The organism is Hyphomicrobiales bacterium (genome assembly GCA_016710435.1).
Taxonomy (GTDB): domain Bacteria; phylum Pseudomonadota; class Alphaproteobacteria; order Rhizobiales; family Aestuariivirgaceae; genus Aestuariivirga.
The window spans coordinates 283,760-339,653 of sequence record JADJVV010000001.1 but is presented as its reverse complement, the minus strand read 5'-3'; the positions used below and the strand labels follow the sequence as shown (position 1 = coordinate 339,653).

Genomic DNA, 55,894 nt, shown 5'->3' with positions numbered 1-55,894 from the left:
GTGAGTTGCCCGCCGGGCTGGATGCCTTGAATGACGAGCGGCTTGAGCATGGCGCGCGCGGCATAGATCGCAGCCGTATAACCGGCGGGGCCGGAGCCGAGGATCAAGACCGGGACGTGGCGGGGCGTCATGCTGAATTCCAATGCAATTGAGATGAAAACCGTCAGGTATGAATATTTAGCATAGCTCAAATGGGACGCCTCGCAAGGGGGCGCAAGGCCCGGCTGTGGAGTTCTTTCGCCCCAGGATTGCTGCCAGGCCATCCTTTCACGCAATGGTTATGCCCGGTTGGACCTTGGATTCCCGGCCAGCGAAAGGCGTCCACCTAAACGCGAGATGAACGGGGCATTCAGGGTGGGTTCCGGGGCGGGGGGTCATACAGGGGTCAAGTTCAACGCTGACAACCCGGAGAGAAACAATGACCCGCCCCCGCCACCTGATCATGACCGCCGCGCTCGCCGTTGCGTTCCTGTCGGCGGGAGCCTTCGCGCAGGACCACGCGCCCGTGCAGCTTGCTGCCACCGCGCCCGCGCCTTTGCATCTCACCGTCATCAGCAAGTCCGAGACACAGGGTTTCGCCTCTTGATGGGGGCGAAATACAGCGGGAGCGGGCTGGCCCTTCACGCCCCCTCTGGGTTGGTCCGCCCCCGCTGTACTTCTTCATCACCGGAGTGACTGGCCATGGGCCGCTTCATCATCAGCCTCGTGCTTCTTGCTGCCGCACCCTCGCTCGCCGGGGCCGCCACGCGCAGCTACTCGCTGCCCACCGACCGGGGGCAGGCGATCTCGGATTGCCTCGCGGACGGACGAAGCTGCGGCAAGGCCGCGGCCGACCAATTCTGCCGCATGGCGGGCTTCACGGAATCGATTCTCTTCTCGCGCCAGCCCGTGAATTCCGCGCTGGCCCTCGACGGCGCGCGCCGCTGTGACGGCGAAAGCTGCGAGGCCTTCACCCGCATCAAGTGCTATACGCCGGATGATTCCGAACAGGCGAGCGCCGGGTAGTCCCGCTTCAGGTCACGTCCGGCATCTTGTTGCGCGCCCATGCAGGCTTGAGCGCGGGGGTGGCGGCCACTTCCTCGTAGAGTCGTTTCAGCTTGGGGTGGCGGGCGAAGAGGCCCGGTACATCATCTGACCACGAGAGCAGCATCGCCGCGTAAATATCGAGGGCCGTCATTCTGCTGCCCAGCACGAAGGGCCCGGCGCCCATGCCATCCGCCAGCACCTCGAAGTCTCGCTCAAGGTCGGTGGCGGCCTTCACGCGAATGGCGGGGGCGTGGGCGGGATCGGTGGAATAGCGCTCGGGATAATAGAGACGGAGGTCGGTCGCGTAGGGAGCGGCAGCGAGATAGACCATCCAGCGGAGGTATTGCGCCCGGTCCGGTGCCGAGAGGACGGGGGCGAGACCCGCTTCCGCATGCGCATCTCCAAGATACAGCATCATCGCCGCGCTTTCGGTCATGATGCTGCCATCCGGTAGCCTCAGGGTCGGCACTTCGCCGCGCGGGTTGAGGCGAAGATACCAGTCGGGAGAACTGCCATCCGGAGTCTTGACCACATCCACCACCTCGTGCGGCAGGCCGAGGACGGCCAGCAGGGCTTCCACGGCGGCGGATCCCGCGCCTGGGCGGGCATAAAGGATGTAGAACATGTCTCCCCCGGATTGCAGAAAATTTCGTGTGCAACGGCAGGGAAGACTCTTGCCGGACTCAAACTGCAAATTCAATATGCCTCCATAACGGGCTCTTTTTCGAAGGACACGTCCATGAACCTGTTGCGTATTCTGGCCCTGGCGGCCGCCCTTGTCGGACTGACCAACCCGTCTTTCGCCGGGAAGTGCGCGGCAGAAGGGTTTGTGACCAGTGCCGGCACTGCCTTCATGTCGGCGGCGGCGGCAGGATCGCCCCAGGCCTTCACGCGGGCCGCGTCGCGCTATGCCGATCTCCGCTCCATCGCACTCTTTGCACTGGGGCCGCACCGCAAGTCCCTGCCCAAGGCGCGGGAAGCGGAATTTATTGCGCTGTCGAAGGCCTACATGGGCCGCTTCCTGTCGAAACACGCTTCCAAATTTGCAGGCTCCGGCGTGAAGGTGATCAGCTGTTCAGGCAACACCGTGAATGCCAGCATCGGCGGTGGCAGGAAGCTGATTTTCCGGCTGTCCGGCGGCCGTCACGGCTATCGTGTGCAGGATGTGAACGCAGCCTCCATCTGGCTTGCCGGGCAGATGCGCTCGACGTTCGTGGGCGTGCTGAACCGCAATCACGGCGACATCAACGCACTCATCGCCTATTTGCGGTCCTGATCACTTCACCGCAAGGATGAAGAGGCGCGGGAAGGGGAAGAGCAGCAGTCCATCATCCATCACGGGATAATGGGGGGCGATCGCCTTGGTGTAGTCCGCGAGATAGGCCGTGCGTTCCGCCGGCGTGAGTGGATCGAGATAGGGCCGCAATCCGGTCGACGACAGCATGTCGATGATGCCCTGATGCCCCTTCAGCAGGTGATGATAGGACGTGCGCCAGATATCGAGATGGGTGCAGAGCGGACGCAAGATCTGGTGATAGCCCTGGGCTGAGAGAATGGGCGTGCGGGCCTTGACCGATTTCGTGAGCTTTGCCGCGTAGGCCGGTTTCGCCGCCGTCTTGGCCATGTGAACATGGCTGGGCTCATTGAGGTTGTCCGGCATCTGGATGGCCAGCATGGCGCCGGGTTTCAGGGCGGAGAGAATGCGGGCGATATGACGGGGGTGTTCCGGCACCCACTGGAAAAGCGCGTTGGAAAATACCAGGTCTGCCTCGGGGTTGGGTTGCCAGAGGCTCGCGTCACCGGTGATGAAGCGCGCCTTCGGCACCGCCGCCTTGGCCTTGGCGATCATGGCGTGAGACGAATCGAGGCCGGTCAGGATGGCGTCCGGAAAGGCATCGGCCAACAGTCTGGTAGAGTTCCCGGGGCCGCAGCCGACGTCGTGGATGAGCCGGGGATGGCGGTTGGGAAGACGTGCAATCAGGTCCAGTGCCGGGCGGGCGCGCTCGTTGGCAAAGGAGAGATATTGCTCGGGGTTCCAGTCGGACATGGCACGGCTCATCGCCCCTTCATGATGTCAGGTGGATTTCAGTACACCTGACAGGTGGAACCTTCCAGCGGCGACAATTGCCAGATGGCATGGGCAAGCCCCACGAAAAGGAAGAAGCACAGGGCGGTCCGGAACATGGTCACCTCCATAGGGCTACGGGCATCCTAGAGATGGCCGCGGATCAGGAAAACGCGGCCAAACGCCCATGCATCCGGGGCTGGCGGTGGTTTATCCCACGCCAGCCGATGTGGCTTGGAATCGTGGGAACCTTCCTGTAGGAAACCCGAAATTCAGGGTTCCCCATGCCAAAGCGTACTGACCTCAAGTCCATCCTCATCATCGGGGCTGGGCCGATCATCATCGGCCAAGCCTGCGAATTCGATTACTCCGGCACACAAGCCTGCAAGGCGCTGAAGGAGGAAGGCTACCGCGTCATCCTCGTCAATTCCAATCCGGCCACGATCATGACCGACCCGGACCTGGCGGATGCGACCTACGTGGAACCGATCACGCCGGAAGTGGTGGCCAAGATCATCGAGAAGGAACGCCCTGACGCCATTCTCCCGACCATGGGCGGGCAGACGGCGCTGAACACGGCGCTGTCACTCAACAAGATGGGTGTGCTGGAGAAGTTCAACGTCGAACTGATCGGCGCGAAGGCCGATGCCATCGACAAGGCCGAGGACCGCGAACTGTTCCGCGACGCCATGAGCAAGATCGGGCTGGAATCGCCGCGCTCCATGCTGGCCAACGCGTCGGCCCTGAAGGAAGCGGACCGCGACCAGCATGCCGCCGAAGTGAAGCGCCTCGCCGGCGATGCGGAAGGCCTCGCCGCCTTTGAAAAGAGCTGGGCCGCGGTGAAGCGGACCGGCAGAAGAAATACCGCGACCGCGCCCTCGTCGAAGCCTTCGAGGCCATGCTGGCGATCGGGCTTCCCTGCATCATCCGTCCCTCCTTCACGCTGGGCGGCACGGGCGGTGGAATTGCCTATAACCGCGAGGAGTTCCTCGACATCGTGGAGAAGGGGCTTGATGCCTCGCCCACCTCGGAAGTGCTGATCGAAGAATCGGTGCTGGGGTGGAAGGAATATGAAATGGAAGTCGTCCGCGACAAGGCGGACAACTGCATCATCATCTGCTCGATCGAAAACATCGACCCGATGGGCGTGCACACGGGCGACTCGATCACGGTCGCTCCGGCGCTGACCTTGACCGACAAGGAATACCAGATCATGCGCAACGCCTCGATTGCGGTGCTGCGCGAGATCGGCATCGAGACGGGCGGTTCCAACGTGCAGTTCGCGGTCAATCCGGCTGATGGCCGATTGGTCGTCATCGAGATGAACCCGCGCGTGTCGCGCTCCTCGGCGCTGGCCTCCAAGGCGACGGGCTTCCCGATTGCCAAGGTCGCGGCGAAACTCGCCATCGGCTACACGCTCGATGAACTGGCCAACGACATCACCGGTGGCGCGACGCCTGCGAGCTTCGAGCCCAGCATCGATTACGTGGTGACGAAGATCCCGCGTTTCGCCTTCGAGAAGTTCCCCGCCGCCGACCCGCACCTGACGACGGCGATGAAATCTGTCGGTGAAGTGATGGCCATCGGCCGCACCTTCCAGGAAAGTTTCCAGAAGGCCTTGCGCGGCCTCGAGACGGGACTGTCCGGACTTGATGAAGTGGTGATCCCCGGCCTCGGCGAGGGTGACGACATGGCGGCGATCCGCGCTGCTCTCGGACAGCCGACGCCAGACCGCTTGCTGAAGATCGCGCAGGCCCTGCGCCTTGGCGCAACGGTCGAGCAGATCAACGCGTCATGCCATTACGAGCCTTGGTTCCTGCGCCAGATCGAAGAGCTTGTGCGGATGGAAGAAACCATCCGGAACAAGGGTTTGCCGCGCGATGCTGAGAACTTGCGCAAATTGAAGTCGATGGGTTTCTCGGACAGGCGGCTGGCGCAGCTGGTGAGGCTCACGGAAGCAAAAGTTGCGGCGCACCGGCGGAAGCTCGGCGTGCGCCCGGTGTTCAAGCGCATCGATACCTGCGCCGCCGAATTCGCGTCGCCCACGGCCTACATGTACTCGTCCTATGAAACGGGCCTTGCCGGCGATGACGGCAACGAGGCGCATGTCTCCGACAAGAAGAAGGTGATGATCCTCGGTGGCGGCCCCAACCGCATCGGCCAGGGCATCGAGTTCGACTACTGCTGCTGCCATGCCTGCTTCGCCCTGCATGATGCGGGCTATGAGTCGATCATGGTGAACTGCAATCCGGAAACGGTTTCCACCGATTACGATACCTCCGACCGTCTCTACTTCGAGCCGCTGACAGCCGAGGACACGCTGGAGATCATTCATGCCGAACAGAAGCGCGGCACGCTGCATGGTGTGATCGTGCAGTTCGGCGGGCAGACGCCGCTGAAACTTGCCGGCGCGCTGGAAGAGGCGGGAGTGCCCATTCTCGGCACAACGCCCGATGCCATCGACCTGGCGGAAGACCGCGACCGCTTCGCCAAGCTCATCAAGAAGCTGAAGCTGCGCCAGCCGGAGAACGGCATCGCGCGCTCGGGGGTCGAGGCCAAGAAGATTGCCAAGAAGATCGGCTTCCCCGTGGTTATCCGCCCGTCCTACGTGCTGGGCGGACGTGCGATGGAAATCGTCCGCGACGACGCACAGCTGCAACGCTACATCACGGAAGCCGTGGTGGTGTCGGGCGACTCGCCGGTGCTGATCGACTCCTACCTGTCGAATGCCACGGAAGTCGATGTGGATGTGATCGCCGACGGCAAGGACGTGTTCGTGGCGGGCGTCATGGAACACATCGAGGAGGCGGGCATCCATTCGGGCGACTCCGCCTGTTCCCTGCCGCCCTATTCACTCAAGGCTTCCGTCATCGCGGAACTGGAAGCGCAGGCGAAGACCCTCGCCATTGCGCTCAAGGTCGTCGGCCTGATGAACGTACAGTTCGCGGTGAAGGATGACGTCGTCTACATTCTCGAAGTGAACCCGCGCGCCTCGCGCACCGTGCCCTTCGTCGCCAAGGTGATCGGCGAGCCGGTGGCAAAGATCGCGGCGCGCGTGATGGCGGGCGAGAAGCTCGGCAGTTTCAAGTTGAAGCAGCGCAAGCTCGGCCACGTGGCTGTCAAGGAAGCGGTGTTCCCCTTCAACCGTTTCCCGGGCGTGGACGTGCTGCTCGGACCGGAAATGCGCTCGACGGGCGAAGTGATCGGCCTCGACCGCACATTCGACATGGCCTACGCAAAGAGCCAGCTCGGCGCCGGCATGCGCATTCCGCTGGCGGGCACGGTGTTCGTGTCAGTGAAGGAAGCGGACAAGGCGCGCATCCTGCCTGCGATCAAGACTCTCGCCGCGCTGGGCTTCACCATCCGCGCCACGGGTGGCACGCACAGCTATCTCGAGAGCAAGGGTGTGGCCACGACCAAGATCAACAAGGTGCAGGAGGGGCGGCCGCATGTGGTGGACGCCATCAAGAACGGCGACATTCACCTGGTGCTGAACACGACGGAGAGCAAGTCATCCGAGTCGGACTCGAAGTCGATCCGGCAGACGGCCGTCATGCAGAAAGTGCCTTACTACACCACGCTGCCGGGCATCCTCTCCGTCACCAAGGCCATTGCCGCGCAGAATGCTGACACCATCACGGTGAAGCCGTTGCAGGACTATTTCGCATAACCGTCCCATTCATCCGCGAGGAACTGACGATGACCATCGCCCTGAAGACGACTACGCTTTCACGCTCCGGCCTTGCCGTTCCGGCCCTGTGCTTCGGCACGTCCGGTCTTGGCAGCATGCCCGATACCTACGGCTATGCGGTGGATGATGCGCGCGCCCGCGCGACGCTCGATGCCATTCTCGACGGTCCGGTGAATTTCATCGATACCTCGCGCAACTATGGCATGGGCCGCAGCGAGCAGCGGATCGGCGAGGCGCTGAAGGCGCGGGGCGGCTTGCCCAAGGGCTTCATCGTTTCGACCAAACTTGACCGCGATGCGGACAACCGCTTCGACGGTGCGCAGGCGCGGCGCTCGCTCGAGGAAAGCCTGAAGGCGCTTGGGCTCGCTTCCATCGACATGCTGCATCTGCACGACCCCGAATATGCCTCCGACCTTTCGGACGTGACGAAGAAGGGCGGTGCCATCGAAGCGCTGATGAAGATGAAGGAAGAGGGGCTGTGCCGCGCGATCGGCCTTGCGGCTGGCCGCACCGACATCATGATGCCGCTGCTGCGCGATTATGATTTCGACATGCTCATCAGCCACAACCGCTACACGCTGCTGAACCAGCACGCCGTTCCGATGTTCGAACTGGCGAAGGCGCGCAACGTGGCGGTGATCAATGCAGCGCCCTATGCCAGTGGCATCCTCGCCAAGGGCGCATCCAGGCAACCGCTCTATTCCTACATGCCCGCGAGCGACGACATCAAGTCGCGCGCTGACGGGATTGAGCATCTCTGCGCGAAGTACGGCGTCCCGATGGGTGCGGCGGCACTTCAGTTCTCGCTGCGCTCGCCCCATGTTGCGTCCACCATCATCGGCGTGACCTCGCCCGAACGGGTGAAGCAGACGATGGACTGGGCCGCCCACGCCATTCCCGATGCGCTGTGGAAAGATCTGGCCGCGCTGCCCGTGGACATGGGCGATCCGGAAGCGACGCGCGTCTACAAACTGGGGTGAGGCCGGACGCCGCGTCTCCCGTCTGACGCGAACGTCGCGATATGCCGGCGCAACCGGCGTATCTCGTTACCACACGCAGCGACCTCTTGCAAAATCACCAGGGATGGGCCACATTGGGGAATACCCGGCGGGCCGAAATGCCCTTCAGCCGGGTGTTTTCTTGTTCAGGTTGCCCCTTGATGCCCGGATTTTCCGGGCCGGGTGAACCCTGCCGGATGGAAGTACGACGATGGAAAAAGTGCCAATGACCGCCGATGGCTACAGCGCCCTGATCGATGAGGTGAAAATCCTCAAGACGGTGGAGCGCCCGCGAATCATTCGTGCCATCGAGGAGGCGCGCGCCCATGGCGATCTCTCGGAAAATGCCGAGTATCATGCCGCCAAGGAAGCCCAGGGCTGGAACGAAGCCCGTGTGGCCGAGCTGGAAGACAAGATCAGCCGTGCCGACGTGATCGACGTCTCGAAACTTTCCGGTGACACGGTGAAGTTCGGCGCCAAGGTCACGCTCATCGATGAGGATACCGAGGCCAAGGTCATGTACCAGATCGTGGGCGACGCCGAGGCGGACGTGAAGAAGGGCCGGATCTCGATTTCGTCCCCCATTGCGCGCGCCATCATCGGCAAGCGCCAAGGCGACAGCGTCGAAGTGGCCACCCCCGGCGGCGGCAAATCCTACGAAATCGACAAGGTGGCGTGGGGCTGAGGGCTCACGCCTGCTTGCCCGCCACGTTGACTTATATCAAGGCAGTCCCCGCCGTCCCTGACGCATGAATGGCCATCCCGCATTTCCGGAGGCTGGTTCATGAAGAAGATTCTCTGTGCAACGGACGGTACGTCTCATGGTGAGAAGGCCGTGGCATTTGCAGCGCGAATGGCATCGCTGGAGAAGGTGCCGCTGGCGATCTGCACCGTGAACGTCATGTCGGGCGGCATTCGCAGTCCGGCCGCCTATGCGCATTCCGACCGGGAAATATCCAAGCTGCTGACCGACGCCGTGGCCATGGCGCAGAGCATCGGCGCCAAGGATGTGTCGGCCATCGAACTGGATGCGCGGGAAGTTGCGCAATCGATCGTCGCTTATGCCAACCGCGAGGGTTTTGACCACATTGTCACTGGCACGGGCGATCCGCGCGGCGTGAAGCGCCTGGTGCTGGGATCTGTCGCGGCAACCGTGGCCGCCTCGGCCGATTGCCCTGTGACGGTGGCACGGTAGTTCCAAAAATATCCGCCGAAGGCTGACCTCCTCAATCGCTTCGCGACAGCTCCCCCAACATGTTGGGAGGGGCGTGGGTCAAGTCAGTGCGTCAGTGCGCTTTTCAGGACCGGTGCATAGGTCTGTGCCAGGGCGTCCTGGCCGGTGGCGGAGAAATGGACGTTGGAGGGGAAGAAGGCTGCTGGCTTCTCCTTGATGGCGGCGGTGTAGGCCGGGGTTTCATCGGTGAAGACGTAGCCGATGCCAGTCGCCTCCTTCGCCAGCCAGTCGTGCTGGATGGTGTGAAGTGCTGTCATGGCAGGCGCGATGGCGGGATCGTTGAAATGGGTCGCCTCTCCGTAGGCCGTGTAGGCCGCGGGCACGAGCATCACCACAGGCACGAAATTGTTGGCGCGGGCCAATTCAACGAATTGCGTGAGGGCGGGCCTGCAGTTCTCCACCTGTGACGGATCGGCCTGCAGTTCGCGCGCGAGCGCCAGTTCATCAAGGTCGCCGTTGCGGATGTTGAAGGCCGCAGGCTTTCCCTCGACCGTTGCGGTGAAGCGGAAATCCTGTGCTGCGCTGCGCTTCAGGGATTTCACGATGGCGCTGCCGCCCGCGTAGATGAAATTCAGCGCGTAACTGTAGGCCATGGGATTGAAGGCGGAGGCGGGCCGTTCAACTTTCTTGCCTTCGCCCGTCGCCACATAGGCCTTGTGGAGCTTGCAATCGCGCACGTCGTTCGACTCGGCGTAGGCCATCACCACCATGCGGGGTTTCAGGGCCAGGCCAAAGGCGCGCAGCACCTCCACGTAGTCGTCGGGGCCTGTGCCGCCCACCGTCATGTTGTAGGTCTTGAGGTCCGTGGCCTTGCCCAGTTGCGCGGCAAATGTCTGGTCCGGCTTCACGCCCGTGCAGCTTGGCACGGAGCCGCCGAGCACGAGGATGTCGATGGGGGCTGCTTCGTAAGCACCGGCGGGATTGCAGAAGCCGTAGGCGTCGGAGGTTTGCACTTCGAGCGCACCTGCCTCGCGGTCCGCGGTATCGGCGGGCCAGAGATAGGTCGCGTTGGGCTCGAACAAGGCGAGGTCGCGGCCCTTGTCGGTGCGGTCTTCCGACTTGAAGATGCGATACTGCCGGGCGGTGGGCAGGCCGGTGGCGGCGGCGATGTCGGCGCGCAATCCTGAATCAAACTTGGCGAGGAACGGCAGGCTGATGAGGCCAGGTGCCAGGCGGAGCGCGATCTCGAAAAGACCGAGGCCGAACGCCAGCGTGACCAGCCACACCGTCAGCGTCTTGCCCCATTCGGATTGCCGTGCAGTGTTTGTCATCTCGGATGCTTTCAGATGCGGCGGGCGTAGCGTTGCGCGCCCCAGAGGATGAGCCCGGCAAGCAGGCCCCAGAAGGCTGCCCCGATGCCGAAGAGCGTGATGCCGGAAGCGGTGGTGAGGAAGGTCACCAGGGCGGCCTCGATCTCGCGCGGCTCCTTCATCATGGCGGAGATGCCGCCCATCAAGGGGCTGAACAGCGCCAGTCCGGCGATGGCCGTGACCAGTTCCTTGGGCAGCGCGCCGAGCATGGAGACGAAGGTGCCCGCGGCGAGGCCGAAGACCACATAAAGCACCGTGTACGGATAAATCATCTTCCAGCGCTGGGCGGGATCCGGGTGGGCATCGGGGCCTGCCACCAGCGAGGCGGTGATGGCCGCGAGATTGATGGCGTGGCTGCCGAAGGGGCGGAGAGGATCGAACCAATCCCCGTCACCAACAGGCAGGCGCTCACCGGCGGTGCGTAGCCATTGGCCCGCAACACGGCGAAGCCCGGAAGGTTCTGCGAAGCCATGGTGACAAGGTAAAGCGGAATGCCGAGGCTGATCAGCACCTGCGGATTCCATTCCGGCCAGTCGAAGGTGAGCGGCGTCACCGCCAGGGTGACTCCCTGGTCGAACGCACCCGTGAGGCCGGCGATGAGGAGGCCCAGCGCCACGATCACCGGAACCGCGTACATGGGCACCACGAAGCGCAACGCGAAAAAGGCGAGGATGAGCGGCATCACCAGTGCGGGCGATCCCAGCGCTGCCGTGGGCACGCCCAGCACATAGCGCAACAGCACCCCGGCCAGCATGGCGGCGGCAATGCTGGCGGGCATGCGCTCAATGGCGCGGGAGAGGGGGGTGATGAGTGCGGTCAGCACCGTCAGTGCGCCCGCCAGCACAAAGGCGCCGATGGCCTGCGGAAAGGTAATTCCGGCAGCGCTGGTTGCCAGCAGCACGGCACCCGGCGTGGACCAGGCCACCATGATCGGCATGCGGGCGCGAAAGGCGAGAATGAACGACGCGGCGGCCATGGCGAAACAGAGAATGGCGGCGACGGAGGCCTGCTGGGCCGGGTTGGCCCCCACGGCGCGCGCGCCTTCGATCACCACAAGGATGGTGGAGGCGAAGCCAACGATTACGGCGGCGGTGGCGGAGGAGATAAGCGATGGCCAGTGCCGTTCGGTAGTCACATCGCTCATGGCAGCGGCACCTCGGGTTCGTCTTTGGCAACATGGAGGATGAGCGAAGTCTTGACGCTCTCCACGTTGGGCGCCTTGGCCAGTGCTCCCATGACGAAAGCCTGGATCGATTGCAGGTCGCGGGCCACGCATTTCAATACGAAGTCGGCACCGCCCGAGACGGCATGGCATTCGCGCACAATGGGCCAGCCCCGGACGCGGCGCTCGAAGTCGGCGATTTCGCTTTGCGCCTGGCTCTTGAGACCGACGAGGGCGAACAGCTTCACCCCGTAGTCCAGCATCTCCGCATCCAACTGGGCACGATAGCCCTTGATGTAGCCGGCTTTCTCCAGTGCCTGCACGCGGCGCAGCGTGGGCGGTGGCGAGAGTCCGACCCGGGCGGCGAGATCGACATTGGTCATGCGGCCATCACGCTGCAGTTCACGCAGGATCTTCCAGTCAATGGTATCGAGCTTCGCCATGGGAGCGCTTCTATAGCAATAAAATTTCGCGTTGGAAGGGTGCTGCAAAAGAAAACCCCGGCTGTTGAAGCCGGGGTTGAGGGATCAGGCGGGGAGGGAGTCGATCACGTTTGCAGGGGATCGGGGAGTCGCCTGAGGGAGAAAAGGATGGAACCGGAGCCAGCTTGGGTCTGGCGAGGGGGCGGGTTGATCAGGCCTTAGGCCAAGCCCCGGTTCCAACATCCGCGCTGCCGTCCAGCGCCCGGATGCGTTTGAATGGGTTATTCGTCGGAACAATCCTCAACGGCGCATTCCTCGATTTCGAGCGCGCCATAGACCGGGAAAGCCTGGTTCTTCGCGATGATGGTGACATTGGCCGGGTTGCCAGTGCGCTCAGCCGGGGCGATTGAGGCGACGGCGGTGGCGGCGGAACCGATAACGGCGAGAACGAAGAGTGTGTAGCGGATCATGTGAACCTCCCTGGTTCGAGTATGGGAGGACCATAGCGGGGGCTTCAGGAACCCACGCTGAATGCCGCGTTCATCTGGCGTTTAGATTGGCACGGGGGAGGGGAATGATCTTTCCGCCGGTCTGGACGGGCCGGTCGAAGGCGTCCAGCCAATCCATGGCGGAGGCCTGCGGCAGGGCTGGCGCAAACAGATAGCCTTGCCCAACGGAAATGCCGAAGCTCTTGAGAAGCATGAGGGATTCGTGATCCTCGATGCCTTCGGCGACGATTTCCATGCCCAGTTCCTGGGCCAGGCTGGCGGTCGCCTTGATGACGGCGCGGCGGCGTTGGGCGTCGCAATTGTCATCGGCCAAGCCCTTCACGAATGTGCGGTCGAGCTTGAGCTGGTCCACGGGAAAACGGTGGATATGGCCGAGGGACGAGAATCCCGTGCCGAAATCATCCAGCGCGATGCGGGCGCCGGTGGCGCGCAGGCTGGTGATCATCCCGCCCACATCCTCATCCTGGCGGAAGAGCGCGGTTTCGGTGATTTCGAAGACGAGTGCGCGGGCAATGGCCGGGTTGGCGCGCAGCTTCAGCACCAGGTCCGCCACGAAGGCACCTGTCATCTGCTTGGGCGACAGGTTGATGGCGAGGTAGCGGCCACGGCCGGCGAGGTGGGCCTGTTCGGCTTCGGCGACGGCAAGGCCTTCCGCAGTGGTCCAGTTGGAGATGCCGCCGATCAGTCCGGTCTCTTCGGCGCAGCGGATGATATCGGTGGGCGACAAGACTCCATCATCGGTGCTTTCGAGACGCAGCAGCGCCTCCACGCCGATGGGCTTCAGCGTCTCCAGGTTCATGATGGGCTGGAAGTGGAAGGCAAACTGGTTGCGCTGCAGGGCCTCGCGGATGCGGCGGACGATGCGGTCACGGTTCACCACCTTGGCGGTGAGATCGTTGGAATAGCGGGTGATGCAATTCTTGCCGGCCTGTTTCGACTGGTACATGGCGAGGTCAGCAAGGCGCAGCACGTCATCACCGTCCAGGCTGTCGCTGACGTTGGCGATGCCGATCGATGCGCCGACTACGGCGCTGGCCTCGCCAAGGCGGAAGGGATTGGCAAAGGCATCGATGATGCGGCGGGCCACAAGATTGGCGTCGCTGGCCTGGCGCATGCCGTGGAGGACGATGGCAAACTCGTCGCCGCCGAGGCGCGCGAGGAAATCCTTGCGCGAGATGCTGCTGCGCAGACGCCCCGTGGCGGCGCGCAACAGCTGGTCGCCGGCTTCATGGCCGAGCGTGTCGTTCACGGACTTGAAGTTGTCGAGATCGATGAAGAGCAGGGCGGAGCCTGCGCGTTCCGCTTCCGAGATGGATTTCATCTGGAGCAGATGTTCGAAGAGGCCATTGCGGTTGGCGAGTCCGGTCAGATGGTCGGTCACGGCCTGGCGGCGGAGTTCCACCTGCGCTTCCTTCAGCCCGCTGATGTCGCTCAGAACGCAGAGCTTCGAAACATGGTGTGATTCAATGTCGGGAACGACAGCCAGCAACACGTCGCGGCGCGCACCGTTGCGGCACTTGAGCGAGAAAGGAATGTCGCGGAGCGCCTGTCGGCACTGACGACGGTCTTCTGCACCGCCTCGAAATCACCATCTGCGGGCACGCTGAGAAAATCGGCGAGAGGCGCGCCAATGATGTCTTCACGGCGATAGCCTGTTTCATCAAGCCAATGTCCGCTGGCGGTGATGATGGTGCCGTCGGCGTCAATCGAAAACATGAGGGCCGGCGTTTCATTGTAGATGTAGTCGAGGCGGCGGAGCGCTTCGGCATTGCGTTGCGCTTCATCCTCGATCTTTGACTGCATTTCGTTGAAGGCGAGAATGACGCTGCCCATTTCGTCATCGGGCGCTTCGCTGATGCGTGAGGGCTTGCCGAGCAGATGCGTGGTGCGGATGGCGTCCAGCAACGCATTCACCGGGCGGCCCACCGTGACGCGGAAGGAGAACCAGCTTGCCGCTGCCGCCACGCCGAGGCTGCCGAAGAGGGCAAGGAAGGTGAAAATCTGAAAATGCTGGCTGCGCTCTTCCAGCTCCGTGAGTGTGTAGCGGACGCGGAGCGATGCGCCGCGCGGCACCTGCAGCGGAATGTTCGCCATGGCATCGGCGCGGATGCCACGGCATCCCACGCGCACCGGCGCGGCCGCGAGGATCACATTGTTTGCATCATAGACCTGTGCGCAGGAGACGGCATTGTCCGCCAGCAACAGGCTGAGGACCGCGTCCTGCTGAACCTTGGCGTCGCCCGGGGGCAATTTGTTGAGCGCCGCTGCTGCGCGCGAGGCGATATTGCCGACGCGCGCAACCACGGAACTGCGTTCATCTCCGAACGTCACCACGCCCAGCAGGTAGAGGCCAAGCGAGGACGCAAGCAGGAACACCGGCAGCAACAGGCTGAGGAAGCGCCTGAGCAGTCGCGTTGTTCCGGCTGGTGCCTGGTTGACGTGGGTCACGATGGTCTCTGCAGATGCTTCCTCGGCTCGTCAGTTCGCCATGGATACGCGGTTGTCTGCCATCAGCTTTTCGAGCAACGGGTCGTGGCCCACGACAGACTGGAACACCACGAAGGTGCCGCCGTTCCGGGTGATGTAGAAGTCCGCCATGCTGGCCTTGCCTTCGCCATCGACGACTTCAGCGCACATCACATAGTCGTTCCCCAGCGCCATCACCTTGGGGTGGGCCTTCGTCGGGAAATATTGAACCGTCTTGCCGCTCTCGGCATCGACCGACAAAAGCGCACCATTCACCAGTGACGCGTCGATATAGGATTGCAGGGTGACTTGCAGGGCGAGCAGGTCGCCATCCTGCAAAGTCCCAGCCATGGCGGGCGGCGGCCAGGCGAGGGCGAGTGCTGCCGCGGGCAAGAGCGCAAGCATCGTTTTCTTCATGTGAGGAACTCCCAGATTGTCCGGTAACCGTGATAGGGCGTCAAAGGTTAACGGCAATTCAGTGGAGAATGCTCACGCGATTGCAGCCTTAAGGTTGTGTTAGCGTAAGCGTCACGGGTTGACGCAAATTCTCCTCCTTGCCCTTTGTCGAAACAAAAAACCCTGAACCGGAGGGGTTCAGGGTTTGGGGGCCGGGGTTCGGATCTGTTTGCAGGGGATCGGGGGCCGGCGGGAGAAAAGGGTGAACCGGGGTCAGCCTTGCGGCCTGGCGAGGGGGCGGGTGATTTCAGGCCATCAGGGCCGACCCCGGTTCATGGCTGCCGGCTCCCGTTACTGGGAAACCGGCGTAAACGGGTTATTCCTCCGAACAATCTTCGACCGCGCATTCTTCAAACACGAGCGGGCCGATCTGCGGGAAAGCCTGATTCTTCGCCACAACCGTGATGTTGTGGGGATTTGAGATTGCAACTCGCGGCGAGATGGCAGCGATTGCCGTGGCAGCTGAACCGGCGACGGCCATCACGAAAAGCATGTATCTGATCATATTGAACCTCCTTCCCGGTTGGATAAGCACTAAACTTGGAAACAGGTCTTATGGTTCCCGTGCGGAACCGGCGCTGAATGGCGCGTTCATCCGGCGTTCATCCCCCAGCACCCGGAAAGCGGGAAAAAGGCCGTGATTGTGACAGGAAACGGTGCTGTTCTCGGTGCTTCAGGAGTATGTTTCATGGCGAAGGACCTCAACTGGCTGTCGGCCAGCAAACTTGGCAAGGGATACGGGAAGCAGGACTTTTCGCCTGTTGATGTGGCGCGCGCCTGCCTGGCGCAGGTGCGGGCGCAGGAACCGCGGCTCAATGCCATGTCGTTGATCGACGAGACGATGACGCTGGCCATGGCCAACGCCTCCCACAAGCGCTGGAAGAAGGGAGAGCCTCTGTCGCCACTCGATGGTGTGCCCGTGCTGGTGAAGGACTTGCTGCTGGTGAAGGGCTGGCCCACGCTGCGCGGTTCAAAGACCGTGCCGCGCGACCAGCCGTGGGAAGATGATGCCCCATCCGTTGCCCGTCTGCGGGAAGCGGGTGCGGTTTTCATCGGCATGACCACCACGCCGGAATTCGGCTGGAAGGGCGTGACGGACGGGCCGCTCACCGGCATCACGCGCAATCCGTGGAACACTGACCTTACGCCTGGCGGTTCGTCTGGCGGTTCGGCGGCGGGACTGGCCGCGGGGTATGCGCCGCTCGCACTTGGCACCGATGGCGGAGGCTCCATCCGGATCCCGGCGGGCTTTACCGGCACCTTCGGCCACAAACCCTCCTTTGGCCGCGTGCCCGCCTGGCCGCTCTCGCCCTTCGGCACCGTTGCCCATGTCGGGCCCATGTCGCGGCGCGTGAAGGACTCTGCCCTGATGATGAACACGATCACGCGGCCTGACAGCCGCGACTGGTTCTCCTGCGCCTATGACGGAGCCGACTACACCAAGGGATTGGACAAGGGCGTGAAGGGCCTGCGCATCGCCTACAGCCCGCGCCTCGGCTATGTTGATGTGAATCCCGATATTGCGGCACTGGTGAAGCGGGCCGTGGATGTGCTCGCGGATCTCGGGGCCGAGATCAAGGAAGTCGATCCCGGATTTTCCGATCCGGCGGACTGTTTCCGGGTGATCTGGTTCTCGGGAGCGCGCAGCATCCTCGGTGCCCTGCCGCCCGAAAAGAAGGCGCTGCTTGATCCGGCACTGGCCGACGTGGTGGAGCAGGCGGCCTCGATCACCGTGCAGGACCTGTTCGATGCCAACCGGGCGCGCGGCCTGCTGGGCACGCACATGCGGCTGTTCATGGACAGGTATGATGCGCTGCTCACGCCGACGCTGCCCATCCCGGCCTTTGGTGCCGGCCTGTTGCAGCCCGCGGACCCAGATGCAAAGGGCAAGTGGGTGAACTGGACGCCTTTCACCTATCCCTTCAACTTGACGCAACAGCCGGCGGCGAGTGTGCCTTGCGGATTCACGGCGGCCGGCCTTCCTGCGGGCCTGCATGTGATCGGGCGCATGTTCGACGACAAGACGGTGCTGCGCATCTCGGAAGCCTTCGAACAGGCCACGGACTTCCACAAGGCACGGCCACAGGGATATTGACGGGGCTTCGTTTTTGCTGCGCCGCGCGGCGTTTTTGCGCGCTGGACAGGGGCGTTCCGGCTGCTAAGACGGCAAGCTCACACGGGCGGACGGACCAGGATTCCGCGCCCAGCCAGAGCAAAGGAGCGGCCCCATCATGAAGCGCATTCTTCCCACCACACTGATCCTCGCAGCGATGAGCGGCAGCGCCTTCGCGCATCCCGGCGCCGGCCATGCAGCCGGCTTCGTGCACGGCTTCATGCATCCCGTTGGCGGTCTCGATCATGTGCTGGCGATGGTGGCCGTTGGCCTGTTTGCGGCGGTGATCGGCGGCCGGGCGCTGTGGCTCGTGCCGGCGAGCTTCCTCAGCTTCATGCTGGTGGGTGGCGCTCTTGGCGTGGCTGATATTGCTGTTCCGTTTGTTGAAGCGGGTATCGGCCTCTCGGTCGTCGTGCTCGGTGCTGCGGTGGCGATGCGCTGGAAGGCGCCTGTCGCAGTTGCGATGGCACTGGCCGCCCTCTTCGCGATCTTCCACGGCCATGCCCATGGCGCTGAAATGCCGGTGGATGCCTCTGGCGCCAGCTACGCGCTGGGCTTCCTTGCGGCCACGGCCGCGCTTCATGCCGCCGGTGTTGCTTCCGGCCTCGGTCTTGCCCGCCTCATCGACTCCCGCGTGGCGCGGGCTGGCGGTGCTGCCATGGCTGCGGCGGGCCTCGGCCTTCTGGCGGGATGGCTCTGAGCCTTTCCTTTCCCGCATCCCTTTCAGGCGGCCCGTGCACGTTGCGCGGGCCGTTTTTTCATGGTGAGGAGAGACATGAAACTTCTCACCTGCACGCGCACCGATTCCGTTGATGTGATCGACGTTCCCGAACCCAAGGCTGGCCCTGGTGACATTCTCGTCCGCATGACGCTCTGCGGGATCTGCGGCACCGACCTGATGAAGGTTTATGATACCGACACGCCCAAGCCGGTGCAGCTGGGACATGAGATCGTGGGCACGGTCGCGGCACTGGGCGAGGGTGTTTCACGTTTCAAGCTGGGTGAGCGCGTGGCTGTGGCGCATCACGCGCCGGATTATGGTTCGCACTTCGCCCGCCGTGGCAGTCCCACGCAGGACCCGCAGTTCAAGCGCAGCAACGTGGCGCCCGGCGGTTTTGCCGAGTTGGTCCGCGTTCCAGCGGATCTGGTGCCGCACACGGTTGTTCCCGTGCCTGCTTCCATGCCGGAAGAACGCGCCGTGTTCATGGAGCCGCTGGCCTGCTGCCTGCGCGCGCTCGACCGTGTGCTGGTGCGCGAAGGCGATACGGTGCTGATCGTTGGCGTTGGTGCCATCGGGCTGTTGTTCCTGCCGCTGCTCCGCGACCGCAGCGCCACCGTGCTGGCCGCCGATACGCGCGCCGAACGTCTCGATGCGGCGGCGGCGTGGGGTGCATCGCAGGGCCTGCTGGTGGGCCGAGACGATGTGGCGGCATCTACCCGGTCTGTGAGTGGTGGGCGTGGCGCAGACGTGGTGATCCTCACCGCCACCAACGCGGCGACCATTGCCCTGGCGCTGGAGAGCGTGCGCGACGGTGGCGTGATCGTGCCCTTTGGCGTGAAGCCCGGAATGATGCCGCCGGTGGACCTGTGGCAACTCTATCGCCGCGAGGTGAGCCTCGTCACAAGCTATTCCGCGACTCCCGAAGGCCTCGCGCGCGCCATGGCCATCCTCGCACGCGAGGGCTACGCCCTTGAAAACACCATCAGCCACCGCTTTGGCATCGCTGATGCACACCAAGGGTTTGCCCTGTTGCACGATCTCAAGGCATCCAAGGTGGTTGTGAGGGGCTGATGCGGCTCCAGGCCCAGTTCCAAATCTGAAGAAATTGGACCTGCACCAAATCGTGGGTGCAGAAGTGGATCGAAATCGACACCGTGGTTTTTCGCCTTGGCGAACTCTCGGCATTGGAGAATGGCGCGTTCGAAAACATCGGCAGGAAAGTCTCCACGGCAAGCATTCGACTGCACCGGTAAAAGTTGCGGCGAGGGTCTTGGACGCTTGTCGATCTTTCTGCCCTGCGTCTCCAGCCGAAATGCGCGTGATGTCGAACTGCCAATAGGAGGCGCAATTCTTACGCGATGGCTACACCATGGAAAGCTCCATCAGCCACCGCTTTGGTTTCACTGACGCACGCATGGAAACCCATGAGGGATTGCGCAACGGTGTTGAAGCTCAACTAGTAGATCGTCGCGTGGAGCGACTTGGTATCGTGGTCAAGCACGCCGACCATCGTCGCCACGATGTTCTTGTCGTTGCGTGCGACGTTGCGGCAGGCCTTTGCAGTGGTGCGCAGTGGCGTATTTCCCAAAGGAACGGCGTCTGCCACGATAGCGGTGCAGAAGTAGTGACCATTTTTCACGTACTGGGCCTCGCCCATCCCATTTGAGCCCCAGCTCATGGTGACTTCGCCTGCCCAGCCCGGATAGGGGAGTGGGTACCACATAAACCCGGTGCCGCGAGCGGAGGGAGTGATGTCTCCGCGCCCTCCGTAGATGAAGGGTACCGGTGACCAGAGCGCCGCATTTCCCAAGCTGGACGCGTATGCCTCGTAGTCGGAATCGTTGAAGCGCACGATGCCTGCGATGCGTGGATTGATGCGCATCTTTGTTGGGGAGTCGAAGTGGTCGAGGGGCAAGCGATCGGGGATGTGGAATTGCTGGCGAAGAATGGCTTCGCGTCCGCCTCTGGTGACATTGCGAGCAACCACGATGGCAACTGCGAAAGCGACGAGGATTGCGATGGTGGCAATACGCTGACGACCACTCATCGCCGACCATTGCGCGATGAGGCCAGGACGCCTGCCGACGTTGTACTTGGGGAAGCGCAGGAATACGCCAAGCACGAGGGCGAGCGGAATTATCCAAATGACTTGGGCATAGGGATTGGCAACCAGCATACCCCGCAATTCTGGCAGTCCGTAGTTAAGGTTCTATTGCGGTTCAGCCGGTACCGATGCCGACCAACTTCCGGCCCTCCAGCGCTGCGACCAACCGCCGGCAACTTCATGTCCGCCCATGTGGGTCTCACTAGGGTGGCACGGGGAAAACGCGAAATCACGCATCGCTAGAAAAGCTTGCAAAATTGGCTGGGGGACTAGGATTCGAACCTAGACTAGCGGAGTCAGAGTCCGCGGTCCTACCGTTAGACGATCCCCCAAGCGGGGCCGGAGGGTGTCCGGCGCGTTGGTGCGGGTGCTGATAGCCGCGCGGCTTGCGTCTTGCAAGCGTGTTGAACAGCAAATTGCGATTGGCTGCCGCGGGGGTCTTGTCCGTCCCCGCGACGGCTTGAAGTGGCGCGCGAGGCTACGTGCGGAACTGCTTGAGCAGGCTTGCCAAATTCTGTTGCGAGTTGGGGCCCGAGGCACCCGGCTGACTGGGTGCGACCGGCTGCGTACGGCGCAGTGACGGCTGGGCCGGGGCGGCAGGAGGCGGCGGTGGTGCGGCCTGGCCGAAGCCAGTGGGCGCACCACGGAGAGCCTGCTGCTGGGCGGCCTGTTGCGCCGCGAGACGCTGCGCCAGCGCCTGAGCCGCGGCCGATTGAACGGGCTGGCCGGGATGGGCTGCCTGTCCGGGTGGCGGTACGGCTTGTGCCGGCGGCGCGGTGGCCGCGCCATTGCCCTGCAGGGCAACGTCGGCGGAATAGCCGACGGCGTCGGGATTGTAGGTCTGTGCGCGCCAGCGGTGCACGATCTCCTGCAGGAAGCCATCGTCCGGCAGGTCCTGCGCCCAGTTCTTTGTGAAGCTCGCGGTGTTCGAACGCGGCAACTCGTTCGCGGGCAGCATGTCGAACTTGATGCGGGTGGGCAGCGCCACGCCTTCACCGAAGGTGATGGCTTCGCCCGTGCCCATGGTGGGCATGAATTCAAGGAGCGAGGCGGCGGCATCCGAGATGCCGGCCTTGAGAATGTCCTGGTCCTTCTCGTTGGTGAGACGAAGCGAGAAGATGGTGTTGCACTGGGACAGGATGGTGGGATCAAGTTCCGCCGGGCGCTGCGTCACAATGCAGAGGGACACGCCGTACTTGCGGCCTTCCTTGGCGATCTTGGAGATGGCGCGCTTGGTCGGTTCGAAGCCCAGCGTCTTGTCGTTGGGCACGTAGCGGTGTGCTTCCTCGCAGACGAAGGTGATGGGAATGCGGCCGGCACTCCAGACGCCGAAGTCAAAGGCCAAGCGGGCGAGCACGGAGACGACGACGTTGATGATTTCAGACGGCAGGCCGCCGAGCTCAAGAATGGCGATGGGCTTGCCGTTCACCGGCACACGGAAGATGCGGCTCAGCACCTGGGCCATATTGTCCTGCACGGTGAGCGAACCGAACATGAAGCTGTAGCGCGGATCGCGGCTGATCGCTTCGAGCTTGGCCTTGAGGCGCTTGTAGGGGGCAAGTTCGCCGCGCAGGTCCAGCTTGCCGATGTATTCCTCCAGCACGCCGGTGAGATCGGAGGTGCGGTAGGGGATGGGGGTGTCGACGCCGATCGACTGGTTGTCGATCAGGTTGCTGCGCACCGTGGATTTGTCGCGGCGCTGGTTGTTCATGTAGCGCACCTTGGCCTGCGGGATGAGTTCGCGCAGGATTTCCACGTCGGCATCGCGGTTGGGCTGTGTGCCGATCAGGATCTCGACGGCTTCGTCGAAATTCAACAGCCAGAAGGGCAGCGACATGTTGTCGGGGGTGATGACCTCCGAGATGCCCTGGAAGGACTGGGCGTATTCGCGGTGGACGTCGAGGAGCAGGATATGGGCCTGCGGATTCTTTTCGAGAATGCGGCGCAGGATCAGCGCAACGGTGCAGGACTTGCCTGTGCCGGTGGTGCCGAGGATGGAGAAATGCTTGCCCAGCATGTCATCCACCTTGATCATGGCGGGAATGGTGGGGTCCTGCTGGATGTGGCCCACGCGCACGGAACTTTCCGTATCGCAGGCATAGGCCATGGCGAGTTCGCTGCGGTTGGCGCGGTAGACCGCGTCACCGAGCGAGGGATAGTTGGAAACGCCGCGGCGGAAGGACTTCGGCAGGCCATCGGGACCCTTCGGCAGTTCGCCGATGAATTCCACCTCGACGATGCGCATCTCGCGCTCGTTGGCATTCTGTGACGGCATGGGAGACGATAGGGCGGAGACCAGCGCCAGGGTGATGGCGTGGGTGGTGTCGGCCTTGAGCAGGGTGCCGATTTCCGGGCCCTTCAGGGAATTGGCGAAGACGCCTTCATGACTGTCGAGGAGCACCACGGCGTGGCCGCCGGTGACGGCGACGATGCGGCCCATGCGTTCCGTGGGCAAGAGGTCCGCCGACGGTGCGACGCCCGAGGCGGGTTTTGCTTCCGGGAACGATGGCAGGGCGGCTTTGGCGGGTGCGTTCATGAGTGTAATCGCTGCTCCTGATGGAGGTGGGTCGCAGCCGCAAGCGGGGCAGCGAGTGGTGTTGCGGCGGCCAGCGGAATGAAGATGCTGACGCGGGTGCCGACACCCTTGGTGGAATGAATCTGCAAGTCACCGCCGTGCAGGCGGGCCAAGGCCATGGCAATGGGAAGGCCAAGTCCGGTGCCCTCATGCTTCTTGTTGAAGCCGGAGTCGACCTGGCCGAAGGGGCTCATGGCCGTGTCGATCTCGGCGGCATCCATGCCGGGGCCGGTGTCTGTGACGCTGATGGTGGCAAAGCCGGCGCTGTGCACCGAGGCTTCCAGCCTGACCTTGCCCCATTCGGGCGTGAATTTCACGGCATTGCCGAGGAGGTTGATGAGGATCTGCTTCAGGCGCAGCGGGTCGGCCAGCAGCATCGGCATCTTGTCGGGAATGATGCTCTCGACGGAGATGTTCTTTTCCTTGGCCTTGGCATCTGTGATGAGGATGCAGGAGTCGAGGACGGCGGACAGCGAGATCGGTTCGGGGTCGACCGAGAGCTTGCCGGCCTGGATCTTGGAGACGTCGAGGATGCCGTTGATGAGGGCGAGAAGATGTTCCGCGGCCTGCTTGATGTAGGCCGAATACTGCATCACCTTTTCCTCGCCGGTCACGGTCTTGGTGGCGAGCATGTCGGAGAAGCCTATGATGGCATTCAAGGGGGTGCGCAACTCATGGCTCATGTTGGCGATGAATTCGGATTTCGCCTTGGAGGCGAGTTCGGCGTCAACCTTGGCGGCATTGAGGGCAACGGCCTGTTTCTGCTGGCGCACGCCTTGCCCGAGGCTCTCGCCGAAATCGGCGAGCAACGAGCCCTCGCGAAACAAACTCTTGCCGTAACCACGCATGTTCACCGTACCCCAAGTGACTGTTCTGGCAGCAAGACCTCAATTCGAAGTTAACGCTGCCACAGTTCTGACACGGGTTTTTTCAGAATTTCTTTACGCTTGGGGCAAAGCTGGTAAGGTGCTGGCAACGCAATGATTTGAGACCTGGGCGCGTTCCGGCCCCAAGCCGTCGAGCCGCCCTTCGGTCCGGAAGGTTTGAAACGTGGACGCGACAGCCAGGGCGGGGCATTCCCGCGGCGGTCAGGCCGGTCCTCACGGGCGAAGTCCTGCAGCAGGGCAGCGGCGGGAGCGCGGTGATGGACGTGGCAACGAGACCGCCTATGGGGCATTGGATCTCGGCACCAACAATTGCAGGTTGCTGGTGGCCTGTCCTTCAGAGCATGGCTTCAGGGTCATCGATGCCTTTTCGCGCATCGTCCGGTTGGGCGAGGGGCTGGGCCGTCATGGCAGGCTGAACGAGGCTGCCATGGACCGCACCATCGATGCGCTGCGGGTCTGCTCCAACAAGTTGAAATGGCACCGGGTCGGCCGTCAGCGCCTGGTGGCCACCGAGGCGTGCCGCCTTTCGGCCAACGGGGCTGATTTCATTTCACGCGTTGCCGAGGAAACCGGGCTGGAACTGGAAATCATCGACCGCGAGACGGAGGCCCATCTCGCCGCTGCGGGTGCCGAGCCGCTGCTCGCGGCGGAGGCCGAGACCGCCGTGGTGTTCGATATCGGCGGAGGTTCGACCGAGGTCATGTGGGTCCGGCGCGCGGAAGCGGGTGCCGAGGTGCTGGCGTGGATTTCCTTGTCCGCCGGCGTCGTCACGCTGTCGGAGCGTCATGGCGGCGGGCAGGACGTGGCGCCGGAGCGTTATGACGACATGCGCGCCGATGTGAACCGCCTGCTGCAGCCATTCCTGACTGACGTGCGGGCGCTGCAGGGTGGCGATGAGGGACCCGATCATTTGCTTGGCACGTCAGGCACTGTTACCACCATTGCGGGCGTTCACCTGGGCCTCCGGCATTACGACCGGTCACGCGTCGACGGTTGCTGGCTGATGAGCGAGGAGGCCGAGCGCGTGACCAGCCATTTGCGCGGGCTGTCCTATGACGAGCGCGCCGCCAACGGCTGCATCGGGCGGGAACGCGCCGACCTTGTGCTCGCGGGCTGCGCCATTCTTGATGAAATCCGCGCGGCGTTTCCGGGCCAGCGTATTCGCGTGGCGGACCGCGGTTTGCGCGAGGGCATTCTGGCGCAGATGATGCGCGCCGACGGCCACCTGGGGAGACGTTCATGAGCAGGCCTGGATCACGTGACAAGTTGGGGGCGGGCCGCCTGAAGGTGCGGGTGAAAACCGGCAAGGGCCGCACCGTCTCGCAAAAGAACTGGCTCGAACGCCAGCTCAATGACCCTTACGTGCACGAAGCGCGCAAGCTGGGCTATCGCAGCCGTGCTGCCTTCAAGCTTTCCGAAATCGACGACAAGTACCGCTTCCTCAAGCCCGGCGGGCTGGTGGTGGACCTGGGTGCCGCTCCGGGCGGTTGGAGCCAGGTGAGCGCGCAACGCGTGAAGTCGGTGGAGGGCAAGGGCAAGGTCATCGCCATCGACATGCACGGCATGGACGAATTGCCAGGCGTCACGATCTTCAAGAAGGACTTCTACGACGAGGATACGCCCGCCGTGCTGATAGAGGCGTTGGGTGGCGCAAAGGCCGACGTGGTGTTGTCCGACATGGCGAGCCACGCAACGGGGCATCGCCAGACCGACCACATCAACATCATTGCGCTCGTGGAATCCGGTTATGATTTTGCGCGTCACGTGCTGAAACCGGGCGGCACTTATCTCGCCAAGGTGTTGCGCGGCGGCACGGAAAACCAGTTGCTCGCGGCGATGAAGAAGGATTTCGCCACGGTGCGGCACGTGAAGCCGATGGCGAGCCGTGATGACTCGGCGGAGCTTTTCGTGCTGGCCACGGGCTTCCGGGGATAGTGGCAGGCGGGGGCCGGCGGTGAGACAGACGAGTTGCCTGAAGCTGATGGACGAGCCGCTGGTATTCGTGACCTATGCGGGGTCATATCTGCTTTCCGGCCTCAGCATGTGCCTGGACCAGGCGAAAGGCCGGCCCTTTCATCTGCTCATTGTCCCCAATTGGGAGGTGCGCACGTTGCTGCCGGTGCTGGATGCATTCGTGCGGACGGCGGCGCTCCTGAACAGCGGCATCACCCCCTGCATCCTGAGCCCGGGCGATGAAGAGAACGCCCTGCTCGAAGAGATGGGGCTTCGGCATGTCCATGCCCATCACAATGCCTTTATCGATGAAACAGTGTTTCATCCGTCCACGGACGAACGCCGCATCTATGATGCCATCTACATCGCCGCGATGCAGACGTGGAAGAGACACGACCTGGCGTGGAACATCCCCAACATCTGCGTGCTCACCTATGGCCACGGCCGCGGAGACGACACATCCGTCATGAGCGGTTATTCATCTCTCGCCTACAGCAACTGTCCGGGGGGCGGCGATGTCGAATTCCTCGCCGCCAGCGACGTCGCTGCCAAGATCAACGAGTCACGGGTCGGGCTCATCCTCTCGGCGCGGGAGGGCGGCAATTTTGCCAGCGGGGAATACCAGTTCTGCGGCCTCCCCGTGATCACCACGCCATCCACGGGCGGGCGGCACTATTTCCTCGATTCCAAGACCACCATCGTGGTGCAGCCGACGGCGGAGAGTGTTGAAAAAGCTGTCGTGGCGGCCAATGGGCAGACCTGGGATGCAACGGCCATTCACAGGCGGGCGGTGGCGCGTGCCATTCCGCACCGGGAACGGCTGCTCACGTATCTCAGCCAGATCTCCGGCCGGGACATCCGGGCCGAAGCAAACGGCAATGCCTGGCATCCCGCGTTCAGCGACAAGCTGCGCTGCATGATTCCCATCCCCGGTACCTGAACCGCAAAGAAAAAGGCCACGCCATGGCGGGCGTGACCTTTGGACTGTCGCCCGGTGAAAGACGTCAGGGAATGACGATGGATGAGCCGACCTTCAGGCCGTGGGTCTTCAGGCCGGGGTTGGCATTGGCGATGATTTTCCAGGCGTGGCCCTTCCCGTAGTAGACCTTGGCAATTTTCCACAGGCTGTCGCCCTTGACGACGGTGTAGCTGCGCACCGCCGGAATGGGCGGGGCGGGGAGGATGGCGTTGTTCGCAGGCGGCGCGCCCGGCATGAAGGGCGGCGGCGGCGGCGTTTGCGCGGTGGCCAGGTGGGTGGACAGCAACAGGGCGGCTCCGGCCAGCGGAAGCAGTCGGTTCAGGGTCATGACAAAGGTCCTTCGGTGATGGCACCCGCGCCGGATCCGGCAGATGCGTGATTTTCAAGGACATTCTAAAATGCCAAATGCTTGAAACAACTGACGAGTTGGCAGCTTCGGCTGACAGCGTGTCAGGGGGCTGCCCGCGCGGGTCTGGTCTGCGCCAGCCGCCGCCAGCTCCAATGTCACTTGCCCCCATCGTCTCCCGGGTGTTAAGGGCAGCCGCCAACTCACCGAATCCCGTTCTTTTCCCCGAGGTTGGCCCAATGCCCATCGCTCCCCGCACATTTCCTGAATACCTGGCCTTCGACGACGTGCTGATGAAGCCCGGTGCTTCCAGTGTCTTGCCGGCGGATGTCTCGACGGCGACGCAGCTCACCAAATCGATTTCCCTGTCGGTTCCCGTGATGTCGGCCGCGATGGATACGGTGACGGAAGCAGCGATGGCGATTGCCATGGCACAGGCCGGCGGGCTGGGCGTCATCCACAAGAATCTCGATCCCGCCACCCAGGCCGACCATGTGCGCCAGGTGAAGCGCTTCGAAAGCGGCATGGTGGTGAACCCGGTGACGATCGCGCCCAATGCCACCATCGGCGAGTTGCTGGCGATGAAGCAGCAGCGCAAGATTTCCGGCATTCCGGTGGTGGATGATCGGGGCGCCCTTGTCGGCATCATCACCAACCGCGATGTGCGCTTCGCCACCGACATGAATGCCAAGGTTGCCGACCTGATGACGCGGCAGATCGTGACCGTGAAGGAAGGCGTCACCCGCCAGGAAGCCAAGCGCCTGCTGCACAAGCACCGCATCGAGAAGCTCGTCGTCACCGATGACGACGGCAAGTGCGTGGGACTCATCACCGTCAACGACATGGAGAAGGCGGCGGACCATCCTCTCGCCGCGAAGGACGAGAAGGAGCGGCTGCTCGTCGCTGCCGCCACGGGGATTGGCGACGCCGGGCGCGAACGCGCCGAGCGGCTGATCGATGCAGGCGTGGACGTGCTGATCGTTGATACGGCGCACGGTCACTCCATCAACGTGCTGAAGCAGGTCAACCTTGTGAAGCAGATGTCGAACAAGGTGCAGATCATCGGCGGCAATGTGGCGACGGCGGAAGCCGTGAAGGCGCTGATCGACAATGGTGCGGATGCGGTGAAGGTCGGCATCGGGCCTGGCTCGATCTGCACCACGCGCGTGGTTGCGGGCGTTGGCGTGCCGCAGTTCTCGGCCATCGTGGAATGCGCCGAAGAGGGTGCGCGCCATGGCGTTCCCATCATCGCCGATGGCGGCATCAAGCTGTCGGGCGACATGGCGAAAGCGCTGGCTGCCGGTGCCAACGTGGCGATGATCGGGTCGCTGCTCGCGGGAACGGACGAAAGCCCGGGCGAGGTGTTCCTCTACAATGGCCGGTCCTACAAGTCCTATCGCGGCATGGGTTCGGTTGGGGCGATGGCGCGCGGCTCCGCAGACCGCTATTTTCAGCAGGATGTGGGCAATTCGTTGAAGCTCGTGCCGGAAGGCATCGAAGGCCAGGTGCCATACAAGGGTCCTGTCGGTGCCGTGCTGCACCAGCTTGTCGGCGGGCTTCGCGCCTCCATGGGCTACGTGGGTGCGGCCACCATCAAGGAATTGCAGGAGCGCGTGCAGTTCGTTCGCATCACCGGGGCGGGTTTGCGCGAAAGCCATGCCCACGACATCATGATCACCCGCGAAGCACCGAACTACCAGAGGATCGGCTGATGACGCCCGCGCAGGCGCTGGTCGTCGCCCTGCTGGGTCATGTGGCGCTCACCTTGATCGTGGGCCTGCTGACCTTGCGCGCCCGCGTGGCCGCCGCACGGGGCGGCAAGGTGCGGCTGCAGGTGGTGGCCATCAACAATGCGGGATGGCCCGAGGCTGCACGGAAGCTCGCCAACAATTTCGACAACCAGTTCCAGGTGCCGATGCTGGTCTATGCGGTTGCGGGGCTTTTCATTGCGACCGGGCTTGCCGACATGAATGCGGCCGGCCTCGCCTTTGCGTTCCTCGCGGCGCGCATCCTGCACACGCTGGAGCACACGCGGCGGAACAGGGTGTTGACGCGGCTTGTATTTTTTCTGGCATCCTATGCCTTCGCGCTGTGCCTGTGGGTGTGGTTTGCCATCCGCTTTCTTGGAAACGGCTGAATCATGCGCCTCCCTGGCCGCGTCTCCGCGGCAATCGAAATTCTCGACGAGATCACCCAGCGTCATCGCCCCGCATCCGAGGCGCTGAAGGACTGGGGCAAGGCGCACCGTTTTGCCGGTGCGGGCGACCGTCACGGCATCGGGACGCTGGTCTATGATACGCTTCGCCACAAGGCGAGTGCCGCACACCGCATGAACAGCGAAGCGCCGCGCGCGCTGGTGCTGGCCACGCTGCATGCCACATGGGGCATGGGCGCTGATGACATCGCGGCATTGTCGGATGGCGAGCACGGACCTTCACAGCCAAGCGCCGATGAACTTGCAGCGATCACGCGCACGATTTCGGATGCGCCGCCGCACGTTGCGGGGGACTTTCCGGCGTGGCTCGCGCCCAGCCTTGCCCGCGTGTTCGGAGACGGGGCCGCCGCCGAAGGCGCTGCCCTGGCGGAGCGCGCGCCGATTGACCTTCGCGTCAACACATTGAAGGCGGACAGGGCGAAGGTGCTTGCGTCCTTGTCGCGGTTTGGTGCGACGGATGGGCCATTCGCGCCGACGGCACTTCGCATTGCGGCGCCGGGACCCGACCAGAAGCATGTGTCGGTCGAGGCGGAGCCCGCGCATGGCATGGGCTGGTTCGAGGTGCAGGATGCCGCCTCGCAGATCGCTGCCGGCCTGACGTGCGTGCAGCCGGGCGAACGCGTGGCCGATATCTGCGCCGGTGCGGGCGGCAAGACGCTGGCACTAGCGGCGCTGATGAAGAACGAGGGCAGCATCGCCGCCCATGACCGGGACCGCCACCGCCTGCGGCCCATCTTCGAACGGATGGGCCGGAGCGGCGCCACCAACATCGACGTGCTGGCGGCGGAAGAGGGCGGCAAACTTGCGGCCGGCAGCTTTGATTGCGTTGTCGTCGATGCCCCTTGCACTGGCACGGGCACATGGCGGCGCAAGCCGGACGCGAAATGGCGGCTCACGGAGAAATCCCTGGCCATACGCATCAAGGAACAACGCGACGTCCTCACGCGTGGGGCCGAGCTTGTGAAGGCAGGGGGCAGGCTTGCCTATTTCACCTGTTCACTGCTGCCGGACGAGAACAGCGAACAGGTTGCCTGGTTCCTGCGCAGCCAGCCCGCGTTCAGGATCATGCCGACGGCAACACTCTGGCCCGTGCATCTTCCGGGAACAGTGCCGCGTTCGGCTGATGGCGCTACCGACACACTCCTGCTGACGCCGCGCCAACATGGCACCGACGGCTTCTTCGTTTGCGTGATGCAGAAGGCGTAGACTCAGGGCGGACACTGGGCCCGTTGCGCCATGGCATCTTTGCCCGCTGTCTCCTCCAGCGCCGGATTGGGTTCATACCCGGGGCCGATCACCAGTGGCGCCGGCGGGAGGATGGATTGATCCAGCGTCGACGTAATGGACGAATCCACCTTCTGCAGTTCCTTGCCCGATGCATCCACCACGCTGACATGGAAAGCGTAGGTGCGGCCCTTCTTCACGCATTGCAGGGGATCACTCTCCAGCGAAACGCGCGTCTGTCCGTCGCGGAAGGGTTGTTCGATGCGAAGCATTTCGCCGCCCGCAGGATTATCGAAGGTTGCAACGACCTTTGATCCCGCCGGTGGCGTCTTGCGGATGGCGAGGGTGACGACATAGGTTGCTGTTGCAATCCGCGGATTGAAGATGAACACTCGGCCCTGAAGGTCGAGGTAACTGGTCCGGGCTTCATCGGTACAGGCGGCGAGTCCCAGCAGACCCATGATCAACAGAATGGCAACGGCAATCGGGCGCATGGTGGCATATAACGCCAGGACTCACGGCAGGGGCAAGGGGCCGGTGGTTGCGTGAGCTACCTCTACCAGATCGCGGTGGGCGGCATCCATAACGGCATGGTCTATGCGCTGCTTGCCTATAGCTACGTGCTGCTGTTCCAGGTGGTGCCCAAGCCCAACCTGGCGCACGGATCGCTCTTCGCCTTTTCGGGGCAGGTGCTGGTGCTGGGCACCAACGCTGCCTATAACGTGATGATCTTTACCTTTGCGACGTCCATCCTGTTCGGGATCGGGGCATCGCTGCTGTTGTCACTCATCGTGCTCAGCGTGTTTGCGGGATTGATCGTGCCGCGCTTTGCGCAGCGCTCGCCGAACGCGATGATCGTCGCCACGCTGGCGATTGCCATCGTGCTGATGGAAGGCGTGCACATCGGCGCGAACGGACGCGACAACTGGCTGCCACCGCTGTCGAGCGCGGTCTTGCCGCTTGGCTTCGGTGCCCAGGTTTCCGCCGTGCAGGCGATTAATGTCGTGGTCATGCTGGCGATGCTCGCAGCAAGTGACATGGTTCTGCAATTCACCTCCGCGGGCCGTGCCATCCGAGCGGTGGCGCAGGAACCGCTGGCCGCGTCGTTGCTGGGAACCAATGTGGAGAAGGTGATCACGCTCACCGCCGCGGCGTCCGGATTCATTGCCATGGCGGGTGGCATCTTCACGCTTCTCCATTTCGGCAACATGAGCTTCGGCGCGGGACTGACCTACGGCATCAAGGTGCTGTTCATCGCGGCAGCGGGCGGCTTCACCACGCCCCGCAATGCAGCGCTGGCGGCCTTCCTGTTCGGCGAGACGGAGGCCTTGTGGGATGGCTACCTGCCGGTCATGTGGCGGGAGGCCTTCCTTTACGGCGTGCTGGCGCTGCTGCTGGTGCTGAACGGCCGCCCGGAGCGGCGCTGATCACAGGCTGCCGGGTCCGTCCTTCAGGCAGCCGGCATAGACGGTGTAGCTGGCGAAGCCCGAGTCACCGGAATAGTTGCGGGCTTCCGCCGTGCAATCGTCCTTGCGCTTGGCATCGGCCTTGGTTTCGAGACCAGCGATTGTCTTCTGCGCTTCGCTTTCCATGCCCGTGCATTCCGCAACATCCATGGAGTTGTTCTTGTTCTGCCACTCGCAGAGCTTGGCAATGTCGAAATTGAGCGGCGGAGGTGCATCCTGCGCGAAAGCGGGTGTGGCGAGGAGGAGCGTGGCGAGGAGAAACTTGCGCATGATGGTCAATCCTTATGACGCGTGGCGGGCGAGGTAGCGGCCCATGGCCTTGAGGGTGTCTTCGCTGACGTGATGCTCGATCCCTTCGGAATCGATCCGCGCCGTTTCCTCGTCGACACCGAGAGCGAGGAGGAAACGTTCAACGATCTGGTGTTTCTTGCGGCCCGTCTCCGCCATCAGCCAGCCATCGCCCGTAAGCGAAATGGGACGATAGGGTTCCTGGGTGACGAGGCCCATGTCCTGCAGGCGCTTCAGCATCTTGACCACGGTGGCATTGGCAACGCCAAGACGCAGCGCCACATCCGTGCCGCGCGCCGTGCCGCGTTCATCGATGATGTCGGCGATCAGCTCCACATAGTCTTCCGCCAGTTCCTTCGAATGGTCCGAGCGGGTGCGCCGGAATGCGGCGGACTGAAGCCTGGCCTTGGGCGTGCGGGACTTGCTGGGCATCGGTGAAAAACGTCGATTGTTGCGCCTGCGAACCTAGCCCATTGACTCTGGTTTAGCCAATGCTAAATTCAAGTTTAGCACAGGCTAAACTTATGGAAGCCGCGCGGGACTGATGACCGACGACACTGCAAATCTGGGCTGGCAGCAACGCCGCAACGAACCATCGCTTGCCGATGTGTTCCGCAGCATTCCCGTGCGCAACCAGGGCAACTGGTTCAAGCGCGTGCTGGCCTTCGTGGGGCCAGGCTATCTCGTCTCCGTAGGTTACATGGACCCTGGCAACTGGGCGACCTCGATCGCGGGCGGGGCGAGCTTTGGCTACACGCTGCTGGTCATCGCGCTCATGTCGAACATCATGGCGATCATCCTGCAGTCGCTGTGCGCGCGGCTTGCCGTGGCCTCGGGCCGCGACCTCGCGCAGGCTTGCCGCGATGCCTTTCCCCGGCCCGTTTCCTTCATGCTGTGGATCTTCGCGGAGATTGCCATCATCGCCACCGACATTGCCGAAGTGGTTGGCACGGCCATCGGGCTCAACCTGCTGTTCGGCATTCCGCTGGAACTGGGCGTGGTCATCACCGCGCTTGATGTGTTTCTCGTGCTGCTGTTGCAGCGCCTCGGTTTCCGCTTTGTGGAAGCCTTCATCATGGGATTGCTGGGCATCATCTTCGCCTGCTTCTTTGCGCAGATTGCCATGGCCGACCCGGAGTGGGGTGCGGTGATCCGTGGTTTCGCGCCCACGACGGAGATCATCCGCAATCCCGACATGCTCTATCTCGCCCTCGGCATCATCGGCGCCACGGTCATGCCGCATAACCTCTACCTGCATTCGGGCATCGTGCAGACGCGCGCCTTCGGCAAGAGCGATGCGGAGAAGCGCCAGGCGCTGACTTTCGCCACCATTGATTCCACCGTGGCGCTGATGCTGGCGCTGCTGGTGAACGCCTCGATCCTGATCCTCGCGGCCGCCACCTTCCATGCGGCCGGGCATGTGCATGTGACCGACCTCACCCAGGCGCATGGCATGCTGGAGCCGCTCGTCGGCTCGCTGCTGGCGCCGAAGCTCTTCGCGGTAGCGCTGCTGTGCTGCGGCCTCAGCTCCACCGTGACGGCCACCCTTGCCGGGCAGATCGTGATGGAGGGCTTCCTCAATATCCGCCTGCCGGCCTGGCTGCGCCGCCTCTTCACCCGCATGGTGGCAATCGTCCCCGCCGCCGTCGTCACGCTCTATTATGGGGCGGAGGGCACGGGCATGCTGCTCATCCTCAGCCAGGTGATCCTGGCGTTCCAGCTGCCCTTCGCCATCGTGCCGCTGGTGATGTTCACCCGCGACAGGACCAAGATGGGGCCGCTGGTCTCACCGGGCTGGCTGACGGCGGTCTCGGCTGTCATTGCGGCCATCGTGATCGGGCTCAACCTCAAACTCCTGTGGGATGTGTTCAGCGCCCTTTGAGGCATGCTTGCAGACTCCGGCGGATTGCCTTATCCGCCCCGCATGACTGCCCAGCACGACCAGATCCTCATCATCGACTTCGGCTCCCAGGTCACCCAGCTCATCGGACGGCGGGTGCGCGAGTTGGGGGTTTATTCCGAGATCATCCCGTTCCAGAGCGCCGAGGCGGCCTTCCACCGCATGAAGCCCAAGGCCGTGATCCTGTCCGGCGGACCGGATTCGGTGACGCGGGACGGCAGCCCGCGGGCGCCGCAGGTGGTGTTCGATTCAGGCCTTCCCATCCTCGCCATCTGCTACGGCCAGCAGACGACGGCGGTGCAGCTGGGTGGCGTTGTCGAGGGCGGGCATGCGGCGGAATTCGGCCGGGCCGACGTGGAAGTGCTGGCGCCGAGCGCGCTGTTCGATGGACTGTGGAAAGTGGGCGAGCGGCATCCCGTGTGGATGAGCCATGGCGACCGCGTGACCAGGCTGCCCGCGGGCTTCACCGTCAAGGCCACCTCGCCGAACGCGCCATTCGCCATTGCCTCCGATGAAGGACGGCGCATCTACACCACCATGTTCCACCCGGAGGTGGTGCACACGCCGGATGGCGCCAAACTCATCCGCAATTTCGTGAAGGAGATTGCGGGCTGCAAGGGCGACTGGACCATGGCCGCCTTCCGCCAGGAAGCGGTGGAGCGCATCCGCGCGCAGGTGGGCAAGGGCCGGGTGCTGTGCGGATTGTCGGGCGGTGTTGATTCATCCGTGGCGGCATTGCTCATTCATGAAGCGGTGGGGGATCAACTCACCTGCGTGCTCGTCGATCACGGCCTCATGCGCCAGAATGAAGCCGCCGATGTGGTGGCGATGTTTCGCGAGCACTACAATCTGCAACTCGTGCACGTTGATGCGAGCGATGAATTCATCTCCGCACTCGAAGGCGAGATGGACCCGGAGAAAAAGCGCAAGACCATCGGCAAACTGTTCATCGATGTGTTTGAGCGGGAAGCGAAGAAACTGGGCGGCGCCGAATTCCTGGCGCAGGGCACGCTCTATCCCGATGTGATCGAAAGCGTGTCATTCACGGGCGGACCCTCGGTCACGATCAAGTCGCATCACAATGTGGGCGGGTTGCCGGCGCGCATGAACATGAAGCTCGTCGAGCCGCTCCGCGAACTGTTCAAGGACGAAGTGAGGTTGCTCGGCCAAGAGCTTGGTCTGCCTCATAAATTCGTGGGCCGTCACCCCTTCCCGGGACCCGGCCTTGCGATCCGCCTGCCCGGAGGCGTGACGCGCGAGAAACTCGACATCCTGCGCAAGGCCGATGCCATCTACCTCGATGAAATCCGCAAGGCCGGCTTGTATGACGTGATCTGGCAGGCCTTTGCCGTTCTGCTGCCGGTGCAGACGGTGGGCGTGATGGGCGATGGCCGCACCTACGACCGTGTGCTGGCGCTCCGCGCCGTCACCTCGGTCGATGGCATGACGGCGGATTTCTATCCCTTCGACATGGCCTTCCTTGGCCGCACCGCCACGCGCATCATCAACGAAGTGAAGGGCGTGAGCCGCGTCGTCTACGACGTGACATCGAAGCCACCGGGTACGATCGAGTGGGAATAAGACCTGCTACTTCGTGAGGTCGGGCACTTCTTCGCCGAGCGCGGTGGCGAGATCGATGAGGTGGTCTTGCTCGTCCTTGAGGATTTCGCGGATGTGCTCCGCCATGGCGAACTCGCCCAGTTCCTCGCATTGCCGCACCCGGTCGCGGTAATTCCTGATGGTGTCTGATTCATTCTCCAGATCGGCGCGCAGCATTTCTTTCGCGTCTTCCGTGAGCTTGACGGGCTTTGCCGTCGCTGTCGGCATCGCGCCGAGATAATCAATCTGCCGTGCAATGATGAGGGCGTGTTTCAGCTCCTCGCCGGCATGGGCCTGCAAATGCTCTGCGATGTTCATGTATTCGGCACCCTTCAGCACCTGCGAATAGACGACATAGGCGATGATGGCCTGATACTCGCGGGCGAGGTCCTCGTTGAGTTTGGCCGCGAGGCCTTCGCGCGTCAGGGATGACTTGTTTTGTGCCATGGCTGTGTACCCGCTTTCCAGGAAATGGAAATTTCAAAACGCCAGGTGCCCGCAAAGGTTCCATCACGCTCCGCCGTTCGCGTGCACCTGCGAAGGGGTGGACTTCCGGCGCGGTGCGATCTCTGATACGAATTGGCCAAGGGGGCTTTGAGTCCGGAGGGCTTGAGGCATGGTCGGGATCGTGGGCCGGGCGCTGATACAGTCAGTGCGCATCCTTTTTGCGTTCGCCAGTTTGTGGCTGGTGCTGTCGCTCTCGGCGCCGCTTGCGCCTTCTGCCTTCGCGCAGGATGCCAGCAAGATCTGCACCACGCAGACACAATCCTGCGGATGCGCCACCTGCGGCTGTTGTGGCGGATTCTGTGATGGAGGCGGACGGCCATCGTGCCCGCCGGGCTCTCATCTCTACAATGATTATTGCCTGCCGGATTGTCCGGCGGGGTGGAGCCGCTATCCGGGTGAGCCGGGTCTGTGCATGCCGCCGTGCCAGCATGGCTGCCCGGAAGGTTACGACCAGGTGCCGCTGCCGGAATGCCCGGAGAACTATATCCGCGACATTCGCAATCCTGACCGTTGCGTGCCCGACTACGACCGGGTGCGGAACTACGACAATTGTCCGCAAGGCATGAACTGGTCCTCGGAAACCGGCCAGTGCGAGTTCGACTGCCCGGAGAATTTCTATCGCGACGACAACGGCCGCTGCCAGTTCGCCTACGACAAGGAATGCCGGCAGGGTTATACGCGCGATCTTCGCACCGGGAAATGCGTGCCGGAGGGTGATTGGCCTGTGACCTATCGCTGGGTCTGCCTGCCTGCCTGTGCGCAGGGCACCTATCGCGACATCCGCTATCCCACCCGCTGCGTGCCGCCGCCCCCCGTGTGCGACGAAGGCTACGAATTGCGTGGTGGCCGCTGCCTGCCCGTCTGCGAACCGGGCACGCGCCAGGACCGCTATGGCTATTGCGTGCCGCAGACGTGTCCTGACGGCCAGTATCCCGACATCCGTGGACGCTGCCGCGATCCGGAATGCCCGAACGGCCTGAAGCGCGGTGACGACGGCAATTGCTCGCCGCCGGATGATGTGTGCCCGCAGGGGCAGATCAGCATCCGCGGGGAATGCACCACACCGTGCGGCACCGATGAAGAGCGCAATGAAGATGGCCGCTGCGTGCCTGTCGACGAAGGCTGTCCGCAGGGTCAGGAAGAAGTGAACGGTCAGTGCACCCCCATCTGCAAGCAGGGCCTGAAGCGTGATGCGCGCGGCAACTGCGTGCCGGAACGCCAAGGCTGCGCGAGGGGCACCGTACCGTTCAAGGGCACCTGCGTCGAAATCTGCCAGAAGGACGAGCGGCGCAATGCCGATGGCCGCTGCGTGACGGTGGAGAAACGTTGCCCGGAAGGCTTCCTCCGCACCAAGTCCGGTGCCTGCGTCCGTATCCCGACGGAGGTCATCTGCGGCAAGGGCATGAGGCCGGATGGGCAGGGCGGCTGCGTGCGCGTTGTGCCGCTGCTGCCCCGCGTATGCCCGGAGCGGACCTTCTACAACAAGGCCACGAAGTCGTGCGAGCCGATCCGCCGTACAAGGCCGAAGCCGCAGGACACGGGTGACAATGGTGGTGACTCCGCTGACGACGGGCCGGATTCACCGCCGCCCATCCGCCGGCTGAACCTCCAGCCGCAGATCACGCCGGAGATGCTGCAGCAACTGATCCCGCGCAAGAAGCCGCGCGGCGCCAATATCCAGGAGGCTTGCCCCAAGGGCTTCTTCCGCGACAACAACGGACGTTGCGTGGAGGGCTGATGAAAATCAGTGGTGCGGGTTGTCGAGGGCCCGCACCGGCTCCAATCCATTGAGGCTGTTCAGCACCTCATAGAGGAAGGTCTGCAATTCGCGCACAAGGTCGGGCGCCAGTCCTTGCGGGTCGCCGTTCACGAATTCCCGCAGTGAAAAGCGCCGGTTGGAAATGGCGGAGGCGATGGGAGCTGCGAGGAAGGGGATGGTGAGTGCCCCTTCATGTTCCGGCCAATGGCTGCGCACCAGCATGTTGCGCACCGGCACGAACAGGTCCACGCCCGGTTCCCGCTGCAGGGCATAGGCCGCCTTCAGGGACGTGAAGCTGTTGTCCACGATGTAGAAGACGAAAACGCGGAACCCTGTCTTGTGGCATTCGGCGAAGAAATCGAGATCGCGCGCCGTCTGGAAGAAGCGTTCAGTGTGGCGGGCTGGCAGGTCGATCACATAGTCCCGGCCCGGCGAGGCGAGGATGGTGTCGAACAGTTTCATCTGTCCCTGGATGGCGGCAAAGTCCGCAAGCGCGGTGCGGCCGGGGAAGAAGGTGCGCAAGGGGCCATCGGGCGCATCGGTATCAATGCAGAAGGGATCGCGCCCATCAAGCATGAGGAAATCGACCAGCACCCGCGCCAGCAAGGTCTTGCCGTTGCGGTGCTGGTCGGAACAAACGATGTGGACCGTGGGGCTCGTGGCCACGGTGTCAGCCTTTCACTTGGCGCGGCTGCTTACTGGCGTCCGCCGGAGAGGACATCCTGAAGCATCTTCACATGGGCGAATTCGGCGTCGATTTCCGAGCACCATTTGCGCACATAGCCACGCAGCACGAAGGAGAACTTGCCCTGGCTGCCATCAGCAGCGCGGTTGTCGATGAAATCCTTGAACGTGACACCTGCCACATCAACCTGCTCATAGGCCATCTCGTTGAGCTTGGGGATGTTGATTTCCTGCGTCTTGGCGATCTGCGAGAAATACTTGCGATAGGTTGCTTCGTCCCACTCGAAGAAGTTCGTTTCGTTGATGGAGTTGCGCGCCACTACATACTGCATGCCGGTGAGGTACTTGGCGATTTCGCCGATCTCATCGAGCGAGGCGATGGACGGGCCGACGACGTGGAAGAGGCCCATCGTGAACATGCCGTTGCGGGCCGCTTCGAGCACGCCAATCCGTTCGAAGAGATCGAGCGAATAGGACAGGTTGCCGGCTTTCAGATCGACGATGGTGACAGGCACGTTGGCCGTTTCCATCGTATCGAGAATGCGCATCTGGTGGGCGACGTTGCCGAGGTCGACGATCTCGGTGATCGCGGGGTAGAAACGATGCAGCGAGCCGCGCGGATTTTCCGTGTCGAAGGCGCGGGTCAGGATGTTCTTGCGGGCGAAATAGTCGAGCAGCGAGCGCGCCACCGTCGTCTTGCCCACGCCGCCCTTGTCGGCACCTACGAGAATGAGTGTCGGCTTCATTTATATCCCCTTGAAATCATTGACCTCTTGAATCACCCGTCTCAGTGATTTGCGCAACCCTTAACATGGCAAACCTCTTGAGTACATGCGGCACTTGAGAGGCGGGTTGCGCCATTTTCGTGGCAAACCCGGCATGTGATATGAAGGAAATGGACGAGGGAGAATCATGATGGGGAAGCTGTGGCTGGGTACAGTCCTGTTTGCAGGTCCGCACCTCGCGTCCACTGTGTTTCCCGTATTGCGCGACCGGGTGAAGCGACGCCTGGGCGAGGGTCCGTTCAAGGGACTTTATGCGCTGGTCTCACTGGCGGGCGTTGTGCTGCTGGTGTTGGCCTATTTGCAGGCCCGGTCCGGCGGGGGCAGTGTTCTCCATGAGCCGTGGAATGGGTCGCGGCATCTCAACATGCTGCTGTCGCTGGCCGGGTTCATCCTCATGGCGTCGGCGCGGGGGCAGGGCTACATCCGCAGGGCGGTGAAGCATCCGCAGTCGCTGGGCATGGCGCTGTGGGCAACCGGGCACATTCTCGCCAATGGTGAAATGGCGGTGGTGGTGATCTTCGCGGCCATCCTTGTCGTGGCCCTTGCCGACATCGTGTTCAGCCTGGGGCGGGGCAGGGTGCCCACGCACGCACCGCAGCTCCGCTCTGATCTTGTTGCCATCGCAGGGGGAACAGTGGTCTACCTCGTGCTCCTTTTTGGTTTTCATCCTTACATTCTCAACGTACCGGTTCTCTGATGACGCTTCTTGTCCTTCTTCTCATTGCCTTCACCGTGGCGCATATCGTTCCCGCCATTCCGCGTGCCAAGGCTGCCGTGCAGCGGCGGCTCGGCAAATCCTATGGCGCCATCTACGGCCTCACCTCGCTCGTGCTGCTGGTGCTCTGCATCTGGGCCATGCGGCATGCGGAGCCGGGATTCTTCTATGACCCGCCCGTGTGGGGGCGGCATGCCAATTTCCTCTTCACGCTGGTGGCCTTCATCTTCATCGGCATCTTCATCGGCCGCGGGTCGTGGCGGAATGCCGTGCGCTATCCCATGGCCATCGCGGTCTGCTTCTGGGCGACGGGACATTTGCTGGCCAATGGCGAGGCGACCCGGGTGGTCTTCATCATCGGCCTCGCTGCGGCAGCCCTGCTGCATGCCTTCCTGGCCTCGCGACTCACACAGCGCGAGCCTTTGGTGGAGCGCGGCGGGCATAATCTGTTCTCCGTCCTGATGGGCATCGCGCTCTATGGGCTGATGGCTCAGTTGCATGGCGTCATCATCGGCGTTCCCGTCATCGACCTGTCGAGTTTCGGACCGTGAGAGGCAGGATCATCGGACTGGCTCGCCGCGCCGAAAGCCGGTTGCCGATGGAGGAAATGCAGGTCGCGGTTCTCACGCCTGATATCGGTGTGCTGGGAGATTGCAAGGGCCGCAAGTTTCCGGACCGGCATCTCACCATCCTGGCGGTGGAGGACTGGCAGGCGGCACTGCTTGATCTCGCAGGACCCGCAGGCCCGCCTGATGTTCCGTGGACAGGCCGCCGCGCCAACGTGCTGGTGCAGGGGTTGAAGCTGCCGCGCGGCCCCGGTGCCATCCTCGGGCTGGGTGATTGCCTCGTGCAAGTGATGCGGGAAACGACGCCGTGCAGCCGCATGGAGGATGCCTTCCCCGGATTGCGCCTGGCGCTGTCGTCCGACTGGCGGGGCGGCGTTATCTGCAAGGTGCTGACCGGCGGCGGGATCTCCATCGGTGACCATGTTCAGGTCCTGACGCAGCCCAGCGAGCGCAAGAAGGTTGTCTTGCCGGGGGAATAGGCTCCGCGTTAAGGTGGGCCATCATGTCCCAGCACACACCGCAGAAGCGGACCACGGCCCCCGATATTCGCGCCCGCAAGGGTGGCGCGCCCATCGTCTCTCTCACCTCGTATCATGCCCACACGGCGGCGATTGCCGACAAGCATGTGGATTTCCTCCTGGTGGGCGACTCACTCGGCATGGTGATGCACGGGTTTGAATCGACGCTGCCGGTGCCGCTCGAACTGATGATCATGCACGGGCGCGCGGTCATGCGCGGCGCCAAGAAGGCGCTCGTCGTCGTGGACATGCCCTTCGGCTCGTATGAGGAGAGCCCGGCGCAGGCGTTCCGCAATGCGGCGCGCGTGGTGAAGGACACCGAATGCGGTGCGATCAAGCTGGAAGGCGGAAAGCGCATGGCCGAGACCATCCGATTCCTCACGGAGCGCGGCGTTCCCGTGATGGCGCATGTGGGCCTGACGCCGCAGTCCATCAATGTGCTGGGCGCTTTCAAGGCGCAGGGCCGCAAGGTGGAGGAGTGGGCCGCGATCGAGGAAGATGCCCGCGTGGTGGCGGAGGCGGGTGCCTTTGCCGTGGTGCTGGAGGCGGTGGCAGAACCGCTGGCGGCCAGGATCACCAAGCAGGTCGACATTCCGACGATCGGCATCGGTGCCTCGGCTTCCTGTGACGGCCAGATCCTCGTGATGGAAGACATGCTGGGCCTCAGCCCGCGGGTGCCGCGCTTCGTCAAGGAATTCGGCAAGATCGGTGAAGCGATTGACCGCGCCATCGGCATGTATGCCGAAGACGTGCGCAGCCGCGCTTTCCCCGGCAACGAGAACACCTACGCCGTCAAGGAGTAAGGCTCCGCTTCCGGCCTTCACGAAAAAGACGAGAATCAGCCTATCATGGGGCCATGGACAACTGGCGGCCCAACCGGCGGCATGTGCTTGCGACTGCGGCAATCGTTACAGCCGGCATGCGGCGCGTGCAGGCAGAGGAAGCTGCGGTCCCGGCTGCGGCGGGTCCATTCCTTTCGGCCGAAAAGGCAACCGCGTTCCTCATGGGGCCAGATGTTCCGCCCACGGATGTTTGGCGTTTCCGCACCCCGGAGAAGCTGCCGATCCTGCGGGCAAAGCAGGGCTCAGAATTTCGTTTCCGCGCCATCAACACGCTGGAGCAGGACCTGTGGCTGCACCTGTTCGGCGTGCGCGGACCTTCCGACATGATGACGGTCGCCGTACCGTCCGGCACCGACGGCAGCATGGAGATCGTGTTCACGCCGCCGGATGCGGGCACCTTCTGGTTCGGACCACTGGTCGATGCCTCGCGCCAGCGCGACATGGGACTCACGGGCATGCTGATCGTGGAGGAGGCAACTCCGGCGGCGCCTTTCGTTGATATCCCCATCATCATCGACGACTGGATTCTCGATGGCGGTGGCAAGATGGATCAGTCCTTCGGCGCCCTGGATGCCGCGATCGGGCAGGGCCGCATGGGCAACTGGTTCACCGTGAACGGCGCCTACAAGCCGCGCATCGATGTTGACCGCTCCAGGCCGACGCGGCTCAGGGTGCTCAACGTCTGCAACACGCGTACCATTTCCCTGCAGCTCAAGAACGTTGATGTGATGATCGTCGCCGAGGATGGCCAGCCCGTGCCACCGCGCGCTCCGGGGCTGGAAGCGCTCGCCCTGGCACCGGGGCAGCGCATGGACATGGTTATTGCAAACATCCTGGAACAGGGCGTGATCTCGCTGGACCTTCAGGAAGACGTGGTGGAAGTCGCCTTTCTGGTGGCCTCGGGCAAGGCGGGGGAAGGATTGCCGGAGAATTTCAAACTGCCGGACAATCCGCTGCCCCCCGTGCCGGAGGGTGAGCCGCGCGCCGTGACGCTGGAACTCGCGGGCGGCGAAAAGGGCGGCTTGCAGTCGGCGCGCGTCGGGGATGCAACGCTCGACCTGCGGCAGCTTCTGGAGAAGGGCCTCGCCTGGGCCGTGAACGGTGTGGCGGGGCTCGGCGGTCCGTTCCTGTTCGAGGCCAAGCAAGGGGAGGCGTTGGTTCTCACCGTCGACAACAAGACGGGCTTTCTCCAGCCGCTGCACGTCCACGGGCATGTGTGGCGGGTGATCGAGCAGGACGGCAAGCCGGTGGAGGATGCGCCGTGGCGCGACACGGCTGTGGTGGCGGGAAATGCCGTGGCCAAGTTGTTGATGGTGGCGGGCAATCCCGGACCCTGGGCCATCCAGAGCCTGATCGCCGAGCGCAGCGATGCGGGGCTGATCGGGGCCTTCAAGGTGACCTGACCCCTCGGGGGATATGCCTTGATTTGGCCGTCTGGCTCGTTTACGCGTCCACCCAACAGCATGAGGCGCGGGTATCGTGACAGATGAATCTCTGATCCGGGAAGTGGACGAAGAAGTCCGCCGGGATGAATACAAGAAACTCTGGGACCGCTTCGGCAACCTTTTCACAGTTTTTGCCGTGCTTGTCGTGGTTGCAGTCGCCGCCTTCAAGGGCTGGCAGTATTACCAGCAGACGCAATCGGAAGCCGCGGCCATTGTCTACAGCGAAGCCGTCAAGAAGGCTGGCGAAGGCAAGTTCGAGGACGCGCTCTCGGCCCTGAAGGCCGTGAACCACCAGGGCTACGGCCAGCTGGCCCGCCTGCAGGAAGCGTCCGTTCTCGCCGAGAAGGGTGACGCCGAGAAGGCTGTCGCCGCCTATGATGCCATTGCCGCAGACCCGGCCATTGATCCGCTGCTCGCCGACGTGGCGCGCATTCGCGCCGGCTACCTGCTCGTCGATACGGCCAAGCCGGATGAACTGCTGGGCCGCCTTGGCAGGTTCGACAAGGACAGCGAAGTATGGCGCAACCAGGCGCGCGAGATCTTCGGCCTCGCGGCCTATCGCACCGGCGACTTCGTCATGGCGGACCGCTACATGAATGCGATCTTCGCCGATCCGGAAACACCGCCGGCGATGCGCCAGCGCGCCCAGGTGATGGTGCAACTCATTGCACCCAACCTGCCCAAGACGTGACCGCCACCATGAACAGCCGTACGCTCATTGCCGTCGTTGCCCTCTCCATCGTCCTTGGTGGATGCAGCACGTTCAAGAAGCTGACCGGCAAGAACGACGGCACCGTGCTGCCCGGCCAGCGTGAGGACATCCTCACGCCGGACCAGTACACTGCCAAGAGCCAGGACCTTGAACCCCCGGCAGGAGGCGCTGCTCCGCCACCCGCGCCGGCCGAAACACCTGCGCCCGCCCCCAAGAAGGGCGAGGCCTGCGACCCCACTGTTGATCCCGATTGCGTCGAGCCGCCGGCCGCCGGGACCAACAAGGGCATTTTCAACGACGGCTAATGAGCTTCACAGTCGCCATTCTCGGACGGCCGAACGTCGGCAAATCCACGCTGTTCAACCGGCTTGTGGGGCAGAAGATTGCCATCGTCGACGATACGCCCGGCGTCACCCGTGACCGCCGCGAGGGCGATGGCCGCCTGGGCAACCTCCATTTCCGCATCTTCGATACGGCCGGTCTTGACGATGCCGCGAAAGGCTCTCTGGCGGCGCGCATGAGCGCGCAGAGCGTCGATGCCGCGAAGCTCGCCGATGTGATCCTTCTGGTGATCGACGCGCGTGCTGGCGTGACGCCGACCGACCGTGATTTTGCCCAGCGCATCCGCAAGCTGGGGAAGCCCGTCATCCTGGTCGGCAACAAGGCGGAGTCCCGCGCGGCGCTGCCGGGTCTGGGCGAAGCGAACAGCCTTGGTTTCGGCGAGCCGCTCGCCGTTTCCGCCGAACATGCCGAAGGCCTCGATGGCCTGTACGATGCACTCGTTCCCTTCGCGCGCAAGCAGGCGCAGGACGAGGCGGACGACGGTGAAGTGGATGTGGCGGACGAAGGCGAAGAGGGCGAGGAGCGCAAGCGTCCGCTGAAGCTCGCCATCATCGGCCAACCCAACGCAGGCAAGTCCACGCTGGTCAATGCGCTTCTTGGCGAGGACCGGATGCTCACCGGTCCGGAAGCCGGGATCACGCGCGATGCCATCGTCAGCGATTGGTCCTGGAAGGGCCGCGCCATCAAGCTGTGGGATACAGCCGGCATTCGCCGGAAGTCGCGCGTGCATGAGAAGATCGAAAAACTTTCCGTGGCAGATGCCCTGCGCGCCATCCGCTTTGCCGAATGCGTGGTCGTGCTGATCGACGCCACGTTGCCGATCGAGCGGCAGGACCTGTCGCTGTGCGACCTCGTCGGGCGCGAGGGACGGGCCGTGGTGCTGGCCCTCTCCAAGTGGGATGCCGTGGAAGACAAGTCGGGCACGCTCCGCGAAGTCGAAAGCAAACTGGAAGACGTGCTGCCGGAAATCCGCGGTGTGCCCGTGGTGACGCTCTCGGCCAAGCAGGGCCGCGGTACCGACAAGCTGATGAAGGCCGTGTTCGATGCCGACCGGCGCTGGAACATGCGCGTGACCACGAGCAAGCTGAACCGCTGGCTGGAAGGGGCGCTGGAACGGAACGCGCCGCCCGCACCTTCGGGCCGCCGCATCAAGATCCGCTATGCCACGCAGGCCAATGCTCGGCCGCCCACGTTTGCGATCTTCGGCAACCAGCTCAACAAACTTCCGGAAAGCTACCTGCGCTATCTGATGAACGGCCTGCGCGCGGATTTCGGCCTCGACGGCGTGCCCATCCGCTTCGCCCTGCGCGGCGGCAAGAATCCGTACGAAGACAAATAGTTCAGAACTGCTTGAACAGGCCCTTGGCGTCGTATTTCCAGACGCCGCCGTTGTCGGTGAAGGCGGGCAGGCACATGTCGATCATCTGCAGAGAGACCTCTTCCGGCGTGGGAAGCGTCATGGGATCTTCACCCGGCATGGCTGTGGCGCGCATGCGGGTGCGGGTCGCTCCCGGCGAGAAGCAGTTGGTGCGCACGTTTGTCGTCGCCATCTCGCCCGCGTAGGTGCGCATGATGGCTTCCAATGCTGCCTTGCCGACGGAATAGGGGCCCCAGTAGGGCGTGCACTTGAAGGCGAGGCCTGAGGTAACGAAGATCACCCGCGCCCAGTCTGCACTGCGGAACAAGGGATCGAGCGAGCGGAGGAAGCGGTAGTTGGAAGTGACATTCACATCCATGGCTTCCGCCCAGACCTTGGGATCCACATGGGCCATGGGCGTGAGCTTGCCGAGGGAGCCGGCGTTGCCGATGAAGATGTCGAGCTTCTTCCAGCGTTCGAAGATGGCAGCGCCGAGGCGGTCGATGCCGTCATAATCGCGCACGTCGAGGGGCACGAGGGTGGCGGTGGAGCCGGCGGCGCGGATGGCGTCGTCCAGTTCCTCAAGGCCGCCCTGCGTGCGCGCCGTGGCGATGATGTGGGCGCCTTCGCGCGCCAGGTGAACAGCGGTCTCGAAACCGATGCCCCGTGAAGCGCCGGTGATGAGCGCGATCTTTCCGTCCAGCCGTTTGGTCATATGGGTCAGCCCGCTTCCGCCAGCAGGGAGAGCTGCTGCTTGGCGGCCTCGCCCACGTGATCCGTGAGATGGGTGGGATATTCGCCGGTGAAGCAGTGATCGGTGAACTGCGGCTGGGCGTTGTTGCGGCCTTCGTAACCGGCGGCCTTGTAGATGCCGTCGACGGAGATGAAGGCGAGCGAGGTGACGCCGATATATGCGCGCATCTCTTCCAGCGTGTGCGTGGCGGCAAGCAGCGACTTCTGCTCCGGTGTGTCGATGCCGTAGAAATCCGGATGGGTGATCGGCGGACTGGCGATCCGCATGTGCACTTCCTTGGCGCCAGCCTCGTACATCATGCGCACGATCTTGACCGACGTGGTGCCGCGCACCACTGAATCATCGATCAGCACGATGCGCTTGCCTGCCACTACCGAGCGGTTGGCGGAATGCTTCAGCTTTACACCGAGCGAGCGGATGGTCTGTGTCGGCTCGATGAAGGTGCGGCCCACGTAGTGATTGCGGATGATGCCCAATTCGAAGGGGATGTTCAGCTCCTGGGCATAACCAAGGGCTGCGGGAACGCCGGAGTCCGGAACGGGCACGACTACATCCACATCCGCCGGGGCCTCACGGGCCAGTTGTCTGCCCATCTTCTTGCGCACATCATAGACAGAGCGGCCGCCCAGCACGGAATCGGGACGGGAGAAATAGATGTATTCGAAGATGCAGGGCCGGGCCGGCTGGCGCGGGAAGGGCCAGTGGCTTTCGATGCCATCTTCCGAAATCACCACCACTTCGCCGTTCTCGATCTCGCGCACGAAGCGCGCGCCGATGATGTCGAGGGCGCAGGTTTCCGAGCAGAGGATGTAGGCGCCATTCAGTTCGCCCAGCATGAGAGGGCGGATGCCGAGGGGATCGCGCGCGCCGATGAGTTTCTTGTTGGTGAGGGCGACGAGGGCATAGGCGCCTTCCACGCTGCGCAGTGCATCAATGAAGCGCTCGATCATGCGGCCGCGTTGCGAGCGCGAGACGAGGTGCAGCACCACTTCGGTGTCGGAGGTCGATTGGCAGATGGCACCCTGCGCAATCAGTTCGCGCCGCAGCGTGAGGCCGTTTGTGAGGTTGCCGTTGTGGGCGACGGCAAGGCCGCCCGCAGCGAGTTCGGCGAAGAGCGGTTGCACATTGCGGAGAATGGTTTCGCCCGTGGTGGAATAGCGCACGTGGCCCACGGCGGAGTCGCCCCGCAGGCGGTCGATCACCTTCTGCGTCGAGAAGTGGTCGCCGACGAGGCCCATGCGGCGTTCGGCGTGGAAACGGTTGCCATCAAAGGTGACGATGCCGGCGGCTTCCTGGCCGCGGTGCTGCAGGGCATGCAGGCCAAGGGCCGTGAGTGCCGCCGCATCGGCGTGGCCATAAATTCCGAACACGCCGCACTCTTCGCGCAGCGTGTCGCCATCAAGCTCAAGTTCGTCAGTCGGCATCATGTGCGGGGTCTCACTGGTCGGAACCGCTGCCGCCCATGGCGGGCGGGTTGGTGGTGGTGGCACCGTCGATGAGGTTGTCGAGGCCCTGCTGCTGGCCGTTGTTCAACGTGCCGCCATCGGGCGTCACCGGCGCTTCAGGATTGGTGGGCAGCGCGGTCTTGGTGAGCGTGTCGGCGATGTCGGGCGGCATGAGGCTGATCAGCATGTTGCTCACGGTCTGGATCAGCGGCAGGGTCTGGGCGTTGCGGATCCAGTCCTCGTGCTTGTCGGGCGGATTGGCCCAGGAGTAAAACATGTAGGCGATGGCCACGAGGACAAGGCCGCGGCCGATGCCATAGATGAAGCCGAGGGTGCGGTCGAAGGCGCCGACGGATGATTCCACAACCGAATCCGAAATCTTGACGCTGATGATGGAGACGATGATGAGCACCAGGATGAAGGCTGTCGCCGCGATCACGGCCTGGGCGATCTTGTCGTTGTTCACGTAGGGCAGGACGAGGTCAAAACCCGGCTTTTTCTGGAAGGCAAACCAGGCCGCCACGGCGGCGAGGCCCCAGGAAATCAACGACAGAACCTCGCGGGTGAAGCCGCGCATCAGGGCCAGTAGCCCCGAAATCAGCATGATACCGAGAAGAATGAGATCGAGAACCTGAAAAGGCATGGGCCGGCGTCCTGGTGGGTCGGGAAATCGCGGCCCCTTATAGTGGCTAACTCGTTGCCGCGCTATGCGATTCTCCGCAGTCCCTTTGAACGGGAAGCAACCCATGCGACGAGGTCGGCGACGGTGGAGAGGCCCCGTGTGGAGAGGCCTTTTACGCTCAGCGCCTCGGCCTGTTCGGCGATGATGGCGTCGATCAGGCCCAGTTTCTGGGCTTCCTTGAGCCGCGCCTCGCTCTGGCTCACGGGCCGGATGCTGCCGGAGAGGGCGATCTCGCCAAAGAGCACGGTGCCATGGGGAATAATGGTGTCGGAGAGTGAGGAGAGCAGGGCGGCGGCCACGGCGAGGTCGGCTGCCGGTTCCTTCAGACGCAGCCCGCCGGCCACGTTCAGGTAGACATCATGCTGGCCCAGTGACACCCCGGCGCGGGCATCCAGCACGGCGAGAATCATGGCGAGGCGGTTCGAATCCCAGCCCACGGCGGTGCGGCGCGGCGTGCCGAGCGGCGAGGGCGAGACGAGGGCCTGCACTTCCACCAGCAGGGGGCGCGTACCCTCCATGCCCGCAAACACGGCCGTTCCCGGCGAGGCCCGTTCGGAGGATCCCATGAACAGTCGCGACGGATTGGTGACTTCGCGCAAGCCGCCGTCCGACATCTCAAAGACGCCGATTTCATCGGTGGGGCCGAATCGGTTTTTCACGGCGCGCAGGATGCGGAACTGGTGGCCGCGGTCGCCCTCGAAATAGAGGACGGCGTCGACGAGATGTTCCACGACCTTGGGGCCGGCGATCTGGCCATCCTTGGTGACGTGACCGACGAGCAGCACGCAGGCGCCCTTCTGCTTGGCAAAGCGCACCAGTGCCTCCGAGCCCGCCTTGAGCTGCGAGACGGTGCCGGGGGCCGATTCGATGACCGGCGACCAGAGGGTCTGGATCGAATCAATGACGACGATGGAGGGCAGGGTGCCTTCGTTCAGTGTGGCGATGATGTCGGACGTGTTGGTTTCTGCCGCCAGCAGCACGGGCGCATCGTCCAGCCCGAGGCGCTGGGCGCGGAGCCGGACCTGGGCAATGGCTTCCTCGCCCGAAACGTAGATGACGCGCTCACCCTTGCGGGCCAGCGAGGCGAGGGCCTGGAGGAGGAGGGTGGATTTGCCGATGCCGGGGTCGCCGCCGATCAGCACGGCTGAGCCGGGCACGAAGCCGCCGCCCGCCACCCGGTCCAGTTCCGAGACGCCGGTTTCGATGCGGGGCGGGCTTGCCGTGTCGCCCTTCAGGGCATGAAGTCGGGTGGCACGGCCCTTGGGCAGGGCCTGTCCCTTGGCGCCAGCGGCTGGCGCCTCGCGGGCTTCTTCGATGATGGAATTCCATGAACCGCAGCCGTCGCAGCGGCCGGTCCATTTCGCGTGGGTGGTGCCGCAGGACTGGCAGACGAAATCAGAGGAGACTTTGGCCATGGCCGCGCATACCACGGAACAGAGAGGGAACGCAATATGCACCAATTCCCCGACGGGGATGCCTTGAACCGCTCTTGCTTGACCAAACGGTCAATTGGCGCTTGTCTGACCCGCAGTCTGGCTCAGCCAGCGAAAACAATGCGTACATTGCGCCCCGGCGCAAACACAAGGGAGCACGCACTAATGAAAACATTCAAAACACTCGCCCTGGCCTCGGTCTTCGGCCTCGCTGCAGCGGCGACGGCCTCCGCGGCCACGCTGGACGACGTGAAGGCCAAGGGCTTCGTGCAATGCGGCGTCAGCCAGGGGCTGATCGGCTTCTCCAACCCCGATGACCAGAACAACTGGACCGGCCTCGACGTGGATTTCTGTAAAGCGGTGGCCGCCGCGGTGTTTGGCGATGCCACGAAGGTGAAGTTCTCGCCGCTCAATGCCAAGGAACGTTTCACGGCCCTGCAGTCAGGCTCGATCGACGTGCTCTCGCGCAACTCCACCTGGACCATGAGCCGCGACACGACGCTGGGCCTCTCCTTCGCGGGCGTCACCTATTATGACGGCCAGGGCTTCATGGTGCCCACCAAGCTCGGCGTGAAGTCGGCGACGGAACTGAACGGCGCATCGGTCTGCACCCAGACCGGCACGACGACGGAATTGAACCTGGCCGACTACTTCAAGGCCAACAAGATGGAATACAAGATCGTCGCCTTCGAAAAGAACGAAGAAGTGCTCAAGGCCTATCAGGAAGGCCGTTGCGATGTGTTCACCACCGACCAGTCCGGCCTCTATGCCGAAGTGCTGAAGTTCCCCACCCCGGCTGACCACATGGTTCTGCCGGAAATCATCTCGAAGGAGCCGCTGGGTCCTGTCGTGCGCCAGGGTGATGCGCAGTGGTTCAACATCGTGAAGTGGACCTACTACGCGCTGCTCAATGCCGAAGAACTCGGCGTGACGCAGGCCAACGTGGAAGAGATGAAGGGTTCCGCCAATCCGGAAATCCAGCGTCTGCTCGGCGTCAACGTCAAGAATCCCGACGGCACGGACGCCGACAATGATTTCGGCAAGGGCATTGGCCTTGGACCGGATTGGGTCGTCAACATCGTCAAGGGTGTCGGCAACTACGGTGAAGTCTTCGAGCGGAACCTGGCGCAGTTGAAGATCGCCCGTGGCAAGAACGCCCTGTGGAACCAGGGCGGCCTGCAATACGCCCCGCCGATCCGCTGATCGCCCGTGACATCGCCCGCCTCCCTCGTGGGGGCGGGCATCGTCTTCTCATGGCTTCAACACGCGGGCGGGACTGACCATGACCACGGCCGACGACAAGCGACTCACTTCCGCCCCGCCGAAGGGCAGTGGAATGGACTGGCTCTACAGCGCCAAGCTGCGCGGCTGGGTGAGCCAGATCGTGGTGCTGCTGCTTTTGCTCTGGGGCCTTTATGAAATCGTCCAGAACACCCAGGCCAACCTGGCGCGCCTGAACAAGCATTTCGGTTTCGATTTCCTCAGCCAGTCGTCCGGCTTCGATCTTTCGACGTCACTCATCTGGTATTCGTCGTCGTCCAATTATGCCCGTGCACTGCTCGTCGGCTTCTACAACACGGCGCTGGTGGCCGTGCTCGGCATCATCTTTGCCACGTTGCTCGGGTTCACCATTGGCGTGATGCGCCTCTCCAAGAACTGGATCGTGTCACGCTTTGCGCTGGGCTATGTGGAGCTTGTGCGCAATGTGCCGCTGCTGGTGCAGATCTTCGCCTGGTATGCGCTGGTGCTGAAGCCGCTGCCGGGACCGAAGCAGGCCTATACGTTCTTCAACAGCAGCCTGTTCCTCAGCAATCGCGGTCTGCTCCTGCCGCATCCCAATTTCGCCGATGGCGCCTGGGCGGGGCTTGCCGGACTCGCCATCGCCATTGCGGGCGTTGCCATTTTCCGACGCTGGGCCGCCCGGAAACAGGCACAGACAGGCATCGCCACGCCGACGGTCATTCCGTCCATCGCTGCCCTGATATTGCTGCCGGCGCTTGGGCTTCTTCTCGCGGGTTGGCCTCTGAGCTGGGACTTCCCGGAACTGGCGGGCTTCAATTTCCGCGGCGGCATGACGCTGGTGCCGGAATTCTTCGCGCTGTTCCTCGCACTCGTCATCTATACCGCGTCATTCATCGCCGAGATCGTGCGCTCCGGCATCCTTGCCGTCAGCCACGGGCAGACAGAAGCGTCGCAGGCGCTGGGGCTTGATGGAAACCAGACGCTGCGCCTCGTTGTCATTCCGCAGGCGATGCGCGTCATCATTCCGCCGATGGCGAGCCAGTATTTGAACCTCACCAAGAATTCCTCGCTCGCCGTGGCGATCGGCTTTCCCGATCTCATGTATGCGGGCGGCACCGTCAACAACCAGTCGGGTGCGGCGATCGAGGTGTTCTCGATCGTGCTCGTCGTCTATCTCGCAACAAGCCTGGTCACGGCCACGCTGATGAACTGGTTCAATGCACGCATGAAGCTGGTGGAGCGCTGACATGACCGGATATGTGCGCACCGAAGACGCGCCCACGCTGCCTGCTCCCGCAGACCTGACCGGACCATGGGCGGCCGTCCGCAAGCGGCTGTTCCCGACGCCCATCAGCAGCGTCGCGGGGCTTTTCATTGCCGCGCTGGTCTTCTGGGTGGTGTGGAACCTCATTGACTGGGCGATCATCCGTGCGGTGTGGTCGGCACCGGATCGGGAACTGTGCAATGCGCCGGGTGCCGGCGCCTGCTGGCCCTTTGCCTTCGCCAAATTCCATCAGTGGATGTACGGCTTCTTCCCCATGGAAGAGCGCTGGCGGGTGAACGTGGTCTATATCCTCGGTGTTCTCTCCATGGCGGCGCTGCTCATTCCCTCCGTGCCCGGCAAGCCGTGGTCGGCGCTGTTCTTCTTTGTCGTCTATCCCGTCATCACCTTCGTGCTCTTCGTCGGCGGCATGTTCGGCCTTCCGTTTGTGGAAACCACGCAGTGGGGCGGGTTGATGGTGACGCTGGTGCTGTCGGTCACGTCCATGGTGGTCTCGGTGCCGCTCGGCATCCTGCTGGCATTGGGGCGGCGCTCGACCATGCCCATCGTCAGCCTGCTCTCCACCATCTTCATCGAGGTGGTGCGCGGTGTGCCGCTGGTTCTGGTGCTGTTCATGGCGGCCAACATGTTCCCGCTCTTCATGCCGCCCGGCGTCAATCCCGACAAGCTGCTCATCGCCATCATCGGCATGGCATTGTTTGCCTCGGCCTACATGGCGGAAATCATCCGCGGTGGATTGCAGGCCATTCCCAAGGGGCAATACGAGGGTGCGCAGGCGGTGGGGCTTTCCTACTGGAAGATGATGGGACTCATCATCATGCCGCAGGTCATCAAGATCGTCATTCCGTCGATCGTCAATCACTTCATCAGCCTGTTCAAGGACACGAGCCTTGTCACCGTTGTCGGCATCCTCGACCTGCTCGGCATGGTGCAGACGGGATTCAACGACGCCAAGTGGGCGAGCGCGCAGACCGGCAACACTGGCTACTTCGTGCTCGCATCCATCTACTGGATGTTCTGCTTCGGCATGTCGCGCTATTCGCAATTCATCGAGCGCAAGCTCGCCACAGGCACCAAGAGGTAATCCATGGCAACTCCGGAACAACCCGCTGTCGCGCTCAAGGGTGTCAACAAGTGGTACGGCCAGTTTCACGTGCTGCGGGACATCAACCTCGAGGTGGCGAAGGGCGAGCGCATCGTCATCTGCGGGCCTTCGGGCTCGGGCAAGTCCACCATGATCCGCTGCATCAACCGGCTTGAGGAACACCAGCAGGGTGACATCTCGGTCGATGGCATTCCGCTCACCAACAACCTCAAGAATATCGACGAGGTGCGGCGCGAAGTCGGCATGGTGTTCCAGCACTTCAACCTGTTCCCTCACCTCACCGTCATGGAGAATTGCACGCTTGCGCCCATCTGGGTGCGCAAGATGCCCAAGGCGGAGGCGGAAGCGCTGGCGATGAAGTATCTCACCCGCGTGAAGATTCCGGAGCAGGCGCTGAAATATCCGGGGCAACTTTCCGGCGGTCAGCAGCAGCGCGTCGCCATCGCGCGCGCGTTGTGCATGAATCCCAAGATCATGCTATTCGATGAACCCACCTCCGCGCTCGATCCCGAGATGATCAAGGAGGTGCTGGACGTGATGGTGGACCTTGCGCAGGGTGGCATGACCATGTTGTGCGTGACGCACGAGATGGCCTTCGCCCGTCAGGTGGCGAACCGGGTGATCTTCATGGACCAGGGACAGATCGTGGAGGAGAACGAACCCAACGCGTTCTTCAAGAATCCGAAGAGCCCCCGCACCAAGATGTTCCTCGAACAGATTTTGCACTGAGCCCATTTGGTTCCATGACAAATTTGTGAGTTGAGCGGTTTCTCTTTCCTCACCTAGTCTTCTTCTCCGGGCGGCATTGCCTTGAGAGGAGAGAGCCATGAGGACTGTCAGACTTCTTCCCGTGATTTTTGCCGTGGCGGCCTTTGCCGCGCCCGCATCCGCCGAGATGGCCGACATGACTTTCTTCGTCACCAGCGCCAATCCCGGCAAGGGCGGGGATCTCGGCGGGCTGGATGGTGCGGATGCCTACTGCGCTTCGCTCGCGAAGGCCGCGGGAGCGAAGAAGACTACTTGGCATGCCTATCTCTCCACGACAGGCGCCCAGGGCGAGGCGGGCGTCAACGCGCGTGACCGCATCGGCAAGGGACCGTGGCAAAACGCCAAGGGCGTGGTGATTGCGAACTCCGTCGATGAACTGCATTCCGACAAGAACAACCTCACAAAGGACACCGCCCTCACCGAGAAGGGCGAGACGGTGAAGGGGCGTGGCGATGAGCCCAACACGCACGACATCCTCACCGGCTCCGATCCCTCCGGCATGTATTCGACAGCGGGCGGCGACACGACCTGCAAGAACTGGACGTCCGGCACCGATGGCTCAGCCATCGTTGGCCATCATGACCGCATGGGGCTGAAGCCGACGCGCCACATGATGTCGTGGAATTCGTCCCACGGTACGGCGGGCTGCAGCAACGAGGCGCTGGTGAAGACCGGTGGTGCCGGGCTGTTCTATTGCTTCGCCGAATGAGGCTTTGACGCAAGAGTCCCCGGGGTTTACCTTTGTGGGCAAATCCCGGAGGCCCTGATGCGCAAACATTTCCTGATCACGACATTGTCGCTCGCATTCCTTGCAGCGACCGGACTTGGGGCCTTGACGGCGCAGGCGCAAGAGCGGCTGCGCCCTGTCGGGTCTGTGACTTACGAGCCGCTTCCGGCAGAACCGGAGACCGGCGTCATCCAACTGGATCCGGAGAACCGGCGCCTGCGCGCCTTCCGCATCGCGGCGGCGCAGGGCAGTGCCGAAGTCCGCTCTGTCACCGTTGTCTATGGCAATGGCGAGCGGGAGCGCGTGCGTGTGCGTCAGTCGCTGGCGGAAGGTGAACGCACGCCGCTGCTGCGCCTGGAACGTCCGCGCCCCGTGCGGGCGATCGAAATCAGCTATGTGCCGCGCGGCAAGGTGCGCCTCGTGCTTCTTGCGGATGCCGGCGGACCGCCACCGCCGCCGCCCATGAACTGGGTGGATCTCGGGTGCAAGAGTGTCGGTTTCCTCGGCGACAAGGA

At 63.3% G+C, this 55,894-nt stretch carries 57 protein-coding genes, 1 tRNA gene and 2 pseudogenes (2 of these 60 cut by a window edge); 34 read left to right on the top strand and 26 right to left on the bottom strand.

Going from position 1 to position 55,894, the window contains the following annotated elements:
• Window positions 1-131, bottom strand: the 5' portion of a protein-coding gene (trxB, locus tag IPM06_01680) for a thioredoxin-disulfide reductase (GenBank protein ID MBK8769121.1). Its footprint begins 835 nt before the window's first position; 131 of the gene's 966 nt are visible here — the first part of the coding sequence; the start codon lies at window positions 129-131; the stop codon falls past the left edge of the window.
• Between the two features lie 287 nt (window positions 132-418).
• Between trxB and IPM06_01675 the strand changes: the two genes are divergently transcribed.
• Entirely contained in the window at window positions 419-586 is a 168-nt protein-coding gene (locus IPM06_01675; protein ID MBK8769120.1) for a hypothetical protein, read from the top strand.
• Window positions 587-681: 95 nt separating this feature from the next.
• Window positions 682-1,005 carry a hypothetical protein gene (locus IPM06_01670; GenBank protein ID MBK8769119.1) on the top strand — a complete coding sequence of 108 codons (324 nt, stop codon included), beginning with the start codon at window positions 682-684 and terminating at the stop codon, window positions 1,003-1,005.
• Between the two features lie 7 nt (window positions 1,006-1,012).
• On the opposite strand, the gene IPM06_01665 is transcribed toward IPM06_01670, so the two are convergent.
• Window positions 1,013-1,651, bottom strand: coding sequence for a glutathione S-transferase family protein (locus IPM06_01665; protein MBK8769118.1), 639 nt, complete (start codon window positions 1,649-1,651; stop codon window positions 1,013-1,015).
• 114 nt (window positions 1,652-1,765) lie between these two features.
• Between IPM06_01665 and IPM06_01660 the strand changes: the two genes are divergently transcribed.
• Window positions 1,766-2,302: an ABC transporter substrate-binding protein gene (locus tag IPM06_01660; GenBank protein ID MBK8769117.1), complete on the top strand. Its 537-nt coding sequence runs from the start codon at window positions 1,766-1,768 to the stop codon at window positions 2,300-2,302.
• Here the strand turns inward: IPM06_01660 and tam are convergent, their stop codons facing one another.
• Complete coding sequence (tam, locus tag IPM06_01655; GenBank protein ID MBK8769116.1) at window positions 2,303-3,073, bottom strand: trans-aconitate 2-methyltransferase; 771 nt, start codon at window positions 3,071-3,073, stop codon at window positions 2,303-2,305.
• Between the two features lie 302 nt (window positions 3,074-3,375).
• On the opposite strand from tam, the pseudogene carB reads away from it, so the two are divergent.
• The 4 genes and pseudogenes from carB (at window position 3,376) to IPM06_01635 (ending at window position 8,975) form a co-directional block, all read left to right on the top strand.
• A pseudogene (carB, locus tag IPM06_01650) lies at window positions 3,376-6,761 on the top strand (carbamoyl-phosphate synthase large subunit).
• Between the two features lie 29 nt (window positions 6,762-6,790).
• On the top strand, window positions 6,791-7,762 hold the full coding sequence (locus IPM06_01645) for an aldo/keto reductase (GenBank protein ID MBK8769115.1): 972 nt from the start codon (window positions 6,791-6,793) through the stop codon (window positions 7,760-7,762).
• A 229-nt stretch (window positions 7,763-7,991) separates the two neighbouring features.
• Window positions 7,992-8,465 carry a transcription elongation factor GreA gene (greA, locus tag IPM06_01640; protein ID MBK8769114.1) on the top strand — a complete coding sequence of 158 codons (474 nt, stop codon included), beginning with the start codon at window positions 7,992-7,994 and terminating at the stop codon, window positions 8,463-8,465.
• A 99-nt stretch (window positions 8,466-8,564) separates the two neighbouring features.
• Complete coding sequence (locus IPM06_01635) at window positions 8,565-8,975, top strand: universal stress protein (GenBank protein ID MBK8769113.1); 411 nt, start codon at window positions 8,565-8,567, stop codon at window positions 8,973-8,975.
• An 83-nt stretch (window positions 8,976-9,058) separates the two neighbouring features.
• Here the strand turns inward: IPM06_01635 and IPM06_01630 are convergent, their stop codons facing one another.
• The 8 genes and pseudogenes from IPM06_01630 to IPM06_01595 all read right to left on the bottom strand — a co-directional run bounded on the left by IPM06_01630 (window position 9,059) and on the right by IPM06_01595 (window position 15,844).
• Complete coding sequence (locus IPM06_01630; protein ID MBK8769112.1) at window positions 9,059-10,285, bottom strand: hypothetical protein; 1,227 nt, start codon at window positions 10,283-10,285, stop codon at window positions 9,059-9,061.
• An 11-nt stretch (window positions 10,286-10,296) separates the two neighbouring features.
• Window positions 10,297-11,468 (bottom strand): annotated as a pseudogene (gene benE, locus IPM06_01625) (benzoate/H(+) symporter BenE family transporter).
• The gene (locus tag IPM06_01620) at window positions 11,465-11,929 is read right to left on the bottom strand and encodes an Lrp/AsnC family transcriptional regulator (protein ID MBK8769111.1); all 465 of its coding nucleotides are present in this window, start codon (window positions 11,927-11,929) and stop codon (window positions 11,465-11,467) included. Before IPM06_01620 ends, benE begins: the two are co-directional and overlap by 4 nt.
• A gap of 260 nt (window positions 11,930-12,189) precedes the next feature.
• On the bottom strand, window positions 12,190-12,378 hold the full coding sequence (locus IPM06_01615) for a hypothetical protein (GenBank protein ID MBK8769110.1): 189 nt from the start codon (window positions 12,376-12,378) through the stop codon (window positions 12,190-12,192).
• Between the two features lie 70 nt (window positions 12,379-12,448).
• Window positions 12,449-13,909 (bottom strand): EAL domain-containing protein, encoded by a 1,461-nt coding sequence (locus IPM06_01610; GenBank protein MBK8769109.1) that lies wholly within the window; start codon window positions 13,907-13,909, stop codon window positions 12,449-12,451.
• Complete coding sequence (locus IPM06_01605) at window positions 13,849-14,865, bottom strand: PAS domain S-box protein (protein ID MBK8769108.1); 1,017 nt, start codon at window positions 14,863-14,865, stop codon at window positions 13,849-13,851. The genes IPM06_01610 and IPM06_01605 overlap by 61 nt, the downstream gene beginning before the upstream one ends.
• Before the next feature lie 30 nt (window positions 14,866-14,895).
• Window positions 14,896-15,300, bottom strand: coding sequence for a hypothetical protein (locus IPM06_01600; GenBank protein MBK8769107.1), 405 nt, complete (start codon window positions 15,298-15,300; stop codon window positions 14,896-14,898).
• A 355-nt stretch (window positions 15,301-15,655) separates the two neighbouring features.
• The gene (locus IPM06_01595) at window positions 15,656-15,844 is read right to left on the bottom strand and encodes a hypothetical protein (protein ID MBK8769106.1); all 189 of its coding nucleotides are present in this window, start codon (window positions 15,842-15,844) and stop codon (window positions 15,656-15,658) included.
• Window positions 15,845-16,027: 183 nt separating this feature from the next.
• Between IPM06_01595 and IPM06_01590 the strand changes: the two genes are divergently transcribed.
• The 3 genes from IPM06_01590 (at window position 16,028) to IPM06_01580 (ending at window position 19,244) form a co-directional block, all read left to right on the top strand.
• Entirely contained in the window at window positions 16,028-17,434 is a 1,407-nt protein-coding gene (locus IPM06_01590; GenBank protein ID MBK8769105.1) for an amidase, read from the top strand.
• A 136-nt stretch (window positions 17,435-17,570) separates the two neighbouring features.
• Complete coding sequence (locus IPM06_01585; GenBank protein MBK8769104.1) at window positions 17,571-18,152, top strand: HupE/UreJ family protein; 582 nt, start codon at window positions 17,571-17,573, stop codon at window positions 18,150-18,152.
• A gap of 75 nt (window positions 18,153-18,227) precedes the next feature.
• Window positions 18,228-19,244, top strand: coding sequence for an alcohol dehydrogenase catalytic domain-containing protein (locus tag IPM06_01580; GenBank protein MBK8769103.1), 1,017 nt, complete (start codon window positions 18,228-18,230; stop codon window positions 19,242-19,244).
• A gap of 385 nt (window positions 19,245-19,629) precedes the next feature.
• On the opposite strand, the gene IPM06_01575 is transcribed toward IPM06_01580, so the two are convergent.
• The 4 genes from IPM06_01575 to IPM06_01560 form a co-directional block, all read right to left on the bottom strand.
• Entirely contained in the window at window positions 19,630-20,349 is a 720-nt protein-coding gene (locus tag IPM06_01575; GenBank protein MBK8769102.1) for a hypothetical protein, read from the bottom strand.
• 186 nt (window positions 20,350-20,535) lie between these two features.
• Window positions 20,536-20,609 (bottom strand) — tRNA-Gln (locus IPM06_01570).
• 146 nt (window positions 20,610-20,755) lie between these two features.
• On the bottom strand, window positions 20,756-22,813 hold the full coding sequence (locus tag IPM06_01565; protein MBK8769101.1) for an ATP-binding protein: 2,058 nt from the start codon (window positions 22,811-22,813) through the stop codon (window positions 20,756-20,758).
• Window positions 22,810-23,700 carry a sensor histidine kinase gene (locus tag IPM06_01560; GenBank protein MBK8769100.1) on the bottom strand — a complete coding sequence of 297 codons (891 nt, stop codon included), beginning with the start codon at window positions 23,698-23,700 and terminating at the stop codon, window positions 22,810-22,812. Before IPM06_01560 ends, IPM06_01565 begins: the two co-directional genes overlap by 4 nt.
• 202 nt (window positions 23,701-23,902) lie before the next feature.
• Between IPM06_01560 and IPM06_01555 the strand changes: the two genes are divergently transcribed.
• The 3 genes from IPM06_01555 to IPM06_01545 are packed head-to-tail and all read left to right on the top strand — an operon-like array spanning window position 23,903 to window position 26,632.
• A complete protein-coding gene (locus IPM06_01555; GenBank protein ID MBK8769099.1) occupies window positions 23,903-24,982 on the top strand; it encodes a Ppx/GppA family phosphatase in 1,080 nt (359 codons plus the stop codon).
• Window positions 24,979-25,674, top strand: a complete 696-nt coding sequence (locus IPM06_01550) for an RlmE family RNA methyltransferase (GenBank protein MBK8769098.1) — start codon at window positions 24,979-24,981, stop codon at window positions 25,672-25,674. Before IPM06_01555 ends, IPM06_01550 begins: the two co-directional genes overlap by 4 nt.
• A 19-nt stretch (window positions 25,675-25,693) precedes the next feature.
• A complete protein-coding gene (locus tag IPM06_01545; GenBank protein ID MBK8769097.1) occupies window positions 25,694-26,632 on the top strand; it encodes a glycosyltransferase in 939 nt (312 codons plus the stop codon).
• Between the two features lie 64 nt (window positions 26,633-26,696).
• On the opposite strand, the gene IPM06_01540 is transcribed toward IPM06_01545, so the two are convergent.
• Window positions 26,697-26,999: a LysM peptidoglycan-binding domain-containing protein gene (locus IPM06_01540; protein MBK8769096.1), complete on the bottom strand. Its 303-nt coding sequence runs from the start codon at window positions 26,997-26,999 to the stop codon at window positions 26,697-26,699.
• Between the two features lie 257 nt (window positions 27,000-27,256).
• On the opposite strand from IPM06_01540, the gene guaB reads away from it, so the two are divergent.
• Genes guaB through IPM06_01525 form a run of 3 tightly spaced genes read left to right on the top strand, consistent with a single transcriptional unit; the run spans window position 27,257 to window position 30,438 of the window.
• Entirely contained in the window at window positions 27,257-28,729 is a 1,473-nt protein-coding gene (gene guaB, locus IPM06_01535) for an IMP dehydrogenase (protein ID MBK8769095.1), read from the top strand.
• Window positions 28,729-29,154, top strand: coding sequence for an MAPEG family protein (locus IPM06_01530; protein ID MBK8769094.1), 426 nt, complete (start codon window positions 28,729-28,731; stop codon window positions 29,152-29,154). Before guaB ends, IPM06_01530 begins: the two co-directional genes overlap by 1 nt.
• Before the next feature lie 3 nt (window positions 29,155-29,157).
• On the top strand, window positions 29,158-30,438 hold the full coding sequence (locus tag IPM06_01525) for an RsmB/NOP family class I SAM-dependent RNA methyltransferase (GenBank protein ID MBK8769093.1): 1,281 nt from the start codon (window positions 29,158-29,160) through the stop codon (window positions 30,436-30,438).
• Between the two features lie 2 nt (window positions 30,439-30,440).
• On the opposite strand, the gene IPM06_01520 is transcribed toward IPM06_01525, so the two are convergent.
• Window positions 30,441-30,950 (bottom strand): hypothetical protein, encoded by a 510-nt coding sequence (locus tag IPM06_01520; protein ID MBK8769092.1) that lies wholly within the window; start codon window positions 30,948-30,950, stop codon window positions 30,441-30,443.
• 51 nt (window positions 30,951-31,001) lie between these two features.
• Between IPM06_01520 and IPM06_01515 the strand changes: the two genes are divergently transcribed.
• Window positions 31,002-31,883: a branched-chain amino acid ABC transporter permease gene (locus IPM06_01515; protein ID MBK8769091.1), complete on the top strand. Its 882-nt coding sequence runs from the start codon at window positions 31,002-31,004 to the stop codon at window positions 31,881-31,883.
• On the opposite strand, the gene IPM06_01510 is transcribed toward IPM06_01515, so the two are convergent.
• Both IPM06_01510 and mntR read right to left on the bottom strand, forming a co-directional pair.
• Complete coding sequence (locus tag IPM06_01510) at window positions 31,884-32,192, bottom strand: hypothetical protein (GenBank protein MBK8769090.1); 309 nt, start codon at window positions 32,190-32,192, stop codon at window positions 31,884-31,886.
• Window positions 32,193-32,204: 12 nt separating this feature from the next.
• Window positions 32,205-32,642, bottom strand: coding sequence for a manganese-binding transcriptional regulator MntR (gene mntR / locus IPM06_01505; protein ID MBK8769089.1), 438 nt, complete (start codon window positions 32,640-32,642; stop codon window positions 32,205-32,207).
• Between the two features lie 112 nt (window positions 32,643-32,754).
• Here mntR and IPM06_01500 point away from each other — a divergent pair, with 112 nt between their 5' ends.
• Together IPM06_01500 and guaA are read left to right on the top strand one after the other, a co-directional pair.
• Entirely contained in the window at window positions 32,755-34,092 is a 1,338-nt protein-coding gene (locus IPM06_01500) for an Nramp family divalent metal transporter (protein ID MBK8769088.1), read from the top strand.
• Between the two features lie 42 nt (window positions 34,093-34,134).
• Window positions 34,135-35,691, top strand: coding sequence for a glutamine-hydrolyzing GMP synthase (guaA, locus tag IPM06_01495; GenBank protein ID MBK8769087.1), 1,557 nt, complete (start codon window positions 34,135-34,137; stop codon window positions 35,689-35,691).
• Window positions 35,692-35,697: 6 nt separating this feature from the next.
• Here guaA and IPM06_01490 read toward each other — a convergent pair whose 3' ends face one another.
• Window positions 35,698-36,156, bottom strand: coding sequence for a ferritin-like domain-containing protein (locus IPM06_01490; protein MBK8769086.1), 459 nt, complete (start codon window positions 36,154-36,156; stop codon window positions 35,698-35,700).
• A gap of 169 nt (window positions 36,157-36,325) precedes the next feature.
• On the opposite strand from IPM06_01490, the gene IPM06_01485 reads away from it, so the two are divergent.
• On the top strand, window positions 36,326-37,954 hold the full coding sequence (locus IPM06_01485) for a hypothetical protein (protein MBK8769085.1): 1,629 nt from the start codon (window positions 36,326-36,328) through the stop codon (window positions 37,952-37,954).
• Window positions 37,955-37,960: 6 nt separating this feature from the next.
• Here the strand turns inward: IPM06_01485 and IPM06_01480 are convergent, their stop codons facing one another.
• Window positions 37,961-38,641: a hypothetical protein gene (locus IPM06_01480; protein MBK8769084.1), complete on the bottom strand. Its 681-nt coding sequence runs from the start codon at window positions 38,639-38,641 to the stop codon at window positions 37,961-37,963.
• Between the two features lie 29 nt (window positions 38,642-38,670).
• Window positions 38,671-39,405 (bottom strand): hypothetical protein, encoded by a 735-nt coding sequence (locus tag IPM06_01475; protein MBK8769083.1) that lies wholly within the window; start codon window positions 39,403-39,405, stop codon window positions 38,671-38,673.
• 166 nt (window positions 39,406-39,571) lie between these two features.
• Between IPM06_01475 and IPM06_01470 the strand changes: the two genes are divergently transcribed.
• From IPM06_01470 to der, 8 genes are all read left to right on the top strand, one after another.
• Window positions 39,572-40,141: an NnrU family protein gene (locus IPM06_01470; protein ID MBK8769082.1), complete on the top strand. Its 570-nt coding sequence runs from the start codon at window positions 39,572-39,574 to the stop codon at window positions 40,139-40,141.
• On the top strand, window positions 40,141-40,710 hold the full coding sequence (locus tag IPM06_01465; GenBank protein MBK8769081.1) for a hypothetical protein: 570 nt from the start codon (window positions 40,141-40,143) through the stop codon (window positions 40,708-40,710). The genes IPM06_01470 and IPM06_01465 overlap by 1 nt, the downstream gene beginning before the upstream one ends.
• Window positions 40,707-41,204: an MOSC domain-containing protein gene (locus tag IPM06_01460; GenBank protein ID MBK8769080.1), complete on the top strand. Its 498-nt coding sequence runs from the start codon at window positions 40,707-40,709 to the stop codon at window positions 41,202-41,204. The genes IPM06_01465 and IPM06_01460 overlap by 4 nt, the downstream gene beginning before the upstream one ends.
• Window positions 41,205-41,227: 23 nt before the next feature.
• Window positions 41,228-42,046, top strand: a complete 819-nt coding sequence (gene panB, locus IPM06_01455) for a 3-methyl-2-oxobutanoate hydroxymethyltransferase (GenBank protein ID MBK8769079.1) — start codon at window positions 41,228-41,230, stop codon at window positions 42,044-42,046.
• A gap of 53 nt (window positions 42,047-42,099) precedes the next feature.
• The gene (locus tag IPM06_01450) at window positions 42,100-43,488 is read left to right on the top strand and encodes a multicopper oxidase family protein (GenBank protein ID MBK8769078.1); all 1,389 of its coding nucleotides are present in this window, start codon (window positions 42,100-42,102) and stop codon (window positions 43,486-43,488) included.
• Between the two features lie 76 nt (window positions 43,489-43,564).
• Entirely contained in the window at window positions 43,565-44,221 is a 657-nt protein-coding gene (locus tag IPM06_01445) for a tetratricopeptide repeat protein (GenBank protein MBK8769077.1), read from the top strand.
• A gap of 8 nt (window positions 44,222-44,229) precedes the next feature.
• Entirely contained in the window at window positions 44,230-44,547 is a 318-nt protein-coding gene (locus IPM06_01440; GenBank protein MBK8769076.1) for a hypothetical protein, read from the top strand.
• Window positions 44,547-45,923, top strand: coding sequence for a ribosome biogenesis GTPase Der (gene der / locus IPM06_01435; GenBank protein ID MBK8769075.1), 1,377 nt, complete (start codon window positions 44,547-44,549; stop codon window positions 45,921-45,923). The genes IPM06_01440 and der overlap by 1 nt, the downstream gene beginning before the upstream one ends.
• Before the next feature lies 1 nt (window position 45,924).
• Here der and IPM06_01430 read toward each other — a convergent pair whose 3' ends face one another.
• The 4 genes from IPM06_01430 to radA all read right to left on the bottom strand — a co-directional run bounded on the left by IPM06_01430 (window position 45,925) and on the right by radA (window position 50,237).
• Window positions 45,925-46,656 carry an SDR family NAD(P)-dependent oxidoreductase gene (locus IPM06_01430; protein MBK8769074.1) on the bottom strand — a complete coding sequence of 244 codons (732 nt, stop codon included), beginning with the start codon at window positions 46,654-46,656 and terminating at the stop codon, window positions 45,925-45,927.
• Window positions 46,657-46,661: 5 nt separating this feature from the next.
• A complete protein-coding gene (locus IPM06_01425) occupies window positions 46,662-48,122 on the bottom strand; it encodes an amidophosphoribosyltransferase (protein MBK8769073.1) in 1,461 nt (486 codons plus the stop codon).
• A 10-nt stretch (window positions 48,123-48,132) separates the two neighbouring features.
• Window positions 48,133-48,783, bottom strand: a complete 651-nt coding sequence (locus IPM06_01420; protein ID MBK8769072.1) for a CvpA family protein — start codon at window positions 48,781-48,783, stop codon at window positions 48,133-48,135.
• A gap of 62 nt (window positions 48,784-48,845) precedes the next feature.
• The gene (gene radA, locus IPM06_01415; protein MBK8769071.1) at window positions 48,846-50,237 is read right to left on the bottom strand and encodes a DNA repair protein RadA; all 1,392 of its coding nucleotides are present in this window, start codon (window positions 50,235-50,237) and stop codon (window positions 48,846-48,848) included.
• Between the two features lie 183 nt (window positions 50,238-50,420).
• Between radA and IPM06_01410 the strand changes: the two genes are divergently transcribed.
• From IPM06_01410 to IPM06_01385, 6 genes are all read left to right on the top strand, one after another.
• The gene (locus tag IPM06_01410; protein MBK8769070.1) at window positions 50,421-51,458 is read left to right on the top strand and encodes an amino acid ABC transporter substrate-binding protein; all 1,038 of its coding nucleotides are present in this window, start codon (window positions 50,421-50,423) and stop codon (window positions 51,456-51,458) included.
• 79 nt (window positions 51,459-51,537) lie between these two features.
• The gene (locus IPM06_01405; protein ID MBK8769069.1) at window positions 51,538-52,743 is read left to right on the top strand and encodes an ABC transporter permease subunit; all 1,206 of its coding nucleotides are present in this window, start codon (window positions 51,538-51,540) and stop codon (window positions 52,741-52,743) included.
• A 1-nt stretch (window position 52,744) separates the two neighbouring features.
• Window positions 52,745-53,863, top strand: a complete 1,119-nt coding sequence (locus IPM06_01400) for an amino acid ABC transporter permease (GenBank protein ID MBK8769068.1) — start codon at window positions 52,745-52,747, stop codon at window positions 53,861-53,863.
• A gap of 3 nt (window positions 53,864-53,866) precedes the next feature.
• The gene (locus IPM06_01395) at window positions 53,867-54,613 is read left to right on the top strand and encodes an amino acid ABC transporter ATP-binding protein (GenBank protein MBK8769067.1); all 747 of its coding nucleotides are present in this window, start codon (window positions 53,867-53,869) and stop codon (window positions 54,611-54,613) included.
• A 97-nt stretch (window positions 54,614-54,710) separates the two neighbouring features.
• Window positions 54,711-55,361, top strand: a complete 651-nt coding sequence (locus IPM06_01390) for a hypothetical protein (GenBank protein ID MBK8769066.1) — start codon at window positions 54,711-54,713, stop codon at window positions 55,359-55,361.
• A gap of 57 nt (window positions 55,362-55,418) precedes the next feature.
• A protein-coding gene (locus IPM06_01385; GenBank protein MBK8769065.1) for a hypothetical protein crosses the window boundary here: on the top strand, window positions 55,419-55,894 show its 5' portion. Its footprint extends 319 nt past the window's final position; only the first 476 of its 795 coding nucleotides appear in the window; the start codon lies at window positions 55,419-55,421; its stop codon lies beyond the right edge, outside the window.

Coding starts and splice junctions, on each gene's coding strand:
- IPM06_01560 (MBK8769100.1), bottom strand. CDS start 23,700: ATGCGTGGTTACGGCAAGAGTTTGTTTCGCGAGGGCTCGTTGCTCGCC.
- IPM06_01420 (MBK8769072.1), bottom strand. CDS start 48,783: ATGCCTTTTCAGGTTCTCGATCTCATTCTTCTCGGTATCATGCTGATT.
- IPM06_01430 (MBK8769074.1), bottom strand. CDS start 46,656: ATGACCAAACGGCTGGACGGAAAGATCGCGCTCATCACCGGCGCTTCA.
- greA (MBK8769114.1), top strand. CDS start 7,992: ATGGAAAAAGTGCCAATGACCGCCGATGGCTACAGCGCCCTGATCGAT.
- IPM06_01395 (MBK8769067.1), top strand. CDS start 53,867: ATGGCAACTCCGGAACAACCCGCTGTCGCGCTCAAGGGTGTCAACAAG.
- IPM06_01585 (MBK8769104.1), top strand. CDS start 17,571: ATGAAGCGCATTCTTCCCACCACACTGATCCTCGCAGCGATGAGCGGC.
- IPM06_01390 (MBK8769066.1), top strand. CDS start 54,711: ATGAGGACTGTCAGACTTCTTCCCGTGATTTTTGCCGTGGCGGCCTTT.
- IPM06_01595 (MBK8769106.1), bottom strand. CDS start 15,844: ATGATCAGATACATGCTTTTCGTGATGGCCGTCGCCGGTTCAGCTGCC.
- IPM06_01565 (MBK8769101.1), bottom strand. CDS start 22,813: ATGAACGCACCCGCCAAAGCCGCCCTGCCATCGTTCCCGGAAGCAAAA.
- IPM06_01665 (MBK8769118.1), bottom strand. CDS start 1,651: ATGTTCTACATCCTTTATGCCCGCCCAGGCGCGGGATCCGCCGCCGTG.
- IPM06_01520 (MBK8769092.1), bottom strand. CDS start 30,950: ATGCGCCCGATTGCCGTTGCCATTCTGTTGATCATGGGTCTGCTGGGA.
- IPM06_01580 (MBK8769103.1), top strand. CDS start 18,228: ATGAAACTTCTCACCTGCACGCGCACCGATTCCGTTGATGTGATCGAC.
- IPM06_01475 (MBK8769083.1), bottom strand. CDS start 39,405: ATGAAGCCGACACTCATTCTCGTAGGTGCCGACAAGGGCGGCGTGGGC.
- IPM06_01425 (MBK8769073.1), bottom strand. CDS start 48,122: ATGATGCCGACTGACGAACTTGAGCTTGATGGCGACACGCTGCGCGAA.
- IPM06_01405 (MBK8769069.1), top strand. CDS start 51,538: ATGACCACGGCCGACGACAAGCGACTCACTTCCGCCCCGCCGAAGGGC.
- IPM06_01645 (MBK8769115.1), top strand. CDS start 6,791: ATGACCATCGCCCTGAAGACGACTACGCTTTCACGCTCCGGCCTTGCC.
- IPM06_01530 (MBK8769094.1), top strand. CDS start 28,729: ATGACGCCCGCGCAGGCGCTGGTCGTCGCCCTGCTGGGTCATGTGGCG.
- IPM06_01410 (MBK8769070.1), top strand. CDS start 50,421: ATGAAAACATTCAAAACACTCGCCCTGGCCTCGGTCTTCGGCCTCGCT.
- IPM06_01510 (MBK8769090.1), bottom strand. CDS start 32,192: ATGCGCAAGTTTCTCCTCGCCACGCTCCTCCTCGCCACACCCGCTTTC.
- IPM06_01525 (MBK8769093.1), top strand. CDS start 29,158: ATGCGCCTCCCTGGCCGCGTCTCCGCGGCAATCGAAATTCTCGACGAG.
- tam (MBK8769116.1), bottom strand. CDS start 3,073: ATGTCCGACTGGAACCCCGAGCAATATCTCTCCTTTGCCAACGAGCGC.
- guaA (MBK8769087.1), top strand. CDS start 34,135: ATGACTGCCCAGCACGACCAGATCCTCATCATCGACTTCGGCTCCCAG.
- IPM06_01615 (MBK8769110.1), bottom strand. CDS start 12,378: ATGATCCGCTACACACTCTTCGTTCTCGCCGTTATCGGTTCCGCCGCC.
- IPM06_01470 (MBK8769082.1), top strand. CDS start 39,572: ATGATGGGGAAGCTGTGGCTGGGTACAGTCCTGTTTGCAGGTCCGCAC.
- IPM06_01630 (MBK8769112.1), bottom strand. CDS start 10,285: ATGACAAACACTGCACGGCAATCCGAATGGGGCAAGACGCTGACGGTG.
- IPM06_01620 (MBK8769111.1), bottom strand. CDS start 11,929: ATGGCGAAGCTCGATACCATTGACTGGAAGATCCTGCGTGAACTGCAG.
- IPM06_01450 (MBK8769078.1), top strand. CDS start 42,100: ATGGACAACTGGCGGCCCAACCGGCGGCATGTGCTTGCGACTGCGGCA.
- IPM06_01550 (MBK8769098.1), top strand. CDS start 24,979: ATGAGCAGGCCTGGATCACGTGACAAGTTGGGGGCGGGCCGCCTGAAG.
- IPM06_01590 (MBK8769105.1), top strand. CDS start 16,028: ATGGCGAAGGACCTCAACTGGCTGTCGGCCAGCAAACTTGGCAAGGGA.
- IPM06_01670 (MBK8769119.1), top strand. CDS start 682: ATGGGCCGCTTCATCATCAGCCTCGTGCTTCTTGCTGCCGCACCCTCG.
- IPM06_01600 (MBK8769107.1), bottom strand. CDS start 15,300: ATGAAGAAAACGATGCTTGCGCTCTTGCCCGCGGCAGCACTCGCCCTC.
- IPM06_01400 (MBK8769068.1), top strand. CDS start 52,745: ATGACCGGATATGTGCGCACCGAAGACGCGCCCACGCTGCCTGCTCCC.
- IPM06_01485 (MBK8769085.1), top strand. CDS start 36,326: ATGGTCGGGATCGTGGGCCGGGCGCTGATACAGTCAGTGCGCATCCTT.
- radA (MBK8769071.1), bottom strand. CDS start 50,237: ATGGCCAAAGTCTCCTCTGATTTCGTCTGCCAGTCCTGCGGCACCACC.
- IPM06_01660 (MBK8769117.1), top strand. CDS start 1,766: ATGAACCTGTTGCGTATTCTGGCCCTGGCGGCCGCCCTTGTCGGACTG.
- IPM06_01675 (MBK8769120.1), top strand. CDS start 419: ATGACCCGCCCCCGCCACCTGATCATGACCGCCGCGCTCGCCGTTGCG.
- IPM06_01465 (MBK8769081.1), top strand. CDS start 40,141: ATGACGCTTCTTGTCCTTCTTCTCATTGCCTTCACCGTGGCGCATATC.
- guaB (MBK8769095.1), top strand. CDS start 27,257: ATGCCCATCGCTCCCCGCACATTTCCTGAATACCTGGCCTTCGACGAC.
- mntR (MBK8769089.1), bottom strand. CDS start 32,642: ATGCCCAGCAAGTCCCGCACGCCCAAGGCCAGGCTTCAGTCCGCCGCA.
- IPM06_01635 (MBK8769113.1), top strand. CDS start 8,565: ATGAAGAAGATTCTCTGTGCAACGGACGGTACGTCTCATGGTGAGAAG.
- IPM06_01490 (MBK8769086.1), bottom strand. CDS start 36,156: ATGGCACAAAACAAGTCATCCCTGACGCGCGAAGGCCTCGCGGCCAAA.
- IPM06_01440 (MBK8769076.1), top strand. CDS start 44,230: ATGAACAGCCGTACGCTCATTGCCGTCGTTGCCCTCTCCATCGTCCTT.
- panB (MBK8769079.1), top strand. CDS start 41,228: ATGTCCCAGCACACACCGCAGAAGCGGACCACGGCCCCCGATATTCGC.
- IPM06_01575 (MBK8769102.1), bottom strand. CDS start 20,349: ATGCTGGTTGCCAATCCCTATGCCCAAGTCATTTGGATAATTCCGCTC.
- IPM06_01500 (MBK8769088.1), top strand. CDS start 32,755: ATGACCGACGACACTGCAAATCTGGGCTGGCAGCAACGCCGCAACGAA.
- der (MBK8769075.1), top strand. CDS start 44,547: ATGAGCTTCACAGTCGCCATTCTCGGACGGCCGAACGTCGGCAAATCC.
- IPM06_01540 (MBK8769096.1), bottom strand. CDS start 26,999: ATGACCCTGAACCGACTGCTTCCGCTGGCCGGAGCCGCCCTGTTGCTG.